The organism is Acinetobacter brisouisimilis (genome assembly GCF_000368265.1).
Taxonomy (GTDB): domain Bacteria; phylum Pseudomonadota; class Gammaproteobacteria; order Pseudomonadales; family Moraxellaceae; genus Acinetobacter.
The window spans coordinates 751,527-809,197 of sequence record NZ_KB851219.1; the positions used below are offsets into that span (position 1 = coordinate 751,527).

General features: G+C 39.9%; 57 protein-coding genes (2 of these 57 cut by a window edge). 29 read left to right on the forward strand and 28 right to left on the reverse strand.

All coding sequences use genetic code 11. From position 1 onward, the window contains the following. A protein-coding gene (gene hcaR, locus F975_RS07280) for a DNA-binding transcriptional regulator HcaR (RefSeq protein ID WP_004751814.1) crosses the window boundary here: on the reverse strand, positions 1 to 189 show its start. Its footprint begins 711 nt before the window's first position; the window shows 189 of its 900 coding nt (coding positions 1-189); the start codon lies at positions 187 to 189; its stop codon lies beyond the left edge, outside the window. A 267-nt stretch (positions 190 to 456) separates the two neighbouring features. Between hcaR and hcaE the strand changes: the two genes are divergently transcribed. The 8 genes from hcaE to F975_RS07320 all read left to right on the forward strand — a co-directional run bounded on the left by hcaE (position 457) and on the right by F975_RS07320 (position 10,256). Further along, positions 457 to 1,869 carry a 3-phenylpropionate/cinnamic acid dioxygenase subunit alpha gene (gene hcaE / locus F975_RS07285; protein ID WP_004751815.1) on the forward strand — a complete coding sequence of 471 codons (1,413 nt, stop codon included), beginning with the start codon at positions 457 to 459 and terminating at the stop codon, positions 1,867 to 1,869. Further along, complete coding sequence (hcaF, locus tag F975_RS07290; protein WP_004751816.1) at positions 1,866 to 2,426, forward strand: 3-phenylpropionate/cinnamic acid dioxygenase subunit beta; 561 nt, start codon at positions 1,866 to 1,868, stop codon at positions 2,424 to 2,426. The genes hcaE and hcaF overlap by 4 nt, the downstream gene beginning before the upstream one ends. Then, complete coding sequence (hcaC, locus tag F975_RS07295; RefSeq protein ID WP_004751817.1) at positions 2,426 to 2,755, forward strand: 3-phenylpropionate/cinnamic acid dioxygenase ferredoxin subunit; 330 nt, start codon at positions 2,426 to 2,428, stop codon at positions 2,753 to 2,755. Before hcaF ends, hcaC begins: the two co-directional genes overlap by 1 nt. Next, a complete protein-coding gene (hcaB, locus tag F975_RS07300; protein ID WP_004751818.1) occupies positions 2,755 to 3,570 on the forward strand; it encodes a 3-phenylpropionate-dihydrodiol/cinnamic acid-dihydrodiol dehydrogenase in 816 nt (271 codons plus the stop codon). Before hcaC ends, hcaB begins: the two co-directional genes overlap by 1 nt. Before the next feature lie 67 nt (positions 3,571 to 3,637). Beyond that, on the forward strand, positions 3,638 to 4,594 hold the full coding sequence (locus F975_RS07305) for a 3-carboxyethylcatechol 2,3-dioxygenase (RefSeq protein WP_004751819.1): 957 nt from the start codon (positions 3,638 to 3,640) through the stop codon (positions 4,592 to 4,594). A 12-nt stretch (positions 4,595 to 4,606) separates the two neighbouring features. Further along, positions 4,607 to 5,830, forward strand: coding sequence for a 3-phenylpropionate/cinnamic acid dioxygenase ferredoxin--NAD(+) reductase subunit (hcaD, locus tag F975_RS07310; RefSeq protein ID WP_004751820.1), 1,224 nt, complete (start codon positions 4,607 to 4,609; stop codon positions 5,828 to 5,830). 84 nt (positions 5,831 to 5,914) lie between these two features. Beyond that, on the forward strand, positions 5,915 to 6,793 hold the full coding sequence (locus F975_RS07315) for a DMT family transporter (protein ID WP_034426205.1): 879 nt from the start codon (positions 5,915 to 5,917) through the stop codon (positions 6,791 to 6,793). A gap of 922 nt (positions 6,794 to 7,715) precedes the next feature. Beyond that, positions 7,716 to 10,256 (forward strand): bifunctional diguanylate cyclase/phosphodiesterase, encoded by a 2,541-nt coding sequence (locus F975_RS07320; protein WP_004751822.1) that lies wholly within the window; start codon positions 7,716 to 7,718, stop codon positions 10,254 to 10,256. Positions 10,257 to 10,599: 343 nt separating this feature from the next. Here F975_RS07320 and F975_RS15450 read toward each other — a convergent pair whose 3' ends face one another. Together F975_RS15450 and F975_RS07325 are read right to left on the reverse strand one after the other, a co-directional pair. Beyond that, positions 10,600 to 10,830, reverse strand: a complete 231-nt coding sequence (locus tag F975_RS15450; protein ID WP_081399810.1) for a hypothetical protein — start codon at positions 10,828 to 10,830, stop codon at positions 10,600 to 10,602. A gap of 114 nt (positions 10,831 to 10,944) precedes the next feature. After that, entirely contained in the window at positions 10,945 to 11,160 is a 216-nt protein-coding gene (locus F975_RS07325) for a cold-shock protein (RefSeq protein WP_004751823.1), read from the reverse strand. 668 nt (positions 11,161 to 11,828) lie between these two features. On the opposite strand from F975_RS07325, the gene mfd reads away from it, so the two are divergent. The 3 genes from mfd to F975_RS07340 all read left to right on the forward strand — a co-directional run bounded on the left by mfd (position 11,829) and on the right by F975_RS07340 (position 17,378). Beyond that, positions 11,829 to 15,293 carry a transcription-repair coupling factor gene (mfd, locus tag F975_RS07330; protein ID WP_034426208.1) on the forward strand — a complete coding sequence of 1,155 codons (3,465 nt, stop codon included), beginning with the start codon at positions 11,829 to 11,831 and terminating at the stop codon, positions 15,291 to 15,293. Between the two features lie 131 nt (positions 15,294 to 15,424). Then, the gene (locus F975_RS07335; protein ID WP_004751830.1) at positions 15,425 to 15,859 is read left to right on the forward strand and encodes an HIT domain-containing protein; all 435 of its coding nucleotides are present in this window, start codon (positions 15,425 to 15,427) and stop codon (positions 15,857 to 15,859) included. 40 nt (positions 15,860 to 15,899) lie between these two features. Then, complete coding sequence (locus F975_RS07340) at positions 15,900 to 17,378, forward strand: adenylate/guanylate cyclase domain-containing protein (RefSeq protein WP_004751833.1); 1,479 nt, start codon at positions 15,900 to 15,902, stop codon at positions 17,376 to 17,378. A gap of 3 nt (positions 17,379 to 17,381) precedes the next feature. On the opposite strand, the gene fdx is transcribed toward F975_RS07340, so the two are convergent. From fdx to F975_RS07380, 8 genes are all read right to left on the reverse strand, one after another. Then, positions 17,382 to 17,720: an ISC system 2Fe-2S type ferredoxin gene (gene fdx / locus F975_RS07345; protein WP_004751834.1), complete on the reverse strand. Its 339-nt coding sequence runs from the start codon at positions 17,718 to 17,720 to the stop codon at positions 17,382 to 17,384. Positions 17,721 to 17,728: 8 nt separating this feature from the next. Next, positions 17,729 to 19,594: a Fe-S protein assembly chaperone HscA gene (gene hscA / locus F975_RS07350; RefSeq protein WP_004751836.1), complete on the reverse strand. Its 1,866-nt coding sequence runs from the start codon at positions 19,592 to 19,594 to the stop codon at positions 17,729 to 17,731. Positions 19,595 to 19,619: 25 nt separating this feature from the next. Next, the gene (gene hscB / locus F975_RS07355) at positions 19,620 to 20,135 is read right to left on the reverse strand and encodes a Fe-S protein assembly co-chaperone HscB (RefSeq protein WP_004751837.1); all 516 of its coding nucleotides are present in this window, start codon (positions 20,133 to 20,135) and stop codon (positions 19,620 to 19,622) included. Between the two features lie 82 nt (positions 20,136 to 20,217). Then, positions 20,218 to 20,538, reverse strand: coding sequence for an iron-sulfur cluster assembly protein IscA (iscA, locus tag F975_RS07360; protein ID WP_004751838.1), 321 nt, complete (start codon positions 20,536 to 20,538; stop codon positions 20,218 to 20,220). A gap of 31 nt (positions 20,539 to 20,569) precedes the next feature. Continuing rightward, the gene (gene iscU / locus F975_RS07365; RefSeq protein ID WP_004751839.1) at positions 20,570 to 20,956 is read right to left on the reverse strand and encodes a Fe-S cluster assembly scaffold IscU; all 387 of its coding nucleotides are present in this window, start codon (positions 20,954 to 20,956) and stop codon (positions 20,570 to 20,572) included. 76 nt (positions 20,957 to 21,032) lie between these two features. Next, on the reverse strand, positions 21,033 to 22,250 hold the full coding sequence (locus F975_RS07370) for an IscS subfamily cysteine desulfurase (RefSeq protein WP_004751841.1): 1,218 nt from the start codon (positions 22,248 to 22,250) through the stop codon (positions 21,033 to 21,035). Between the two features lies 1 nt (position 22,251). Continuing rightward, positions 22,252 to 22,725 (reverse strand): Rrf2 family transcriptional regulator, encoded by a 474-nt coding sequence (locus F975_RS07375; protein WP_004751842.1) that lies wholly within the window; start codon positions 22,723 to 22,725, stop codon positions 22,252 to 22,254. A 115-nt stretch (positions 22,726 to 22,840) separates the two neighbouring features. Next, positions 22,841 to 23,488, reverse strand: coding sequence for a hypothetical protein (locus F975_RS07380; protein ID WP_004751844.1), 648 nt, complete (start codon positions 23,486 to 23,488; stop codon positions 22,841 to 22,843). Positions 23,489 to 23,712: 224 nt separating this feature from the next. Between F975_RS07380 and F975_RS07385 the strand changes: the two genes are divergently transcribed. From F975_RS07385 to F975_RS07395, 3 genes are all read left to right on the forward strand, one after another. Further along, complete coding sequence (locus F975_RS07385; protein WP_228127435.1) at positions 23,713 to 24,141, forward strand: phasin family protein; 429 nt, start codon at positions 23,713 to 23,715, stop codon at positions 24,139 to 24,141. 150 nt (positions 24,142 to 24,291) lie between these two features. Next, entirely contained in the window at positions 24,292 to 24,564 is a 273-nt protein-coding gene (locus tag F975_RS07390; RefSeq protein WP_004751847.1) for an HU family DNA-binding protein, read from the forward strand. 130 nt (positions 24,565 to 24,694) lie between these two features. Then, positions 24,695 to 26,560 (forward strand): SurA N-terminal domain-containing protein, encoded by a 1,866-nt coding sequence (locus F975_RS07395; RefSeq protein ID WP_004751849.1) that lies wholly within the window; start codon positions 24,695 to 24,697, stop codon positions 26,558 to 26,560. Between the two features lie 43 nt (positions 26,561 to 26,603). On the opposite strand, the gene F975_RS07400 is transcribed toward F975_RS07395, so the two are convergent. From F975_RS07400 to tusD, 4 genes are read right to left on the reverse strand one after another with little or no spacing between them, the layout of a single operon-like run. Next, positions 26,604 to 26,915: a TusE/DsrC/DsvC family sulfur relay protein gene (locus F975_RS07400; RefSeq protein ID WP_004751851.1), complete on the reverse strand. Its 312-nt coding sequence runs from the start codon at positions 26,913 to 26,915 to the stop codon at positions 26,604 to 26,606. A gap of 11 nt (positions 26,916 to 26,926) precedes the next feature. Then, the gene (locus F975_RS07405; protein ID WP_004751853.1) at positions 26,927 to 27,208 is read right to left on the reverse strand and encodes a hypothetical protein; all 282 of its coding nucleotides are present in this window, start codon (positions 27,206 to 27,208) and stop codon (positions 26,927 to 26,929) included. 5 nt (positions 27,209 to 27,213) lie between these two features. Further along, complete coding sequence (locus F975_RS07410) at positions 27,214 to 27,564, reverse strand: hypothetical protein (RefSeq protein WP_004751854.1); 351 nt, start codon at positions 27,562 to 27,564, stop codon at positions 27,214 to 27,216. Positions 27,565 to 27,606: 42 nt separating this feature from the next. Further along, complete coding sequence (gene tusD, locus F975_RS07415) at positions 27,607 to 27,975, reverse strand: sulfurtransferase complex subunit TusD (protein WP_034425864.1); 369 nt, start codon at positions 27,973 to 27,975, stop codon at positions 27,607 to 27,609. 89 nt (positions 27,976 to 28,064) lie between these two features. On the opposite strand from tusD, the gene F975_RS07420 reads away from it, so the two are divergent. The 3 genes from F975_RS07420 to F975_RS07430 all read left to right on the forward strand — a co-directional run bounded on the left by F975_RS07420 (position 28,065) and on the right by F975_RS07430 (position 31,144). Beyond that, positions 28,065 to 29,066 (forward strand): SDR family NAD(P)-dependent oxidoreductase, encoded by a 1,002-nt coding sequence (locus tag F975_RS07420; RefSeq protein WP_004751856.1) that lies wholly within the window; start codon positions 28,065 to 28,067, stop codon positions 29,064 to 29,066. A gap of 104 nt (positions 29,067 to 29,170) precedes the next feature. After that, a complete protein-coding gene (gene fumC, locus F975_RS07425; RefSeq protein WP_004751857.1) occupies positions 29,171 to 30,565 on the forward strand; it encodes a class II fumarate hydratase in 1,395 nt (464 codons plus the stop codon). A gap of 87 nt (positions 30,566 to 30,652) precedes the next feature. After that, entirely contained in the window at positions 30,653 to 31,144 is a 492-nt protein-coding gene (locus F975_RS07430; protein ID WP_004751859.1) for a hypothetical protein, read from the forward strand. A 55-nt stretch (positions 31,145 to 31,199) separates the two neighbouring features. Here F975_RS07430 and F975_RS07435 read toward each other — a convergent pair whose 3' ends face one another. Next, a complete protein-coding gene (locus F975_RS07435; protein WP_004751861.1) occupies positions 31,200 to 32,501 on the reverse strand; it encodes a dicarboxylate/amino acid:cation symporter in 1,302 nt (433 codons plus the stop codon). A gap of 718 nt (positions 32,502 to 33,219) precedes the next feature. Between F975_RS07435 and F975_RS07440 the strand changes: the two genes are divergently transcribed. After that, complete coding sequence (locus F975_RS07440) at positions 33,220 to 34,329, forward strand: S-(hydroxymethyl)glutathione dehydrogenase/class III alcohol dehydrogenase (RefSeq protein ID WP_004751863.1); 1,110 nt, start codon at positions 33,220 to 33,222, stop codon at positions 34,327 to 34,329. A 202-nt stretch (positions 34,330 to 34,531) separates the two neighbouring features. On the opposite strand, the gene F975_RS07445 is transcribed toward F975_RS07440, so the two are convergent. After that, on the reverse strand, positions 34,532 to 35,911 hold the full coding sequence (locus F975_RS07445; protein ID WP_004751865.1) for an ABC1 kinase family protein: 1,380 nt from the start codon (positions 35,909 to 35,911) through the stop codon (positions 34,532 to 34,534). A 189-nt stretch (positions 35,912 to 36,100) separates the two neighbouring features. On the opposite strand from F975_RS07445, the gene F975_RS07450 reads away from it, so the two are divergent. Then, entirely contained in the window at positions 36,101 to 36,403 is a 303-nt protein-coding gene (locus tag F975_RS07450; protein WP_004751866.1) for a hypothetical protein, read from the forward strand. A gap of 44 nt (positions 36,404 to 36,447) precedes the next feature. Here F975_RS07450 and F975_RS07455 read toward each other — a convergent pair whose 3' ends face one another. Together F975_RS07455 and ychF are read right to left on the reverse strand one after the other, a co-directional pair. Then, the gene (locus F975_RS07455; protein WP_004751867.1) at positions 36,448 to 36,912 is read right to left on the reverse strand and encodes a MarR family winged helix-turn-helix transcriptional regulator; all 465 of its coding nucleotides are present in this window, start codon (positions 36,910 to 36,912) and stop codon (positions 36,448 to 36,450) included. Positions 36,913 to 37,291: 379 nt separating this feature from the next. Next, entirely contained in the window at positions 37,292 to 38,383 is a 1,092-nt protein-coding gene (ychF, locus tag F975_RS07460) for a redox-regulated ATPase YchF (protein ID WP_004751872.1), read from the reverse strand. Positions 38,384 to 38,629: 246 nt separating this feature from the next. On the opposite strand from ychF, the gene F975_RS07465 reads away from it, so the two are divergent. Next, positions 38,630 to 39,379 (forward strand): glutathione S-transferase family protein, encoded by a 750-nt coding sequence (locus F975_RS07465; protein ID WP_004751874.1) that lies wholly within the window; start codon positions 38,630 to 38,632, stop codon positions 39,377 to 39,379. Between the two features lie 3 nt (positions 39,380 to 39,382). Here the strand turns inward: F975_RS07465 and F975_RS07470 are convergent, their stop codons facing one another. Beyond that, complete coding sequence (locus F975_RS07470) at positions 39,383 to 39,907, reverse strand: lecithin retinol acyltransferase family protein (protein ID WP_004751876.1); 525 nt, start codon at positions 39,905 to 39,907, stop codon at positions 39,383 to 39,385. 586 nt (positions 39,908 to 40,493) lie between these two features. Then, entirely contained in the window at positions 40,494 to 41,045 is a 552-nt protein-coding gene (locus F975_RS07475) for an undecaprenyl-diphosphatase (protein WP_228127413.1), read from the reverse strand. Between the two features lie 718 nt (positions 41,046 to 41,763). On the opposite strand from F975_RS07475, the gene alr reads away from it, so the two are divergent. The 3 genes from alr (at position 41,764) to pepN (ending at position 46,444) form a co-directional block, all read left to right on the forward strand. After that, on the forward strand, positions 41,764 to 42,861 hold the full coding sequence (alr, locus tag F975_RS07480; RefSeq protein ID WP_004751879.1) for an alanine racemase: 1,098 nt from the start codon (positions 41,764 to 41,766) through the stop codon (positions 42,859 to 42,861). An 11-nt stretch (positions 42,862 to 42,872) separates the two neighbouring features. Further along, positions 42,873 to 43,232, forward strand: coding sequence for a RidA family protein (locus F975_RS07485; protein ID WP_004751881.1), 360 nt, complete (start codon positions 42,873 to 42,875; stop codon positions 43,230 to 43,232). A gap of 605 nt (positions 43,233 to 43,837) precedes the next feature. Further along, the gene (gene pepN / locus F975_RS07490) at positions 43,838 to 46,444 is read left to right on the forward strand and encodes an aminopeptidase N (protein ID WP_004751883.1); all 2,607 of its coding nucleotides are present in this window, start codon (positions 43,838 to 43,840) and stop codon (positions 46,442 to 46,444) included. Positions 46,445 to 46,635: 191 nt separating this feature from the next. Here pepN and F975_RS07495 read toward each other — a convergent pair whose 3' ends face one another. Continuing rightward, the gene (locus F975_RS07495; protein ID WP_155757285.1) at positions 46,636 to 47,010 is read right to left on the reverse strand and encodes a hypothetical protein; all 375 of its coding nucleotides are present in this window, start codon (positions 47,008 to 47,010) and stop codon (positions 46,636 to 46,638) included. Between the two features lie 419 nt (positions 47,011 to 47,429). Here F975_RS07495 and F975_RS07500 point away from each other — a divergent pair, with 419 nt between their 5' ends. The 4 genes from F975_RS07500 to F975_RS07510 all read left to right on the forward strand — a co-directional run bounded on the left by F975_RS07500 (position 47,430) and on the right by F975_RS07510 (position 51,008). Further along, entirely contained in the window at positions 47,430 to 48,863 is a 1,434-nt protein-coding gene (locus tag F975_RS07500; RefSeq protein ID WP_004751886.1) for a gamma-aminobutyraldehyde dehydrogenase, read from the forward strand. A gap of 37 nt (positions 48,864 to 48,900) precedes the next feature. Further along, complete coding sequence (locus tag F975_RS16000) at positions 48,901 to 49,125, forward strand: hypothetical protein (protein ID WP_004751888.1); 225 nt, start codon at positions 48,901 to 48,903, stop codon at positions 49,123 to 49,125. Next, entirely contained in the window at positions 49,047 to 49,379 is a 333-nt protein-coding gene (locus F975_RS07505) for an ester cyclase (protein WP_228127414.1), read from the forward strand. The genes F975_RS16000 and F975_RS07505 overlap by 79 nt, the downstream gene beginning before the upstream one ends. 114 nt (positions 49,380 to 49,493) lie before the next feature. After that, positions 49,494 to 51,008 carry an APC family permease gene (locus F975_RS07510; protein ID WP_004751892.1) on the forward strand — a complete coding sequence of 505 codons (1,515 nt, stop codon included), beginning with the start codon at positions 49,494 to 49,496 and terminating at the stop codon, positions 51,006 to 51,008. A gap of 114 nt (positions 51,009 to 51,122) precedes the next feature. Here F975_RS07510 and F975_RS07515 read toward each other — a convergent pair whose 3' ends face one another. Further along, a complete protein-coding gene (locus tag F975_RS07515; RefSeq protein WP_004751894.1) occupies positions 51,123 to 52,031 on the reverse strand; it encodes a LysR family transcriptional regulator in 909 nt (302 codons plus the stop codon). 122 nt (positions 52,032 to 52,153) lie between these two features. On the opposite strand from F975_RS07515, the gene F975_RS07520 reads away from it, so the two are divergent. Both F975_RS07520 and F975_RS07525 read left to right on the forward strand, forming a co-directional pair. Then, positions 52,154 to 52,573 (forward strand): CidA/LrgA family protein, encoded by a 420-nt coding sequence (locus tag F975_RS07520; protein ID WP_034425869.1) that lies wholly within the window; start codon positions 52,154 to 52,156, stop codon positions 52,571 to 52,573. Between the two features lie 14 nt (positions 52,574 to 52,587). Then, on the forward strand, positions 52,588 to 53,280 hold the full coding sequence (locus tag F975_RS07525; protein ID WP_004751899.1) for an LrgB family protein: 693 nt from the start codon (positions 52,588 to 52,590) through the stop codon (positions 53,278 to 53,280). Positions 53,281 to 53,328: 48 nt separating this feature from the next. Here the strand turns inward: F975_RS07525 and F975_RS07530 are convergent, their stop codons facing one another. The 5 genes from F975_RS07530 to glnL all read right to left on the reverse strand — a co-directional run. Next, a complete protein-coding gene (locus F975_RS07530) occupies positions 53,329 to 53,553 on the reverse strand; it encodes a MerR family transcriptional regulator (RefSeq protein WP_004751901.1) in 225 nt (74 codons plus the stop codon). A 422-nt stretch (positions 53,554 to 53,975) separates the two neighbouring features. After that, complete coding sequence (gene argF / locus F975_RS07535) at positions 53,976 to 54,896, reverse strand: ornithine carbamoyltransferase (protein WP_004751903.1); 921 nt, start codon at positions 54,894 to 54,896, stop codon at positions 53,976 to 53,978. A 109-nt stretch (positions 54,897 to 55,005) separates the two neighbouring features. Then, positions 55,006 to 55,650, reverse strand: coding sequence for a TetR/AcrR family transcriptional regulator (locus tag F975_RS07540; RefSeq protein ID WP_004751905.1), 645 nt, complete (start codon positions 55,648 to 55,650; stop codon positions 55,006 to 55,008). 245 nt (positions 55,651 to 55,895) lie between these two features. Next, the gene (gene glnG / locus F975_RS07545) at positions 55,896 to 57,392 is read right to left on the reverse strand and encodes a nitrogen regulation protein NR(I) (protein WP_004751907.1); all 1,497 of its coding nucleotides are present in this window, start codon (positions 57,390 to 57,392) and stop codon (positions 55,896 to 55,898) included. After that, positions 57,379 to 57,671, reverse strand: partial view of a nitrogen regulation protein NR(II) gene (gene glnL / locus F975_RS07550; RefSeq protein WP_004751909.1) — the 3' portion only. 817 nt of this gene lie beyond the right edge of the window; 293 of the gene's 1,110 nt are visible here — the last part of the coding sequence; its start codon lies off the right edge, out of view; its stop codon occupies positions 57,379 to 57,381. The genes glnG and glnL overlap by 14 nt, the downstream gene beginning before the upstream one ends.

The following is a 57,671-nucleotide window of genomic DNA, read 5'->3' on the forward strand; positions in this document are numbered from 1 at the left end:
AACTTTCCCTTCTTCGGTTAATTCAACTTTACGCTTGGTTCTATGCAGTAGCTTTACCCCGACATACTCTTCGAGGTCTTTAATTTGCTGGCTTAAAGAAGGTTGAGCTGTATATAACTTGAGTGCAGCTTTGCTAAAGTTCAGCTCTTCTGCAACCATAATAAAATAGCGAAGATGACGTAATTCCATAATAGCAATAATCCTAAAAATGCTCGTTTATTTCAGTCAATCTGTTGGTATAAACACCTAAACCAAGCAAAAATCCATTTCAGTAGTAAAAAAGTGTATTAAAAAAGTTGGCTATAATTTAGTATAAAAAAGAATAAAGAATTATTCATAAAATATCTAAAATAAAACTTATAAAATATTTCACTTATATCTATTAAAAAATCATTATCAACGCCAACAGATTCCACCATCTTTTGATTTGATGGCGGCAGCAGGAGAGCGATGATCATGAGTGGAAAAATTGATGTGCGTGAAATCGATGCCTTAGTCGATGCACAAAATGGACGTATTTCACCCTCTATTTACACTGACCCTGAATTATATCAACTTGAATTAGAGCGTATTTTTGGGCGTTGTTGGCTATTTCTTTGTCATGAAAGCCAGATTCCGAAGGCTGGTGACTTTTTTAATACTTACATGGGTGAAGACCCGATTATTGTCGTCCGTCAAAAAGATGGTTCAGTTAAGGCATTTTTAAACCAGTGCCGTCACCGTTCTATGCGTGTAAGTTATGCAGACTGTGGGAATACCCGTGCATTTACTTGCCCATACCATGGCTGGTCTTATGGTGTTGACGGTTCTTTAAAAGATATTCCATTAGAAAATGTTGCTTTCCCAAAAGGTTCATGCAAAGGGAAATGGGGTCTTGTTGAAGTCAATCGTGTTGAAATCTATAAAGGTTTGATTTTCGGTTGCTGGGCAGAGGATACGCCTGATCTACGCACTTATATGGGAGATATCGCTTGGTATCTTGATGCGTTGATTGATCGTCGTGAAGGTGGTTCAGAAGTTATTGGTGGTATCCATAAGTGGGAAATTAACTGTAACTGGAAATTTGCAGCAGAACAGTTTGCTTCAGACCAATATCATGCACCGTATTCACATGCTTCTGCAGTACAGGTCTTGGGTGGTAAACCAGGTGATGACGCAAGTAAAACACTCGGTGCAGCACAAACGGCGCGTCCAGTGTGGGAAACCGTTAAAAACTGTGTGCAATATGGTCAACGTGGACATGGTTCAGGCTTTTTCTTAACTGAAAAACCAGATGCTAACTTCTGGGTGGATGGTCAGGTTGCTGATTATTTCCGTGAAACTTATGAAGAAGCTAAAGAGCGTCTTGGCGAAATTCGTGCATTGCGTCTTGCTGGACATAACACCATGTTCCCGACTTTGTCTTGGCTCAATGGTATGACCACCATGCGAATCTGGCACCCACGTGGTCCAGACAAAACCGAAGTGTGGGCATTCTGTATTACTGACAAGGCTGCACCACAGCATATTAAAGAAGCGATGGAGCTAAATGCTTGTCGTGCATTTGGTCCTGCAGGTTTTGCTGAAGCAGATGATGGCGAAAACTGGATCGAAATCCAGAAAGTTCTTCGTGGTTATAAAGCGCGTAATAGCAAGCTGATTATGGAAATGGGTCTGGGTAATGAAGAGCTACGTGATGACGTGCCTGGTATTACCAACCATATTTTCTCAGAAACAGCTGCACGCAGTATGTATCGCCACTGGGCAAACTTGCTGATGCATGAAAAATGGGAAGATGTAGAAAAAGCTACAGCAGCGTATGAGCAAAGCCTTTTAGCAAAAAATGATTCGGCTGTCGCTATCGCAGATGAAACGGAGCTTGCGAAATGAATCAGGTCGTTGACGTGTTAAAACCACAACCAGTATGGCGTTCTATTGGGTTAGAACTTTACCATGATATTAGCCAGTTTTTATATGCCGAAGCACAATTGTTAGATGACTGGAAGTTTCGTGACTGGCTAGATATTTTGAGTGAAGACATGCTCTACACACTCAAAACAACGACGAATGCTCAGACCCGTGACCGTCGTAAAAGCATTGCACCGCCTTCAACCTGGATTTATCACGACGATAAATTTGTGTTAGAGCGTCGTATTGCAAAGTTAGAAACTGGCATGTCGTGGTCGGAAGAGCCTCCATCACGTACCCGTCATCTTATTACCAATATTCGGGTAGAGCCAACTGAGCAAGCAGATGAATATCTGGTATATAGCAACTATTTGCTTTATCGCTCGCAAAAAGAAAAAGACATATTGATTTATGTGGGGAAACGGGTTGATTTAATCCGTAAAAATGAAGAGAGCAGTTTAGGCTGGAGCATTGCTAAACGTGACATCACGCTCGATCAGGCAACTTTAACATCCCACAACATTACGGTGTTTTTCTAATGAACAAGATATTCGTTTGTCAGGTTGACGAACTTGATGAAGGTGAAGCATTAAAAGTGGACTGCGGTGTAGGCGATATTGCTGCACTTGCTGTCTTCAATTTTAATGGCGAATTTTTTGCGATGAATGACAAGTGTAGCCATGGCAATGCCTCAATGTCAGAAGGCTATCTTGAAGACGATGGCACAGTTGAGTGTCCGTTACATTCATCACGTTTCTGTTTAAAAACTGGTGTGCCGCAATGTGTGCCAGCGACTGACCCGATTCAGACTTTTCCTGTCGTTGTTGAAGATGGCGCTTTATTTGTCGAATTGTCAGGAGTGGCATAATGGGCTGGTTACAAGGAGAAGTCGTACTGATTACAGGCGGCGGTTCGGGACTTGGGCTAGCACTGGTGGAACGTTTTTTAAATGAAGGCGCACAGGTTGCTGTGTTGCAACGCTCTCAGTCCAAAGTTGATGAACTGATCGCCCGCTTTGGTGATCGTATTGTCGCGGTGACAGGTGACGTTGCTCGATATGCCGACAATGTTCGTGCTGTTGAAGCTACAGTGGCACGTTTTGGCAAACTAGACTGCTTTATTGGTAATGCTGGAATCTGGGATCACTATGCCGATGTTGTCAATATGTCAGGCGAGCAGTTAGAAACGGCATTTGATGAAATCATGAGTATTAACACCAAAGGTTATTTGCTCGGTGCTAAAGCAGCACTGAATGAATTGTTAAAAACCGAAGGTTCCATGATTTTTACCTTATCAAATTCTGCATTTTATTCATCAGGTGGTGGGCCAATTTACACTGCATCTAAGCATGCAGGCGTTGGCTTAGTGCGTGAACTGGCGTATGAACTGGCACCTAAAATCCGTGTCAATGCCGTCGCGCCTTCGGGCATGAATGTCAATGTCAAAGGTGCAGCATCATTGGGGCAGGAAAATCTTGGACTGCTCGATGCACGTGATCCTGAGCGGATTGGTCAGGGTATGCCACTCAAATTCTTGCCTGAAGCCGAAGATATGACAGGTTCTTATGTTCTGCTCGCTTCTCGACAAAATAACCGTCCATTATCTGGCGTATTTATTAATGCCGACTGTGGTCTAGGTATTCGTGGTTTACGTCAGCCCAATGCAGGCTTCTTTGACGTTTAATCCTAAAGGTCTAGTCTTCTAGACCCACATAGATCGCCTGTAGGCGATCTAGTTTTTGGAGTTCAACATGGCTGTTAAACTGATTTGTGCATCTCATAGCCCGCTGATGGAGTTCGCTTCACCGATTGAGAAGCGTCAGGAAGAAGTTGTTCGTGCAACGTTTAAGGCTTTGGCGGCTGAGTTAAAGCAATATGATCCAACCCTGATTATTACTTTTGGTCCCGATCATTTTAATGGTTTCTTTTATGACCTGATGCCAAGTTTCTGTGTTGGCCTTCGGGCTACTGCTGCAGGCGATTGGGATTATGGCCCAGGAAAACTCAATGTACCTGAGCAAACCGCGCTACAACTGGTGCGCCATGTCCTGAATGAAGGCGTTGATGTTGCATACTCCTACCGAATGCAGGCAGATCATGGGGTTACCCAGCCCTTGCATTTTTTATGTGAAGGACAGCTTGATCGTTACCCGACGATTCCTGTTTTTGTCAATGGTGCAGCAGCGCCACTGCCAACTACAAAACGTGCAATTGCGCTTGGCCGTGCTATAGGTTCATTTATTCAGTCTCTTAATCTTGAAAATGAACGCGTACTCATTTTGGGAACTGGGGGATTGTCGCATGATCCACCAACACCACAAATGGGGTCTGTACCTCCTGAAGTGGAAGAATTCCTGATCTCAGGTCGGAACCCGACGACTGAAGCACGCAACGCCCGCCAAGCCAAGGTCATTTCTGTGGGGCAACGTCTCGCTGCAGGCGATACTTCAGTTTCAGTGCCACTCAATCCAGAATGGGATAAACAGCTGTTAGATATTTTTCAAAATGCTGATTTTGAAGCCATTGAAAAAATGACTGAAGCCGATATCCGTCGTGAGGGTGGACGTGGTGGACAAGAGATTCGTGCATGGATCGCCGCTTTTGCAGCGCTTTCAGCATTGGGTGACTATGAAATGAAAGTTCATTGTTATGAAGCCATTTCAGAATGGATTGCGGGTTTTGGCATTGTCACAGCCAATTTGAAATAAAGGACAAAACAGATGAGTATTCAAACCATTGTGATTGTAGGCGCAGGTCAAGCGGGCGCAAGTGCAATTTTAGAGTTACGCGCACAGCAATTTTCTGGTGAAATTATTTTGATCGGTGATGAACCTCATCTACCGTATGAACGTCCACCGCTATCTAAAGATGCAATTTTGCAGCCAGAACAAACCAAGCTGGAAATTCTCTCTGAACAAAAACTTGCCGAACTCAATGTCAAAGTGATTCGCAATAACGCTGTAGTTAAACTTCAGCCTGAATCACATCAGCTTGTTTTACAAAGTGGTGATGTGATTCATTATGACAAATTACTATTGGCAACAGGTGGTTCGGCACGCCGTTTACCGATGTTAGATGCTCTAGGTCAACATGTTTATACTTTACGGAATCTTGAAGATTCACAGAAACTGATTCCTGTATTACAAGCTGAAAAACGCATCTTGATCGTGGGTGGCGGTGTAATCGGTTTAGAGTTGGCTTCTAGTGCACGTGCAAAAGGCTGTCAGGTCACAGTGCTTGAACAGGGCGCAATGGTCATGGGCCGTTGTTCTCCACTCAATCTGAGTCAATTTTTACTGCAACAACATCAACGTGCTGGCATTGAAATTCAACTGAATACCAAACTGGTGCAGGCTGAATTACGTGACCAAGAAGTGATTCTCACCTTAGAAAATGGTCAGCAGTTGACGGGTGATGCTGTCATTTACGGAATTGGGATCGTACCTAATGCTGATTTAGCGCGTGAAGCAGGTCTCGATGTCGATTTTGCCATTCAAGTCAATCAGTATTGCCAAACCTCTGATCCTGATATTTATGCTGCTGGTGATGTTGCAACCCAGTTGGTCGAAGATGGGCAATATCGTCGTATTGAAACTTGGGAAAATGCCAACAAGCAAGCGGGAATTTTTGCGCGTCATATCATGGGCAATCCATTGGCGCAGCAAACTCCTGCTTGGTTCTGGACAGACCAGCTTGATATGAACTTTCAGTTTGCTGGCGATATGACGGCTACAGAATGGCATATTCGTGGTGAAATGGATATTGAGCAGGGTAAAAATGCCAGCTTTGTGATGTTTGGCACGCGCAACGGAATTCTGGTTGCAGGCATTACTGTCAATCAGGCAAAAGAAATGCGTCATTTAAAGAAAATGATTGCGAAAGCACAACCGTTTGATGCAGAAACACTGCTGAATCTCGCGATTGATTTACGCAAGGTTGCCTGAGCTCAATCACAACAGGCTTACATGTAATCAACCCATGCTGTTTTAGGCATGGGTTGATTGATTTTATGGATATGATTCATGTTTATGTCTAAGGGATCGACGTCTTTTACCCACATTGCAATTTATGCGACCCTTGTCCTGATTTGGGCAGCAACGCCACTGGCAATTGTATGGAGTGTGCATCAGGTTTATCCGCTTTGGGTTTTAATTATTCGCTATGTAGGTGCATCTATTTTGGCGGTTATGTTGCTCATCATCTTTCGTAATCCCTTGCCACTAGATCGTCAGTCACTCACGAGTTATGTCGCAGGCAGCCTAAATTTAATTGGTGCTCAACTTTTTATTTATCTGGCAGCCCGTTATCTAACTTCAGGATTAATGGCTTTGTTATTTGGGTTATCACCGTTAATTTCTGGTCTGGTCGGGCATTTTATTTTAAAAAATCAGCATCTCGTTCTCATACAATGGGGAGGCATGTTGATGGCAGTCTTGGGTTTGATTGTAGTGTTTGCGGATCAAACTGGAAATCAGGTACAACCGATTGGTATCATATTAATTGTCATCAGTATTATTTCTTATATTAGTTCTATATTTTGGGTCAAGCATATTGCAGCGCCACTAACGCCGATATCACAGGCTACAGGCTCCTTGCTGGTTTCAGCATTGGCATCTTTACTGTTGATTCCTTTTATTTATCAGCATATGCCACACCACCTTCCTGACTTACACAGCATGCTTGGCTTTGCATTTACAATATTATTTTCATCTATTATTGCGATGCTGTGCTATTTTTGGCTGATTCGGGAATTAAAACCTTCAACCATTGCCTTGAGTAATGTGATTACACCGATTATTGCTTTAACTTTAGGTGCGGTATTTAACCATGAACAACTTAATGTAAGTGCATGGTTTGGTGTAATACTGGTGGTGATCGGGATTCTTTGTTATTTCAGAAAAACCTAGCTTGATTTAATGATTATGGTGGACTGATAAAAGCTGTTTAATCATCAAAACATAGAAAATTGTCCCCGCTATTGCTAAATATTTGTTGATACAGTAGCGGGAAATTTCTGCTTTTTATCTATCTATTTGATCTAGTAGCTTACCAAGCATAAACCCCGATTTTTCTGAAGCTAAACAATGATCGAGAATGCAGAATCGCGATCATTCACTTCTATCTATAAATTTCTTTCATCCTGATTTACACATTCTTTGCCTGTCTTTCACAGGGAGCGACAGCCTAAGCCCAAGAAGTTTGATGTAAATTGGTTATCAAAATAAAAATAGCGATTAAACAATTGGTAAAATAATGAAGAATTTTTAAAAAACTAACTGATTGAATTAATTTGTTTTTTAAAAAATCTTTGATTTTTATTGTCTTGGTGCATAAAATTGAGTTATGCTAAAACTTGTTTATTGTTTAGCCAATTATGTGAAATGTGGTAACTGTGCTTTTAAAAACACGACTTGAGGCATGCTTTTTCGTTGCTCATCAAGTTTGAAGCAAAACCCTCCCAGAGGGCGAGAAGTGAAAGCTTTACTTGCGAAAAAATGTTTCTATCACAAGATAAAAGTCAAAATACTAAGTTAAATTGGATTACTGGAAATGGATTTGACATATAGATTTGATGATTTGCAAATGCGATTTCAAATTTTCTTTATAAGCATGAATTATAGTCGGTTTCCTTTATTATTTTGTATTAATCGAATAACACAGTATAAAAAGTGAGTTGATCATCCTCATCATTTTGAATGAAAAAACCTTAAGTTTTATCGTTAAAATAGCTTTATTTTTGATCGCTTTTTGTACAGGTGTATATTTAAAAGAAATATTTCATATGTAAAATCAGCATGAGGCTAATTTCTTAAACCAATGGAGATTTTAATGGCTAGTCAATTTATTAGTAAAGATAATAGCCATATATTTCAGCTCATTAGTCAAGGCAATAACCTTAAAATTGTTTTAGAAGCAATTACTGCATGGTTAGAGACTCATATTCAAGATGCAATTGTTTCAACCATGCTGTATGACCCTTCAATTGAAAAATTATACTTAATTAGTGGTCATCAACATTTTTCTCCTGAATATCAGCAGATGTTAAAAGCAGTTGTTGTTCATGAGAAAAGTGGCACATGTGGTTCAGCAGCTTTTCATAAGCATTTGGTTATTTCTGAAAATTTAATCACTGATCCTAAATGGTCACGTCAAAAAGATCTTGTACAAAAAGAAAAACTGACTTCATGTTGGTCAATGCCTGTTCTCGGAACGCGCGGAGAGCTATATGGTACTTTTGCAACTTACTATAGAACGATTAGAAAGCCTTCAGATATCGAAATTAACCTATTGCAACGAGCTGCTATTTTAGTTTCTCTAACCATTGATATTGATCGCGAAAGAGAACAAAAATTACTGATAGATGAAAAATATAGTTCATTTTTTAAATATCATCCAGATGCGGTATTTGAAGTAAATCTTGAAGGTTATATCGTTTCTGCAAATGTAGCTTCAGAGAAAATAACGGGTTTTTTAGAAAGTGAGATCAAAGGGCAATATTATTTTAATTTTGTACCGGAGACTTCGTTCGAGACTGTAAAAATTGCTTTTGAACAGAGTCTAAAAGGAGAATCACAACATTATGAATTGCAAGCCTACCATGCTTCAGGAGAGTTACTCTGGCTTGAGATAACAAACTTGCCAATTAAGCATAATGAAAGGATTGTTGGTATTTTAGTCATTGCAAAAGATATTACAGCTAAATATCATTATCAAGAACGGGTAAGGCTTCTAGAAAGAGCGATACAAAATAGCACACAAGGTGTAGTGATTGCCCATGCAGATTCAGATATGCCGATTGTATATGTCAACGCTGCATTTTTGGCAATGACGGGTTATGCAGAATCCGAAATTATGGGGAAAAATTGTGGTTTTTTAAAAGGCCCAGATACAGATGTCATCACACTAAAAAAAATAAAAAATGCGTTGACGACCAAAACTCAGTCACAAGTCAAAATTAAAAATTATCGCAAAGATGGCAGCTGGTTTTGGAATCAGTTGACATTAGCGCCTATTTTGGATGATTTGGGTCATTGCACACACTTTCTTGGAATACAACAAGATGTGACGAAAGAATGCGTAAGTGAAGAATATATTGAATATCAAAAAATGCATGATTATTTGACAGGGTTATTTAATCGCCGTGCTTTTGATGAATATCTAGAAAAAACGCTAAAAAATATACAAGCCCAAAAAGATTTGTATTTACTTTATATTGACCTCGATGATTTTAGTCCGCTCAATGAGACCTTGGGTCATATTGTTGGTGATAAATTATTGCAATCTGTTGCAACTAGAATGAAAAATTTCATTCGAGATAAAGACATGTTGAGCCGAATCTCTGGCGATGAGTTTGCGCTTATTCTTTTAGATTTTAAAACTCCTGATCATGTGGCCGAATTTGCTGAAAGATTACTGAAAAATTTATCAACACCCTTTCAAATAGATGGTCATAAAATTCATATTACTGCCAGCATAGGGATTGCTAAAAACTGTAGTCAGGTTTATCAAGGCATTCAATTAATCCAGCATGCGATTCTCTCAATGCAAGAAGCAAAAAAACAAGGGCGTAATACATGGAATTGGTATCAGGAAAAATATAATGATCTTCCTAAAATAGATTATATAAATTTACGTTTAGACTTATCTGAAGCTTTAGAAAAAGCTCAGCTCAATGTGTTTTATCAGCCATTAATCCAACCTAAAACTGGTGAAGTCGCTTCATTAGAGGCTCTTATTCGCTGGATTCACCCAGAAAAAGGTTTTATCCCACCAGATGTTTTTATCCCTTTGGCTGAGAGGACAGGACACATTGTTTCAATTGGTCGTTGGGTTTTACAACAAGCATGTCACGATATTTTTAAGTTAAATAAAAATCGGGAACGGCCTTTGAGTGTATCTGTCAACATTTCACCATTAGAGTTCCATCGAAAGAATTTTTTAAATGATTTAGAAGAAATTTTAAATGTGAGCCAACTTCCGCCTCAATTGTTAAAATTAGAAGTGACAGAGGGAATGTTGATTACTGATGTGCAAAAATCGATTGAAATATTACATGCGATACGTGCTTTAGGTATCAAGGTTTCTCTCGATGATTTTGGTACAGGCTATTCAAGCTTAAGTTATTTACGCCGCCTACCTGTTGACCAAATAAAGCTAGATAAAAGCTTTTTTGAAAATTTTCCTATAGATCAACAAGACACTGCTATTGTTAAGTTAATTATCGAAATAGCTCATCAGCTCAACTTGGAGGTTGTTGCTGAAGGGATTGAAATCTATGAGCAGGTTAAATTCCTAACAGAATATGAATGTGACATGATTCAGGGTTATTTTTATTCAAAACCTGTTCCCATAAACCAGTTGAAATTATGATTTAAGCCATGAATATTCAATTAAAATCTAAATTTTATGGAAAAAGTACTTATGAGGGATTTTTAATAGGATTTTAAGTGGCTTTAGATTTTTAGAAATATTTGAAAGTATGAGTGATTACCCTATAACTTTAAAAATAATGAACGGTTTTAAATTAGCCTGATAGGTATTTTGTGTGCTAATTTGAGCCTGAAAATGACTTAAGCAACCAAGAAGAATAATAAAATAAACAGCAGGATCAGAAAAATATTAAAAAGCGAGGAAGGGTGTGGTTCAGTAAATTTGATATCATGTTGCATCACATGACACAAATTAACTAAATTTTAACGATTAAAATACGGGTTTAAATAATAACTCTGTAATTTAATTTAAATAACTGATTTACTTCAGTGTAGAAACTTCGGCCATCTAAGTTTAAATCGACTTCAATTCCAGATTCAAGTAATACTCTTTTGCCTACTTCAATTGATTTAAGTCCAGTACGTGTACTTTGTGTTTTGTTTAAAGGAACGAGTGATACTAAAATTTCTGTACCATTTATAGATTTTGCAATAATGTTATGATTTTGATTCAATGTTACACCGAGTTTTATTTTATTTATTCCATTATGGAATAAATATTAAGATATTTTAGATTTTTGGTAATAAAAAAGTACGATGGACGTACTTTTTTATTTTATTAAATATTATTATAGAGCAACAATATTTACAGCATTTGGGCCTTTTTGACCTTGAACGATGCTGAATGATACTTGTTGACCTTCAAATAAAGTTTTGAAACCAGAATTAGCGATTTCACTAAAATGAGCAAATACGTCTGGACCAGATTCTTGTTGAATGAAACCAAAACCTTTAGTTTCGTTAAACCACTTTACTGTACCAGTTACTGTATTAGAATTAGACATAATATACCTATGAGTTTTAAGAGTTTTAGCCATTTCGAAATTTAAATGACTATTTCTAACTTTGAAAAATAATAAGGATTGAGCTTAAGATCTTAAAAAAAACGGAGGATTATGACTAAAACTACGATACTTAAAGAAGATTTACTAAACAATACTTTTTTTCTAGTTAGGTTAACTATACATGAAATAAAATTGTATGCAAGCTTTTTTTATATGTGCTATTTGTTTATTTTATTAAATAATTTAAAACAAGAATGATTTCTAGGGTGCATTATCAGGATTAAATCTAACTTTTCAACCAGTTGGAAATATAAAAAAGTATAAATCATGAGAAAATAGAATCCGAATAACAGTCAACAGAAGTCTTGAGCTGAACAGTTTATCTGTCTTGAAATTAGATCTGCATCTTCTTCCACATTGCCAATATTTGACGTTTTTTATCCTAAATTAATTTTTCTGTTTAAAGTATCAATTATTTTTAAAAGCGAAGCGCTGTAAGAACTGAATTTGGTTGAGTCATTGAATCTGTTTTTTACTACTTTTTGTGTAACGAACATCAGCAAATTTTGAAGATTAATCTGAAATTTAATGCAATATTCTGAACAGCCTGGAGTAGGCATGATAGTATTTAGCCTATGAAAAACGGACTAAAACTTGATTCCATGTCTATTTTTACCAAAGAAATTTCTGCACTAAAACTCAATCAATTTAAACAGCATGAAAAACGCTGGGTTGGTGGGCTACTTGGTTCAGCGGGTGCGCTATTATTTAAAGAAATTGCCGAACAATTTCCGCATTTATTTGTACTGATTGCACGCAACAATCAGCATTTGGCACAGCTAGAAAGTGAACTTGAGTTTTATGGGCTAAAACCAACTATTTTCCCAGATTGGGAAATTTTGCCTTATGATCGTTTATCTCCGCATCAAGATATTGTCTCAGAACGACTGGCTATTTTAGCCAATATGCCGCAGCAAGGCATTTTACTGGTTTCAGCATCGACATTTGCCCAGCGCGTTGCACCTATGTCTTGGGTACTCGGTGCGCATTTTGATTTAAAAGTTGGTCAGAAATTTGACCTAGAACAACAGAAAAAACGTTTGATTCAAGCAGGTTATCAACTGGTTGACACTGTGTATGATCATGGTGAATTTGCGGTGCGCGGCAGCATTGTCGATGTTTATGCTTCTGGTCAGGAAGCACCGATCCGGATTGATTTATTTGATGATGAAATTGACACGCTCAAATATTTTGATCCTGAAACCCAGCGTACCACGCAAACCATTCAGCAATTCCGTATTTTACCCGCTAAAGAATTTCCACTTAAAGAAGCTCGCGCGCTGTTTCGTGAACGTTATGCTGAAAGCTTTCCAACTGCAAACCCAAAGAAAAACCCAATTTATCAGGATGCGTTAGAAGGAATCGCATCTTCTGGTCTGGAGTTTTATCTACCGTTATTTTTTGAAAAAACGGCTATGCAACAGGAAAGTATGCTCAGCAGTTACTTTCCTGAACAGACTATTGTCATCAATACCGATGATCTCGATGAGGGTCTGACCCAGTTCTGGCAAGATGTGTATAGGCGTTATGAAGATCGACGTCATAATGTTGATCAGCCATTACTGTCGCCTGAAGATTTATTTTTAAACCCACAGCAGATTCTAGAGCAGGTCAATCATTTCCGCCGTATTGTGGTTTCAGTTGACCCGATTGCTGAAAAGGCAGGGGCGATCAATCTTGCTACCGATGCGCCGCCCAAACTGCCTGTGGATGCCAAATTAGAACGACCATTTAGCCATGTAAAACATTATGTTGATGCGGTGAGCTACCCTGTGCTGTTGGTTGCGGAAAGTGCAGGGCGGCGTGAAACCTTAAAAGATGCTTTGCGTTCAAGCTTTGGCGATATTCCGCAAGTTGACTCGTTTCAGCAGTTTTTAAAAGAACAATATTCGATTGCAATTACCAACGCGCCTTTAGATCGTGGGTTGGTGATTCATGATCATCTCGCGGTGATTTCCGAAAACCAACTGTATGAACATCGGGTTGTACAGCGTCGCCGTAAGCGTCAGCAGGAAATTTCTGAAGAATTTCTGGTTCGTAGTTTAACTGAGCTGAGTATTGGTGCACCTGTAGTTCATATTGATCATGGGGTCGGACGTTATGCAGGTTTGGTGAACTTAACCATTGATAATCAGGAACATGAATTTTTACAGCTTGATTATGCAGATGGCGCGAAAATCTATGTGCCTGTATCGAACCTGAATCTGATTAGCCGGTATAGCGGAGGTGATCCAGATTTAGCGCCTTTACATAAACTGGGTAATGACGCATGGAATAAAGCCAAACGTAAGGCACTGGAACAAATTCATGATGTCGCTGCTGAACTTTTACATATTCAGGCGCGCCGCCAATCCAAGCCAGGTTTTGGTTTTGAGCTGGATCAGGGCATGTATATGCAGTTTGCCAGTGGTTTTGCCTATGAGGAAACGCTGGATCAGGCCAATGCTATTGAAGCTACATTATATGACATGCAACAAGCCAAACCGATGGATCGCTTGGTTTGTGGTGATGTTGGTTTTGGCAAAACCGAAGTGGCGATGCGTGCAGCATTTGTCGCGGTGCAGAACTCGAAACAGGTTGCGGTACTTGTACCCACCACGCTGTTAGCACAGCAGCATTATGAATCATTTAAAGACCGTTTTGCTGACTGGCCGATTCGGATCGAAGTCTTGTCTCGCTTTGGTTCAAGTAAGACCCATCAAAAAGTCATTGAAGATATGGCAGAAGGCAAGGTTGATATTGTGATTGGCACGCACAAAATCTTGCAGGAAAATATCCAGTTTAAAGATTTGGGCTTAATGATTGTCGATGAAGAACATCGTTTTGGTGTACGCGACAAAGAGCGTATAAAAGCCTTGCGTGCCGATGTGGATATGCTGACCTTGACTGCGACGCCAATTCCACGGACATTGAACATGTCATTTAGTGGCATGCGTGATTTATCGATTATTGCCACGCCACCTGCACGCCGTTTGGCGGTGAAAACTTTTGTACAAGAACAGACTGAAGCCACCATTAAAGAAGCCATTTTGCGTGAATTGCTGCGTGGCGGGCAGGTGTATTTCTTGCACAATGAAGTTGATACCATTGAACGTACGGCAGAAAATCTCCGTCATTTGGTGCCTGAAGCACGGGTTGCTGTAGCCCATGGGCAAATGCGTGAACGCGAACTGGAACAAGTCATGCAGCAGTTCTATCACAAAGAATATAATGTCTTGGTGTGTTCAACCATTGTGGAAACGGGCATTGATGTGCCCAACGCCAATACCATGATTATTGAGCGTGCAGACAAACTCGGGCTAGCTCAGTTGCATCAGCTGCGTGGTCGTGTGGGTCGATCACATCATCAAGCCTATGCCTACCTCATGGTACCTTCACTTAAAGGTTTAAAAGGCGATGCCGAAAAACGCCTGGATGCCATTCAGCGTGCATCGACTTTGGGTGCTGGCTTTATGTTGGCAACCGAAGATCTGGAAATCCGTGGTGCAGGTGAACTGTTGGGTGAAAAACAGAGTGGTTCAATGCAAGCGATTGGTTTTAGCTTGTATATGGAAATGCTTGAAAAAGCCACCAAAGCCATTCAGCTCGGTCGAACACCAAACTTTGATGCGCCGTTGAGTTTGATTGCGGAAATCAATCTGCATATGCCTGCACTCATCCCTGATGATTACTTGGGTGATGTGCATCAGCGGTTATTATTTTACAAACGCATCAGTAATACCAACAGTCAGGAAAAACTCGACAATATCCGTATGGAGTTGATTGACCGTTTTGGGATTTTACCTGTCGCGGTGAAACAGTTGTTTAGTGTGCATGAAATTCGGATTCAGGCGGAGCAACTTGGTATTGTTAAAATTGATATAAATAGCAATGGCGGCTATGTTGAGTTTTCGCCTGATACGCCTGTACAAGCTATTAGTATTATTCAGATGATGCAGTGCCAGCCAACGTATTTTCGTATGGATGGTGGGCAGCGCCTGAAAATTATGGTGATGCTGGAAGACTATGAAAAACGTATTCGTTTTATGCAAGATGCCTTGGCACAGCTGATTCGGGAATTACCTGCAAGCTAGTTTTTTGGCGGCTCGAATATATCGCCTAATCGCGTATATTCGAGCGATAAAGCACAATCCGTTCATATTCATGTCAGGATGGATATGTTAGTATAAAACCACTTTTCGTTATTTTTACCATTTATAAAGATATGTTTAGTTTACATCCGCAACTTGCGCAAGATACTTTTTTGGTTGGTGATTTTCCATTATCAACTTGTCGTTTAATGAACGATATGCAATTCCCTTGGTTAATCTTGGTTCCTCGTGTACCAGGAATTACCGAACTGTATGAACTTAGCCAAGCCGATCAGGAACAGTTCCTGCGTGAATCAAGCTGGTTATCTAGTCAGTTATCACGTGTATTTCGTGCCGATAAAATGAATGTGGCAGCATTGGGTAACATGGTACCGCAACTACATTTTCATCATATTGTACGTTATCAAAATGATGTTGCTTGGCCAAAACCTGTTTGGGGTTTACCAGCAGTACCGTATAGCAACGATGTATTGGCACATATGCGTCAGACGTTAATGCTGGCACTACGTGGTCAGGGTGAAATGCCATTTGACTGGCGAATGGACTAATTCATTTATCCACATAATGTTGCTTAGAGGTGGGGCAAAGGTGCCATTTGAGCGGAATGTAAATAATAAGTTTGTGCTGGAAAGTGTGTATAGATTCATTGCTTATCTCATGCTTTCGTTTGGTGTGTTACTCTACTATTTTCCGATGCCTCTACAATTTCAGCATTATGTGGTTAGCATTTTTGCAGCTGCTGCTTTTGTTGCAATACTCTGTATATTTACGCTTGCAAAACATAAATTTACCCGCCACCAAATTAAGCAAATTGTTTTTGTCTTGGACTTGTGTGTCATAGCGGCAGCTTTATCTGCGGTACATTTATCTTTCGTTTTTAGCGGCCTAATACTCGCGTCGTTTTGGTATTTATCAACTTCATTCAATAAAATTTCTTTTGTTGGCTATAGTCTTGGCTTCCTGTGTGCTGTCATGACTTTTTATGTCAGTGCTTTTTTATTTTTTGGTTTTGAAAACTATTTTGAAGATGCCAGTATCTATTTGACTATTTATAGTTTTATCTGCTTCTGTGCCTGCTTTGGCGTAACCAATTATTTTAATAAGAAAGCATTAAAAAACCTGATGACAACCAAAGATTATTATCAGGAACAGATGAACCGTTATATTCAGTTTTCCAATCAGCTCAGTCGTTATGCACCGTTGCAGTTATGGCAATCGATCATGCGTGGTGATACTCAAGCGAAAATTGATTATAAGCGTAAAAAAATGACTGTGTTTTTTTCAGACGTGATCGGTTTTACTCAACTGGCTGAAAAACTGATTCCAGATGATCTGGCATTTGTCTTAAATGATTATTTGAGTCATATGGCTGAAATTGCCAAGCGCTATGAAGGCACCTTAGATAAGTTTATTGGTGATGGTATGCTAATTTTCTTTGGTGATCCACAATCGCGAGGCGTAGAGCAAGATGCCAAACATTGTATAGAAATGGCGATTACCATGCGTCAGCAAATGCATGTGCTGCGCGAACGCTGGCTAAAAATGGGCTTTCCTGAGCTACACATTCGTATGGGCGTGAGTACTGGTTATTGTCACGTTGGAAATTACGGCTCAGACTACCGAATGTCATATACGTTGATCGGTCATGATGTCAACTTGGCAGCACGCTTGCAAGGAGCAGCACATCCAGACGAAATTTTGATTGCTGATGAAACTTATCGTTTAGTAAAAGATGAATTTGTTTGCGTTCCGAAAGACCTGATGCAGCTCAAAGGTTTGAGTGAGCCAATAAAAACTTGGCAAGTTATTGATAAATACACAGGAATTCGTTCTGATCTACAACAATGGTTTGACTATGAATACAAAGGTTTTCATTTGTTGTTAAATCTGGATGAAGTGCAGCATTATGAATATCAGCAGTTGCTTGATGTCTTGGAACAAATGAAAGAGCGGATTCAAACTCAGCATGAATTGACGACAGAGCAGGGAATTGCGCGTTTAGATGCTCGCGATGAAGTGCAAGATTCGGGCTCAAAGCTCGGTGGCTTTGAGTCCGATAAAGTCTAAGACTTAGTGATTTTCTGATGCATGGTTGATGGTGTACTTTGGAATTTCAACTTCCAAGTCCTCATTTTCCACCTTCACCTGACAAGACAAGCGTGAATCAGGCTCTAAGCCCCATGCACGATCAAGCAAGTCAGCTTCAACATCATGCATCTCTTCTAGGCTGTCAAAACCACGACGAACAATTACATGGCAAGTGGTGCATGCACAAGACATGTCACAAGCATGTTCAATCTTGATACCATTTTTGAGTAAGCTTTCACATAAATTACTGTGATTTTCGACTTCAAACTCTGCACCTTCAGGGCAAATCTGGGCATGCGGAAGAACTTTAATACGTGGCATATCTTTACCTATTCAGAAGTTGAGTTTGACCAGTCATCGAGTTTAGTGCCTTTGAGGGCATGGTCAATGTGACGGTTCATACGTAACGCAGCAAAAGCATCACTGTGAACTTTAAGCTGGTTGACAGCTTGCTCAATGGCTTGGAGATCTTGACCTTGTAACTGGTCAGCAACTTTTTGCTGAGCTTGCTGCAATTCGCTGAGCTGAGTGTCATTGAGTAAGTTGGCATCTGTTTTCAGTGCTTGAGTCAACGCTTCAAGTTCACGTTGCGCTTCCACTTTGGTTTCTTGCAGATGACGAAGCTGTTTATCTTCTTCGGCATGTTGGAAACCTTCAAGGAGTAAGCGTTCCATATCGGTATCGGATAAACCGTAAGATGGTTTAATGTCGATATGTGCTTCAACCCCTGACGTAGTTTCACGTGCAGAAACAGCCAATAAACCATCAGCATCAACTTGGAATGTCACTTCAATGCGTGCCTGACCTGCAGTCATTGGTGGAATACCACGCAGCACAAAACGACCTAAAGAACGGCAGTGTTCAACCAGATCACGCTCGCCTTGTACCACATGAATCAGCATGGCACTTTGGCCATCTTGATAGGTAGTAAATTCTTGACGACGCGCTACAGGAATGGCGGTATTACGTGAAATCAGACGCTCAACCAGTCCGCCCATGGTTTCTAGACCTAAAGACAGAGGTGTAACATCGAGCAGTAATGAACCATCTTGGCTATTACCAACCAATTGATTTGCAGTAATCGCTGCGCCAATGGCTACCACTTCATCTGGGTTGATGGTACATAAAGGCTCTTGCTGGAAAACTTCCGCAACAACTTTCTTTACTGCATATGAACGTGTTGAACCACCGACCAGTACGACATTTTGAATATCGCCGAGTTCAAGTTTGGCATCACGCAGTACTCGTTTACAGACAGTAATGGTACGCTCAAGCGCCACCTGAATAATTGATTCAAATGTTAGGCGATCTAAAGTGATGACTTGTTCAAGCAAATGCAATTGAACATGTTCTAACTCAGACAGTTGCTCTTTAGCTTTACGTGCTGTCACCATAAAGTGTGCATGTTCAGCATCATCTAGTTCATCTAGATTCAACTGTTTTTTTGCCCATTTTACGATTAAACGGTCGAGGTCATCGCCACCGAGTGCAGTATGTCCGCCTGTTGCCAATACTTCAAACACGCCTTGCGAGAAGCGCAAAATCGATACGTCAAATGTCCCGCCGCCCAAGTCATAAATGACATAGTTGCGGTCAGTAGATAAGTTGGTTTCCTGATCTAAACCATAGGCAACCGCTGCGGCTGTTGGTTCATTGAGGAGACGTAAAACATTTAAGCCCGCAAGCTGAGCCGCATCACGCGTTGCTTGGCGCTGTGCTTCATCAAAATATGCAGGGACGGTAATCACAGCGCCTGTAATAGGTTGCTGAATACTGTCTTCGGCACGGAGTTTAAGTTGTTTTAAAATATCAGCAGAAATTTCAACAGGTGTTTTTGGTCCGGCATTGGTTTGGAATGCAGGCATTTCATTGTCTGCGCCAACCAGTTCATACGGATGTTGAAATTTGATATCTGCTTTAGAACGACCCATAAAACGTTTGACTGAAACAATGGTGTTTTTAGGATCGCGGGTAACAAATGGTTTGGCTTCCTCACCGTAAGCATTTTGTTCTTTTGCATAATGCACAATCGATGGCAATAAAACCCGACCATGTTCATCTTCTAAAACTTTAGCTTGGCCTGAGCGTACAGTGGCAACCAAAGAGTGCGTTGTGCCTAAATCAATACCAATCGCAACACGGTGTTCGTGAGGCGCACTTGACTGACCAGGTTCAGCAATTTGCAAGAGAGCCATCTGTTAAAATCCTTGAATATAAAAATTAAAAATCATCATCCAGATCATACTGTTCATCATCAAGTAACTGATCTTCAGCTTTATCAATGTCATTCATGACACGCTGGAAGAAGCGTAACTTGCGTACAGTATCGCGTGCTTCGCCCCAGTCTTCATCATCATAATCGATTTTAAATTCACGAACCAAACTACCAATCCATTGATTCACTTCGTCTTTTAGAGAGTGAAGTTGTTCTGGATTTTGTGCTTCATCAAGTTGTTCACGAATTTCAAGTGCTGACTGTAAAAATTCAAAATCATGAATCGACTGATCAAGACCATGGTCTTGTTTTTTAAGCGAAAGCAAATAAGCAGAGCGGCTGTCGACATGAGACAGAACTTTATAGGCTTGATTAATTGCACTCGATTTGATGAGTGCTTGATCTTTATCTTGTGCTTTGTCAGGGTGATATTGTTGTTGCAATTTTAAAAAGCTATTTTTTAAAGCTGCTAAATCAATATCGAGCGCTACAGGTAATTCGAACAACTCAAAATGATTCATGGGGGATAATTTCCACGAGGTAAATGTCAATAAAACAGTGAATTATACACTGTTTTATTGAAAATGAAGGAGAAGGGGAGAATTAAACAGTGAAAGACTCACCGCAACCACATTCACCTTTTTTGTTTGGGTTATTAAATTCAAAGCCTTCGTTTAGACCATTTTTAACATAGTCCATTTCTAATCCTTCGAGATAAACTAAGCTCTTAGGATCAACAAAAACTTTTACGCCAAACTGTTCAAAAATTTGATCATGTGTATCGACTTCATCTACAAATTCGAGTACATACGCTAAACCTGAACAGCCTGAAGTTTTCACCCCAACGCGAATGCCTTCACCCTTACCACGATTTTTCAGGTAATTGCTAATATGAGTGGCTGCATTTTCAGTTAAATGGATCATGAAAACTCCGTGAATTTATCTTGCCAAACAATTATGCATTTGATTTTTTGCTACGATAATCTTCAATCGCAGCTTTGATCGCGTCTTCTGCCAATACCGAACAGTGAATCTTTACAGGTGGTAAAGCAAGTTCAGTCGCAATATCAATGTTCTTGATTGCTTGTGCTTCATCAAGTGTTTTACCTTTTAACCATTCGGTTACCAGTGAACTTGATGCAATCGCAGAGCCGCAACCATAAGTTTTGAAACGTGCTTCTTCAATTACACCTTCATCGTTCACTTGGATTTGTAAGCGCATTACGTCGCCACATGCAGGTGCACCGACCATACCTGTACCTACGTTGGTTGCATTTTTGTCAAGTACGCCAACATTACGTGGGTTTTCATAATGGTCAATGACTTTATCGCTATATGCCATGGTCTTTCTCCGAACCTAGGGGGTCAGCCTGAGTATCCTTAATTTAATATGGGGGTAAAAACATTAATCGCAAGGATTAATGTTCTGCCCATTCAACTGTTGAAAGGTCGATGCCTTCTTTGTACATATCCCAAAGCGGTGAAAGCTCACGAAGTTTTTCTACAGCAGTTTGAGTAATGCTAATTACGTGATCAATATCTTCTTCAGTTGTGTATTTACCAAAACTGAAACGGATTGAGCTATGTGCAAGTTCGTCAGACAAACCTAGTGCACGTAACACGTAAGATGGTTCTAGTGTTGCAGAAGTACATGCAGAGCCGCTTGAAACAGCAACATCTTTAAGTGCCATCATTAAAGATTCACCTTCAACAAAGTTAAAGCTGACATTTAAATAGTTGGCAACATTGTATGTTGGGTGACCGTTTAGGAAAACTTGTTCTAAGCTTTGCAAGCCATTCCATAATTTGTCACGCAGTACACGTAAGCGAGCTTGTTCTGCTTGAAGGTTTTTACCTGCAAGTTCAAATGCTTCGCCCATACCTACGATTTGATGGGTTGCCAGTGTACCAGAACGCATACCACGTTCATGACCGCCACCGTGCATTTGTGCTTTTAGGCGAACACGTGGGCTACGGCGTACATAAAGCGCACCAATCCCTTTAGGGCCATAAATCTTGTGACCAGAGAAACTCATCAGGTCAACTTTCATTTGACTAAGATCAATTTCAATCTTGCCTGCAGCTTGAGCAGCATCAACATGCAAGAAAGTTTTGTTGGCGCGAGTCAATTCACCAATTGCAGCAACATCTGTTACCGTACCAATTTCATTGTTCACCATCATGAGGGACACTAAAATCGTATCTGGACGAAGTTCAGCAGCCACCATTTCAGGTGTAATCAAACCTGTTTGTGGTTGAGGTTCAATATAGGTAATTTCAAAACCTTCTGCTTCGAGCTCACGACAAGTATCTAAAACCGCTTTATGTTCGATTTTACTGGTAATGATATGTTTGCCTTTAGAAGCGTAGAACTGAGCAACGCCTTTAAGTGCAAGGTTATCCGATTCGGTTGCACCAGAAGTCCATACAATCTCACGTGGATCAGCTTTAACAAGATTCGCAACTTGCTCACGTGCATACTCTACTTTTTCTTCTGCTTGCCATCCGTAAGCATGTGAGCGCGATGCTGGGTTACCGAAGGTACCATCAAAGGTTAAGCATTCCATCATGCGTTCAGCAACTTGTGGGTCAACTGGAGTTGTTGCTGCGTAGTCAAGATAAATAGGACGTTTCATGTTAAATACCTGTAACCGATAATAGGTCTGACTCATAAGGTGCTGTATTTTGGCGAATCGAGACAGTTTGAACATTGTCGCGTGAAATGAGGTCAGCCAAAGAGATTTTTGCTAAATAATCGGCGATATGGTGAGAAAGATCTTGCCATAAGTCGTGAGTTAAGCACATTGCGCCATTTTGACAATTACCTTTATGGTCGCAACGTGTGGCATCCACTGTTTCATTGACAGCTTCAATAATTTCTAAAATCGTAATTTCATTTGCGCTTCTTGCTAAATGGTAACCACCATTTGCACCACGAACGCTAGAAACTAAACCATGACGTTTAAGCTTAGCAAATAACTGCTCGAGATAAGCGACTGAAATTGTTTGGCGTGCTGCAATTTCTGCAAGTGTGATCGTTTCTTCAGGTGGCTGCAAAGCTAGGTCGAGTAGAGCAGTCACTGCGTAGCGACCGCGAGTGGTTAAACGCATAATTCGATACACATGTTTAGACTAGATGTCTAAATTTTATGAATCCTGACTAAAATAGTCAAGTTTTTTTGATAGGAATAAGATAGACGGGATTTAAACGGGTTAAATGACTGTTTTAACCAGCCCAACTATTATATAGCAAAGTACATAAAAGTATGACAATTACCGTAATAAAAAAACTATTTAAGCGGCGTTGCTTTTTTTCTATGTGACGTAGACGGTTTTTATACTGTTTAACTTCAACCTGTAAGCTATTGATTTTAGAACGTTGATATTCAATTTTTTCTAAAAGTGGTGCAATACGTTTCTTTGAAGCAACAACTTCGCTGTCAGGTTCTGAGCGAAATAACCATTTTTTCCAGTCAGAAGCGAGTTTAGGAAGTGCGAGTTGGGAGAGTAAATCTCGAAATGGGTCTTTGAGACTGTCATGCCCGTACATGCGAATTCCACGCACACTTTTTTTATGACCTAAGACTAAAGTTTGGACATAACTAAAGACGGTACCGCTAATTTCAAGGTCGACAGGCGAGTCAGGGGCTTGGAGGTCAAACAAAATTCCTTTACGAGTAAAGCGCACATAAAAGTCAACATAGGGAATATAACAATTCACTTTGACTGTGAGTTGCTGTTCTATGAATTCTTTTGCATGTAATTGCACTACATCGTCATGTGTAAAAATGAAGCTGTAAAAAGTTTCTAGTGCAATCATGCCAAAGTTCAACAATAACTTGGGCTGTTCTTGTGTTTGTTGAGATTCACTCATAAAGTCAAAATTCCTCAATGAAAATCTGAAGATTCCATTGATTGTCCTCGAACGATGAAAATGGTCGAAAAAATGAAGTAGTTTTGTAGAACAGTTTGGGGAAATGTTCAAGTCATATCTTTGTTATTATAACGTGATTATGCGCAAAGCAGTTGTTGATATACAAAGAGAGGGGGAGCTGCATGAGTAAAAGCACAATAAAACAGCAAAATGAATCTGATGATATGACAGTTGAACCACAAGTGAAAAAAAATAAGCAGAATCAAAAAACTGCTTTGGATTTTCGCAAATATACTCAACAAATTTGGCTGGCAGGGTTAGGCGCATTTTCACGTGCTGAAGAAGAAGGCAATAAATTCTTTGACTCACTGGTCAAAGTGGGGGAAGAACTCGAAGCCAAGACTTTGGATTTTGCAGATCAGACTGTGACCAAAGTGACAGATAAAGCTTTAGAATCGGTTTATGAAACCAAAGACAAAGTCGAAAAAATACTGGATCAGAGTGTTAACACCTCACTTAATCGCTTGGGATTGGCATCAAGTAAAGACATTCAGCATCTGGAACAATTGATTCTATCGCTGCACAGTAAAGTTGACGCGTTAATTGAAGAAAATCAGGCATTGCGACAGCAGCTTTCACAAAGCTCTCAATAAATGTGCATTTTCATGGTTTTTTGCAGGGAAAATCTTATAAAAGCATTTGATGAGTATTGCCTTTTTACCTCAAGCATTGCTATAAAGGCGGTATGGTTATATACGAAAGCCTTGGATCTTTAACAACCAAATTAAGAGGACGTAATCTTCATGAATAAATCAGAATTAATTGATGCGATTGCTACAAAAGGGGGATTGTCTAAAACTGATGCAGGAAAAGCATTGGATGCGACTATTGCTTCTATCTCTGAAGCGTTAAAAGCGGGTGACACAGTAACTTTAGTGGGCTTTGGTACATTTAGCGTGAAAGAACGCAGTGCGCGTACAGGCCGCAATCCAAAAACTGGTGCAGAATTGCACATTGAAGCCAGCAAAGTACCTAGCTTTAAAGCAGGTAAAGGCTTGAAAGACGCTGTTGCATAAGATAAGACAGCCAATTAAGCGCGCCTAAAGGCGCGTTTTTTATTGAATTGGCGAAATAAACAAGGCAAATCCGTTCATTCATTTATAGATTTCAGTTAAAATCGCACACAAATAAAATATTGGAATACTTATGGAATCGTTTCGTAAACTGATCAAAGGTTGGTTGGGCATCGCATTGCTGGTGTTATTCCTAACTCCTTTAGCGTTAGTAGGTATTGAAGGATATTTTAGTGGATCGAAAAAAACCGATGTAGCTAAAACAGTAAATGGTCAAGACATTACCAATAAAGATCTTGATGATTTAGTGAAAGCTTATCAACAGCAATATTTGCAATATGTTCAAGGTGACGCATCTTTACTCAATATGGATGCGATTCGTAATAATGCACTAGATACCCTAATTGCTCGTCAGTTATTGCTTCAACAAGCACAGAAAATGGGCTTGAATCTAAGCGATACGCAGTTTGTTGCAATGTTGTCACAAGTTCCTGAATTTCAAGTGAATGGTAAATTCAGTGATCAGGCTTTTGGTAATTATTTGCGTAGCAGTGGCATGACCAAAGAAATGTTAATTGCAAATTTGCGTAAAGATCAGGCATTAAAAATGCTTTCAGGAACGATTTCTAATTACACATTACTCGACAAAAACGATATTCAGCGCTTGGCAGCAACTCAAACTGAGCAGCGTGAGATTTATTTGGCAAGCGTTAAACTTGATGAATATAAAAAAGGGTTAACGGTTAGTGCCCAAGAAATTGCTGACTATTACAATAAACACAAAAGTAATTTTAAACAAAACGCGAGTGTTGATGTTGACTACGTTGTGTTAACACCAGCCATGATGAATACATCGACTGCCGCACCAACAGATGCTGAAATTCAGCAGGCATATAGCAAATATCTAGTGACTCAGAAGAAAAATGTGGCAAAAGAAGTTCGCCATATTTTAATTAGCCATGATAATCGCGGTGATGCTGCTGCATTGAAACTTGCCAATGATGTTGAAGCAAAAATTAAAGCGGGCATGTCCTTTGCAGATGCTGCAAAACAGTATTCTGAAGATCCGACATCGAAAGATAAAGGTGGTTTACTGGATGGTTATAAAGCAGGTACGTTAGGCTCAAAAGAGTTTGATGGTGCTGTTGCTACTCTGGCAGATAATCAGGTTTCACAACCAGTAAAAACAAGTTTTGGTTATCACATTATTGAAGTGAAAACGCCAAATGCGAAAATTGCATCACTTGAAGCAGTGAAATCGCAATTGGTTGCAGATATTGAGAAAAGCAAAAAAGCCAATGCATTTAGTGATGTTGTCAATAAATTAAATGATACTGTCATTAGCAATGATGCTTTAGATGTTGTGACCCAACAGGTAAAAACTGCCAAAGTACAATCTGTAAAAGCAGTAACAGTCTGGACTAAAGATCCCTACTTAAGTGATACAACTGTTAAAAGTAAACTCTTTAATGATGATGTGAAAAATGGTGATCGTAATGCATCAAGTAGCATTCAGTTGGCAAATGGTAGTGTAGTTTGGGTTAAAGTTCGTAACTATCATGCTGCTGGTACACAATCTTTAGTTCAGGCGACTGCTGCAATTCGCGCAAAAGTGCTTGATCAAAAAGCAGAGGCGGTAGCTAAACAACGCTTAGCAGCAACATTTAATGGCTTTAAAACCCAGCCCGCTGCTCAGGTACAGTCATCAAGCATTAAATTCGAGAAAGCAGGAGTATTCCCACGCCAAGGCTTGAAGAAAGAAGTGTCTAACATTGCATTTACTTTACCAGCGCCAAAAGAAGGAATGTGGTCAGTTGGAACAACAACTTTACCAAATGAGATGATTGTGATTGCTGTGTCTAAGGTTGTACCAATGGATGCGAAAGCGATTAGTGCAGAACAAATGCAGCAATTGCAAAACTGGTATCAGCAAAGTCGTAGTGAGCAGGAGCTTGCAGATTATGTTGAATATCTGAAATCAAAAGCAAAGATCAAATAAAATAAAAAAAAGCGCTTCGGCGCTTTTTTTATGCAGATAAATTTTATAAACAATTGGCAGGTTTGGGAACACCAGCCAGACGACTCAGATGGCGAGCGACCAAACCTGTATTGAACTGTTGCTGTAGTACAGCATTATTAATTTCAGGGCTGACGCTTTTCATTAAATACTTGATTAGAGGGCGAGTGGCAGGTGAATGCCCAAATTGCTGATAAAATTGGCGAACTGCATGTAAAATTTCAAAATGCCATGCAGTTAGTTTAATATCTAGACTGTTTGCAAGTTCTTGAGCAATATCTTCATTCCAGATTCGGTAATCTAGCAAATGACCATCTTGGTCGAGTTCTAAAGTCATGTTTTTCTCGATTATTTCAAACTGATGCAGCGGGTATGTTGCAATAATAAATTGGAAAATTCTGAATAATCAATAATGTTTAAAAGATGAGGTTTTACTTCAGGCAAAATATCTGCATCTGCTTTGAGGATATAGAGTGTATAAGGCTCTAAAGCAGGCTCACCATACAGTAAAGCAGATTCTGCCATGAGTACAACCTGATCTTGCGGAGTTGCCATTTGTTGGAGCTGTGTGAGCAATGACGCTGCTTTACTGTAATCGCCCTGAATTAAAAAAAGTGTTGAATTTGACATGATATTTACCAGTAAAGCACGTGTTCAAAATTTTGTAGAAACTCGGCATTGAGCTCAATAAACTCAATTTCATGTTCACTTTGTTCAACAAAAGCATGCTGCTGTTGCTGGCGTTCCACATAAATTGGCGTGAGGTCGTAAAACTCGAAACTATCTACCATGTTTGAGCCGAGTTTGAAGGCATGTGTCGATGGATTAAAAACCAGATCGTTTTTGAGTAGGCTTAATGCCGCATCTTTAAGCAAAACTTTAACCTGACAGCCAAATGTTGCCAGTACCATCGTTGCAGACAAGCTTTCATTGCTTTGCGCTTGCATTAGGTTGGCTTGAGTTAAAATAACAAGAACAGTTTTCACAGAACTACCTTTTAAAAACAACAAAACACACGTGTAAAGCTTTTAGAATTGAACTAAACGAGTGGTATTTTGAACAGCATCGGCAAATTCCCCTAGACCAACCAGTTCAAAGCCTGATGCGAGATTAAATTGTGTTAATTGATGGCGTTCGGCATTTTCTTGATCTGTAATGCCCCTAGCCAACGCCGCACTGACACAAACAGGTAAACGAATACCAAGTTTTTGCCATTCCTGAGTGAGTTGGCGTTGATCATCAGGACACCAGTTCAGGGAGTTTGCTACCATGACCCCATCCTGATAGAAAAAAACCCGAAAACTTTGATTTGTAGCTTGGAGTGCTTGCACTGTACTTAGTGCATGCCAAGCCAAAACAGAATGTGGAGAAGCGGTGACAAGAATTAGGGTGCTCATAACAAATCACTTTACAAAGAATATGGCTATGCACTCGCGTGGGCTTGGTAATGGTAAGCCATGAAAAATGAACAATAGGTAATTATACAATGATTTTAATCACAGGTGGTTTAGGTTTTATAGGTTCACATATTGCATTGCACTTATTGTCTAAAGGGCAACAAGTTGTGCTGGTGGATAATTTAGTCAATAGTCATCCGCATACCTTAGACCGTTTGCAATATATCTCAGGGCAATATATTCCATTTTTACAGGTTGATGTGCGTAATACTCCTGCATTAACCAAATTTGTAGAACAATACCCAATTGATGTGGTGATTCATTGTGCAGGATTTAAATCGCTACAAGAATCAGCCATGAAACCGATTGAGTATTATAACAATAACTTAAGTGCTTTAATGAGCATTGTTCGTATGATGCAGCGGATTGGTTGTCGGAACTTTGTGCATTTATCCAGCCTGATGGTTTATGGAAGTTCTGAAACGAAGCTGTCAGAAACTACACCGCTGAATTATCAGTGTGCTAATCCTTATATCCAGTCACAACAAATGATGGAAAAAATTCTTGCTGATGTATTTCAACATGACAATGAATGGAATATGGCTATTTTACGTCTTGCCAATGTTGCTGGTGCATTTGAACAAGGTTTTTGGGGAGAATTTGTTCCTAAATTACCAAAAAGTATTATGGGGCTGTTGATGCAAGCCGCGAATCATGAGCGCGAAGGCATTGAATTATATCAGGCTGCCAAGACTCAGGATCATACGGTTGAGCGCAGTTTTGTGCATATTTTAGATGTCTGTGATGCTTTGGAAAAAACTTTGGAATGGTTGAAACAGCAACAGCATTGTTATGAAACATTCAATATTGCCAGAGATGATGTGATCAGTATTGCCGATCTACTTCATGCGATAGAAGAGATTGTGGATACGAAAATTCAGGTATTGAATGCTACACATCATTTAAATCAAGGAGTATTAGATCAGGTTGGTGCAGATGTAACTAAGGCCAAGCAAGTGTTAGATTGGACTGCACAACGGACGGTCGCACAGATGCTACAGGATCAGTGGCGATTTTATCGTGGTGCATAAATAAAAAGTAAATGATAATTATTTATTAAGTGCCTGTTACTGAGTATGATTGGATTCAGCTTGTGATGAAAAAGATTAATCATAAAAATTAGAGGATATGAAGTATGAAAACACGCATCGAACATGACACTATGGGGGAAGTTGAAGTCCCAGATGACGCGCTGTGGGGGGCACAGACCCAACGCAGTTTACAAAACTTCAAGATAGGTCAGGAACGGTTACCTCGCGCCATGATTCGTGGAATGGGGCTGGTCAAGAAAGCAGCTGCATTAACCAATGCAGAGCTGAAACAGATTCCACAAGAGCTGGCAAACTATATTGTTGACGCGGCTGAAGAAGTGATTGCAGGGCAATGGGATGCACAATTTCCACTGGTAGTTTGGCAAACAGGTTCAGGTACGCAAAGTAACATGAACTGTAATGAAGTGATTGCCAATATTGCCAACCAAAAGCTGGGTAACCCTTTGGGTTCACAAAAGCCTGTCCATCCGAATGATCACGTGAACCGTGCGCAATCGACCAATGATTCATTTCCAACTGCGATTCATGTTGCAGCGAGTGTGCAAATTAATGAGCTACTGATTCCTGCGGTGAAACGCCTGCGTGATACCTTGCAGCAAAAATCAGATGAATTTCAGCAGATTGTCAAAATTGGGCGGACACACTTACAAGATGCAACCCCGTTAACACTAGGGCAAGAGTTTAGTGGTTATGTCTCACAGCTTGAACATGGTTTGAAACGTCTTAATCAGGCACTTGAAGGCTTGTATGAGTTGCCACTGGGGGGTACGGCTGTAGGTACAGGATTAAATGCCCATCCAGATTATGCGGTAAATGCTGCAAAACAACTGGCACAACTGACGGGTTTGCCTTTTGTCACTGCACCCAACAAATTTGAAGCATTGGCTGGACGTGATGCTGCGGTATTTGCATCGGGTGCATTGAAAACCCTTGCAACTAGCCTGAACAAAATTGCAAATGATATTCGCTGGTTAGCCAGTGGACCACGTTGCGGATTTGGTGAGTTGCGGATTCCTGAAAATGAACCAGGTTCAAGCATTATGCCAGGGAAAGTCAATCCGACTCAAAGTGAAGCCATGACCATGGTGGTAGCGCAGGTTTTAGGAAATGACACTACGATTAATGTCGCAGGGGCATCAGGTAATTTTGAGCTAAATGTCTTTATGCCTGTGATTGCATTTAACCTGTTACAGTCGATTCAGTTACTGGGTGATGCATGTAATAGCTTTAATGATCATTGTGCTGTAGGTATTGAACCAAACCGTGAAAAAATTGACCACTTTTTGCATAATTCTTTAATGCTGGTGACAGCACTGAATCCTGTGATTGGTTATGAAAATGCAGCGAAAGTGGCAAAAACAGCTTATAAGGAAAATAAAACCTTAAAACAGGTGGCTGTAGAACTTAATCTGGTAACGCCTGAGCAGTTTGATGAAGTGGTACGCCCTGAAAAAATGGTTGCACCAAATGTGAAATAATAGACATGTCTGAACATCAGCAGTTTGTATTGGCGTGAGTTATGCGTACAATATAGCGCTCTATATTTACTGCTGATGATCTTTTTTATGCTCGATATATATTTAACCGATACGCAACAACACGTTCAGTTTCAAGATTATCCGGGTGATCATCCTGTTAAATTTATTCTCAATTTTAAAAAGATTTTTCCAAGTGTCATGGAGCTGCTATTGCCAGTTCTACCTTCAGATGAAAATCTGGAAAAGATGAGTTGGGAATCAACCTGCCGTGATTTCGAGATTTTTAAATTACTGCTCAGTGGTTGGGGATTGGTTGAACTGCGTTTAAATGCAGTCGCACAATATAAAGACCGTGTTTATGCCGACCAGTTTGTGAAAAAAGCACAGGCAAAGCGTAAAGAATACAGCAAGAAGAATGCTAAATTGTCGAGTGTTGAACTAGACTATTTGTTCTTACAAGATTTACATGCTTTGGTTGATGCTGATTTGGTGGAAATTGGTGAAAAATTCTATCTGCCAACATTGCGCGAACAATGGAAAAATTATATGTCTGCAAATATTTTGCAAGGGCAAATCTAAATTTAATTCGCATAAAAAAACCGCATCAAGATGCGGTTTTTTTATATTTTGCAAATTAGGCTTTAGCTTTGTGTGCTTTTAGCGTTGCATCTAATTTTTCTTTGTCTAACGCTTTGTCCCAACGAGCAACAACGATTGTTGCACACGCATTACCAATAAGGTTAGTCAGTGCACGACATTCAGACATGAAGCGGTCGATACCTAAAATAAGCGCCATACCTGCAACTGGGACATCTGGAACGACAGATAAAGTTGCTGCAAGCGTAATGAAGCCTGCACCAGTTACACCTGCTGCACCTTTAGAGCTGATCATGGCAACGAGTAATAGGGTTAACTGCTGACCAATGGTTAAGTCAATATTACATGCTTGAGCAATAAACAATGCTGCCATCGTCATATAGATGTTTGTACCATCTAGGTTAAACGAGTAACCTGTTGGAATAACAAGACCTACAACAGATTTTTCGCAACCTGCTGCTTCCATTTTTTCCATGAGTGATGGTAGAGCAGCTTCAGAAGAGCTTGTTCCTAGAACTAACCAGAGTTCTTCTTTAATGTAACGAACCAAGTCAATAATTGAGAAACCATTGTATTTGGCAACAGCACCCAAAATAATCACGACAAACAATACCGCAGTAATGTAGAAAGTGAGAATCAATAATGCCAGGTTACCAATAGAACCAATACCATATTTACCAATTGTAAATGCCATTGCACCAAACGCACCAATTGGTGCAAGTTTCATGAGCATGCCTACAAGTTTAAATACAGGAGTAGTTAGGTTGTTTAAGAAATCAATAATTGGTTTAGAGTGTTCGCTGGTTGTTGCAAGTGCAATACCAAACAATACTGCAACAAAAAGAACCTGCAAAATATCGCCACCAACAAGTGGGCTAACCAATGTTTTTGGAACGATATTCATCAAGAAGCCAACGACAGTCGAGTCGTGCGCTTTCTCGACATATTCGGAAACTTTGTCGCCGTGTAAAGTTGCAGGGTCGATATTTAAGCCGTGACCAGGTTGGATCACATTGGCAACCACCATCCCAACAAATAACGCGATAGTTGAGAATGTGACAAAATAAAGCATCGCTTTACCTGTTACACGTCCAACACTTCCCATGTTGTTCATGCTAGCAATACCCGTGACTACAGTTAAGAAAATAACGGGTGCGATGATCATTTTTACAATATTAATAAAAGCATCACCTAAAGGTTTGAAACTTTCACCAACGCTTGGGAAGAAATGACCTAATAAAATACCTATGGCAATTGCGAAGATTACTTGAACATAAAGTATTTGGTAAAACTTCGGCTTGTCCCCTGGAGCTTTGGGTTGATGTGCGTGAATGTCCATTAATATAAAGTCCTATAGATATTCCAAAAAAGTGGGTGCCAATTTTGTGGTTTACTTGCAAAACGAATTTTACTTTAAAAAAATATTTGAAGTTAAAATGTAGCCATAAAATTTGGAAATGATGAAATTAAATAAATAACTTAAATAAATAAAACAAATTTGACAAAAATTTAAAAAAATAAATAAAAACAATAATTTAATTATATTGATTGGATTTTGTTAGTCGAGAAAACGATTTCTGTTTCTGAAATCCGACCAAATCAATAAGTTATACTTTAGTCGAACAGAATATTTTTTATACAAAATTTTTAAGAAAAATTACATTGAACTTTTGAATTTGCATTTGGAGATCTAGAATGGATTGTTAAGTTTTTCTTGAGATATTTAGCCTGAATTGGCAATAAATAAGGGGAAATTGTCAAATTTCAGGCAAATTCTTTTAAATTAAATAATGAATCTGATTATTATGTATGCAAAAAATGCATTAATATGGTGCAAAAAATGCATCTATCCCATAAGAAATTCTTAAGTATATTTGTGAATGGCCATGATAAGTTTGTATTTATTTATGAAATGACTTAAGGTCAAAATACCGGAAAATGTTGCAGTTTTAGTGTACTGAAATTTACTTATAGGCATTAAATTTGCTTTAAAAGAAACTATAATGATGAAAGTATTATCATCATGATCAATGATTTGAACTTAAGGAATAGGATAAATGAAATCACGTGCGGCAGTTGCATTTGGACCAGGTCAGCCCTTAAAAATTGTAGAGGTTGATGTTGCACCACCAAAAGCAGGAGAAGTCCTGGTCAAAATTACCCATACTGGCGTTTGCCATACCGATGCATTTACTCTTTCGGGAGATGACCCTGAAGGAATATTCCCTGCTATTTTAGGGCATGAAGGTGCGGGTATCGTGGTTGAGGTAGGTGAGGGTGTAACCAGTGTTCAACCAGGTGATCACGTTATTCCTTTATATACTGCAGAATGTGGTGAATGCTTGTTTTGTAAATCAGGCAAAACCAATTTGTGTGTTGCGGTACGTGCAACACAAGGCAAAGGGGTGATGCCAGATGGAACAACGCGCTTTTCTTATAATGGCGAGCCTATTTATCACTATATGGGTTGTTCAACATTTAGTGAATATACCGTTGTGGCTGAGGTATCGTTGGCAAAAATTAATCCTGAAGCGAACCCAGAGCAAGTATGTTTGCTAGGCTGTGGTGTGACAACAGGGATTGGTGCGGTACACAATACAGCCAAAGTTCAGGAAGGCGACAGTGTTGCAGTTTTTGGACTGGGGGGAATTGGTCTGGCTGTAGTTCAGGGCGCGCGTCAAGCTAAAGCAGGACGTATTATTGTCGTCGATACTAATCCAGAAAAATTCAAGCTTGCCGAAGAATTTGGAGCAACCGATTTTGTTAATCCAAAAGATTATGATCAACCTATTCAGCAGGTGATTGTTGAAATGACAGGCTGGGGAGTTGACCACTCTTTTGAATGTATTGGCAACGTGAATGTGATGCGTTCGGCTTTAGAATGTGCACACCGTGGTTGGGGGCAATCTATTATTATTGGTGTGGCAGGTGCAGGGCAGGAAATTTCAACTCGCCCATTTCAGTTGGTCACAGGTCGTAAATGGATGGGTACAGCATTTGGAGGCGTAAAAGGACGCTCACAATTACCAGGTATGGTTGAAGATGCAATGAAAGGTGAAATTCAGCTTGAACCTTTTGTGACACATACCATGCCACTTGAAAAAATCAATGAAGCTTTTGATTTGATGCATGAAGGCAAATCAATTCGTAGTGTGGTTCACTACTAAGATTAACCTGAGTTCGAGATGAAATGTATAGGCATAATAAGATATGCAGAAACTATAGCTGCATGTCTGAGATTGGGATTACATATGTAAGGTCTGTATTTTGACCGATATTTGGATATGTCGACTCAAAACTGTCACCGAACTCAGCTTAAAAAATTTCTAATGATAAAAAAACCTCAGACAAGCTGAGGTTTTTTCTTTTTTATGATCGTAGAAAAGGGGTAACCATTTTTCGAATATTGGTTTGCGCATCTAAAACAGTCATAAATGTATATGCACCAATGAACTTGCGACTAATAAACATAAACTCTTTAGGTGGAACGCTAAAATAACGTGAAGCCATTGATTTACTGGCGCGTTGCATGACACGGCTATGTAGTTGGCTGGCTTTCCAGTTATAGCGGTTAAGTTCGTCCATTACACCTTTTGGGAGGTCAGGGTTGTTTTGTAAACTGCTAAATGGTTCAGTCGCCAGTAAAAATACTTTTGCCATGTCTGGCTTAATACTAGCAGGGATATTGTTAAAGAAATCATAACCCGTCATGGCCTGTACCATTTGTTCGAGGTTGTGCTGATAACCTGCACTAATCAGGTTATGTGCCACATTGAGTAGGTTCTGGTCAAACTGGCGAATGGCACCAAAATCTAAAAGTACAATTTTGTCAGGAATATCTTGTCCATCGCCTAAACGAACAAGGTAATTACCAAAATTAGGGTCGGTTTGCATTTCACCCCATTCAAACAACTCACGAATAGCAATTTCAAGAGAGGCTTCGCCAAGCTGATTGCGGCGTTCTTGTGGTAATGCGAGCATGACAGGGCTATTGACGGGAATGCCTTCTTCAAAGCTCATGCAAAGAATCTGCGGGGTACAATAACGATCAATGATTTGAGGGACGATATAACGGTGGTCATGCTCTAGATATTGAGCAAAACGCTGTGTCGTTGCTGCTTCAACATCATAACTCACCTCTCGATGCATCATTTCACGCACTTCTTCAAACCATTGATCAAATTCACGGGTTTGAGGCACCATATTGGTGAGTCGAATCATGCTTCTAAATAGATTCATATCTGAATCAATAGCATTGGCAACACCTGGGTATTGTATTTTGAGTGCAATATCTAAACCGTCCGATTTTCTTTTGGCGCGATGAACCTGTGCCAAAGATGCTGTACCAATCGGTTCTGGATTGATTTCTAGCTCATAATATTTTTCACCCAGCTCATTTTTTAAATGAGGTTGAATTGCGCTCCATTCCAATGCCATTGTTTGATTATTTAACGTGCTTAAGGCTTGGGTGATTTCGTCAGGGAGAAAGTGTTCACCATAGAGTGCCATCATTTGCCCAATTTTAACAATTGAACCTTTGAGTTTACCAATTTCAGAAACTAAATAGTCCGCTTGCTCTTTGAGTGTTTTTTTGCGCTTACGCTCTTTTTCTTCGTCACTTGAAAATATAGTGGTCGCATTTGATGTTGCCCAACGTGTACCTGCTAATAAAGATGCTTTTACAATGGATAAACGTCGATCTATAGAAGATGTTTTTAAATTCTTTAACTTATCTTTCTGATCTGACATCGAACACAATCCTTAAGAGAACGGAAATTTGAGCATAAGCTTTTTATTGTAACGAAAAAAAAGCTTTTCGTGCGTATTAAAACCGCTGAATGTCGAGATTCTTGTGGGATTTTGCAGAGTTTTGTACTGTTACTAAAAGTATGTTCATAATATCGCTACAATACAATCACTAGGGCAGAGGAGAAAAATGTGAGCTATAAGCATAATAATCTGATGGCAATGCGTAAACATTACTGGAATGATTCATCGGTGCGGGTGCAACAAGAAAAACAGGCATTGAAGCATTTATTGGAGCATCAACAGATCTTTCCTGATATGCAAGAAGAAGATTTAAAATATTTTTTCTTTAGTTTGCCAAGTGAAGTTATTGTAAAAGGTTATGCACTTGGTTTTACACATGAGCGGGTACGAGATATGATTCTTCAGCATATTACCGAAAATAAAACACGCCTTGAAAAACGTGAATTATTTAAAGTCAAATACAGAATATGATAATTTTACCCACTTATTTGTTGGATCTTGTAATCAAAATCAAGTTAATGCGAAAGATTTTTGAAAATATGCTGTAATTGAGCAAGCAATTTTTCAATTTGCAATGGTGTTAGTCCTGTGAATGCCTCTTCGAGAACAATACCTGTTAAGTCATTAATTTTTTTAAGCATATCTTCGCCCTTTTCAGTAAGCACGACACGAGTAATGCGGGCATCTTCAGTGCATGAATGGGTATCAATATAACCTTCATCTTTAAGACGATAAACGAGTTTTGTTGTTGTTGACATTTTGGATATGAGAACTTCTGATAACTCAGAAACACTGGCATTGGGTCTGGTTAATAATGCAGCTAATACACGGCGACGAGAGTTATCCATTCCATATTTTTTGAGGACGTGATCGACATTCTCGACATACTTTTGATGAATTTGGGTAATCCAGTAAAATGGAAAGTTGTTGGTCTGAATATTATCTGCAGCAGGTAAATATTTCGCATATTTTTTGCTCATGTGTAGTTAGCCTTTTTTGTATTATTTATGATCATATTGTGAACAAAATCACGTAAAAAGTAAATATTATACAAAAAAGTAATTTTTATTTTTTTTGAAATAAAACTTTATAAATAAAAGTAATAAATATACCTTCTCAATCTTTTTGTTTTCTCTTTATGGTAAAAATATAAATGAGATATAAGATATGATGAAAGAGTTTTAATCGTTTAAAAACTGATTGTCAGGTATGGCTCTGATTGTTGAATTGGATATGACGTCAAAATTTTATAAATTATAAAATGGGATTTTACGAGAATACTTCTTTAATGATGAACTTTAGAATTTAGCTCTATAAAACAGGTCAGGAAAGTGTTTTCCTGACCTTGATCTAATTTATTTAGACGTTAAAACGGAAATGCATGACATCGCCATCTTGTACGATGTAAGTTTTTCCTTCAAGACGCCATTTTCCAGCTTCTTTTGCGCCTGCTTCGCCGTTGTACTGTACAAAGTCGTTATAAGCCACAACTTCTGCACGGATAAAGCCTTTCTCAAAGTCAGTGTGAATCACGCCTGCCGCTTGTGGTGCAGTTGCACCCACTTTAACTGTCCAAGCACGAACTTCTTGTACACCCGCAGTAAAGTAGGTTTGTAAGCCAAGTAAGCTATAGCCTGCACGAATGACGATATTTAAGCCTGGTTCCTGCATACCCATGGCTTCAAGAAATTCAGCACGTTCATCATCTTCAAGTAAAGAAATTTCAGCTTCGATCTGGTTGCATAATGGTACAACAATCGCATTTTCTTCTTCTGCCAGTTTACGTACAGCGTCAAGATGCGGGTTGTTCTCAAAACCATCTTCTGCGACATTGGCAATATACATGGTTGGTTTGAGAGTGAGTAAACCATAACCGCGTAGCAGTTTACGATCATCATCAGACAAATCCGCAGCGCGAGCAGGTTTACCTTCATCAAGTAAAGGCAGGATTTTTTCTAGAATGGCTTTGGTTGCAATTGCTTCTTTATCACCGCTTTTGGCGATTTTGGCTAAACGGGTTAAAGACTTGTTTACAGTGTCCATGTCCGCAAGTGCAAGTTCGGTGTTAATTGTGGCAATATCATCTAGCGGATCGATTTTACCGTTGACGTGAATGACGTTTTCATCTTCAAAACAACGCACTACATGGGCAATCGCATCGGTTTCGCGAATATTTGCCAAGAACTGGTTACCTAAACCTTCACCTTTAGATGCACCAGCAACAAGCCCTGCAATATCTACAAATTCCATTGTTGTCGGTAGAATACGCTGAGGATTGACGATCGTTGCCAATTTGTCTAAACGTGCATCTGGAACAGGCACAATCCCTGTGTTGGGTTCAATGGTACAAAATGGAAAGTTTTCCGCAGCAATCGCAGCTTTGGTTAATGCATTAAAAAGCGTTGATTTCCCGACGTTTGGTAAACCAACAATACCACAATTAAAACCCATGCAAGACTCACAAAAGTTGTTATGTAAAATTGCTAGTGATTTTACAACAAAGCAGCGTTAAAGTCAGGTGATGATCGAGTGATGATGGGTTATCTGCCATATAAAAAGTACATGAATGTTTTTATTTTTGAACATTTGCATGTTTAACTCGGTATAAATGGGCATTGAGTTTGCTCAATTTCCTCACTAAAGTAATAAGGTATGCTCGAATCTATAATTAAAATAGTGATCAATTAGGAGAGATCTATGCGCACTTTATACCAATTTCCATTGTCACATTTTTGTGAAAAAGCGCGTTGGTTACTCGATCATAAAGAGCTGGATTTTGTCGCTCATAATCTGGCTCCAGGCTTTCATCGGGCATTTGCACGCCTGAAAACCGGGCAAAATAATTTGCCTATTTTAAAGGATGACACTCACTGGATTGCGGATTCGACCGAGATTGCCCGTTATCTGGATGAAACCTACCCAGAGCATAATCTGCTGCCAAACCGTTTTGGGTTGCGGGAAGAAGTTTTACATCTTAATCATGAAGCCAATTTACTCGGTGTACACGTGCGTCACTGGGTCTGGTCACAAATGATTGTCCGTAATAATACGTCATTAGATACTTTGTTGGGTGAAAGTGGTTATTTACGTAAATTAAAAAAATACTCCAAACCTTTGGTGAAAACTTTAATTAGTCATGGTTTTCAACTAGATGCGGAAAGACTGGCAGAATCTAAACAGTATATTTTGACCTTTGCTGAAAAATTTACAACACAGCCGCGCTATTTGCTCGCCGAGCGCCTAACACTGGCTGATATCGCGGTATGTTCAATGCTGGCTCCCTTGTTAAATATTGCAGGAACACCATGGGAGCTCGACAGTTTTGATAGGATTTCTGACGAGGCTTATGCATTTTCATTGCAATTACAAAACTTGCCGATTGGGCAATATGTGATGCAGATCTATGCAACTGAGCGTAATGCACGTGTCGACTGGCACGGTATTTAGTCGTTATTTTTTAGGCTCTTGCTTGTAAGTGAGATGGGTTGAGAGCTGAGTTCTGGCTTTGTCGCGTAGTTTCTTTTTGATGTATAACACCAGTGCAAAACTGGTGGTTGCGATGGTTAAGAACAGGCTATTCATATAACTCATAATAGAACTCACATAGCCAATTGTGGTGAGTCTATTCATCATTTTAATGACTTGTGGGCTACTTTCCAGACCTGTAATTGCCCAACTGCATAAGTGTTCGCAATTATTGATAATGAGATGATAGTTGTTTTCGTGCATGCGTGAGCGCATACGCCGAACCACTGCTCGTCCTTTATATTTTGGCTGTTGATAATGGCGGACCAGAATCTTTTTACCATGTGAAAACTGGGCGAGGCTGGTCATTTCAATAGGTTTTTTCTTAAACAGATGGGCAAAACCAGAATAATGAATGACACGCCCACGTCCTGCATAAATACCGTGATGGGTGTAACCAAAGTGTTTCACAATCAGATGTGTACCAACGCTGAAAGGGACTTTCGCCATATTCTCTTTACACTACAAAGATTTATAAAGCCAAGGGTTAGATGAAGCAGCAAGAGCATAGCATAATTCGGACTAAATCACTCAGGTTGGGGGTGGTCATTTATGAGAAGCTTTGTTACGGATTTGCACATTTACAAGGTGGATGCTTGATCAATGAATAACAGTTTTTTATGGATGAGATCAATTTTTAGAGACTTAAAATTTAAAAGAAACAAGGATAAACCCGATTGATCATAGTTCACACTTTACTTTTTATGTTGACCATACAGAGACATAAAAAGTGTTTTATGACTAGATAAAGCTAAAATTTATACTTAATCATTTGCCTTAAAGATGAGCAATTGAAAAAATTTCAAAGAATCCATTTTGTGGGTAGGCTCATCTCAAGTTGACGATTGAAATACAGCAATATGTTGGGTTTTGCTGTGAGAAATATCTGTACCGCAAAATGCTTCTCTTTCTATTTTTAGAAAAAGAAATAAGTTTATGATTTGTATCTAAAATTAATTATATTTGTTATCTAGCGAATTTAAGGAGATGAGTAATGATCTCCTTAAATACTACACTAATCTTTGAGGTAGCCTTATTAGATATGAGTAGATGGTTTTTGTTGGGATTCACGAAATTCCAAGTATTTGCATAACACCAAGTTACCTAAGATGTTAATAAATAAAGCTAGTAAAAACGCGCCGATAATATCAACAGGAAAATGTACGCCAAGATACACGCGTGACCAGCCCACAAGCCAAGCCAGTGCGAGGCAAATACTGCCGACTAATTTTTCGCGGCTAAATAATAAAAATGCCAACGCCATGCTGCTCATAGCAAGCATATGGTGGCTTGGAAAAGAATTGGTTGCCGCGTGATGAATCAGTTTATGTCCCAAATTAAGCGCAAAAGGGCGAGGGTGATAATAAAATTTGTCAATCAGGGCTGCGATGATAGAGGTAATCGCTGTAAAAACTGCTGCCTTGATGGCTGGAATTTTAAAACGCTTAGGGCGAAAGAAGGTGAGAGCCAATAATCCAATGACAAATATTGTGACAAGATCATGCGAAATAAAAATTGCAAATTTGACCAAGAAAGGATTTGGGTTTGCTGATGCATTGATGAGTCCAAATAATTGGAAATTAAGCATTTCTAGTGACATCATGACCTCAGAAAAAAGCACTGTGCTTTTTATTTAACTTGGCCGCCAATTGAATGACGGCAATATTAAGCTTTGCTTAGATTTTAATTGAATGAAAATAATAAGAATAGTGAATTAATTTTCAATCGCCTGCACGCGAGTTGCCAAAAACTTTTAGCCCATGATTGAGATTGCTTTGACTGGGTGCAAAGTTAAATCAGGATACACTTTAGGATTTGTTGAATATTCACAATCGCAGAACTGTTCTCAATAGCGTTTCGAGCTAAATTCTTAGCATCATTCAGTGTGCACTATAAAAAAATATTGGATTTTTCTAATCAAGACGAGAAAAATAAATAAATTATCTATAAATTTGCCATAAAAATAGTGAAATAGCCTGTTTATTTAAAAATATACTAGTTGAGTTAACTAGGATTAGACGGGTTATTACGCGTAGATTCATTGGATGAATCAAAATAGATTTGGGGTTTAAGTCCCTAAATTTATCATGTTATACAGCCAACGATTTACATCAGCTTGAAGATCAAGCAATGGAAAATATACTTTATTTTCTATATGTTTTTGGTCGTGGACGCGATGCAAATGATCATCTCAGTACGTCAAACCTTCTTCTTTTAGTTATCCATTTAGAGAGCAACATCTAGAAATTGGTGAAAATGCTAAACCGTCATTCATCAAGATTTCAAATACAGGTTGGGAATAAACGATGTCACGTCCAATTACGGCAATTATTCATCATGAAGCATTAGCACATAACTTGGCTATGGTTCGCAGTACCGTTGAAAATAGTCAAGTCTTTGCCGTAGTCAAAGCAAATGCATATGGTCATCGCATTGAAAATGTTTACAGTGCATTTAAAACAGCGGATGGCTTCGCTCTACTCGATATTGCTGAAGCGAAAAAGTTACGTGCTTTAGGATGGGACGGACCGATTATATTGCTCGAAGGGATATTCTCACCACAAGACCTTTTTGATTGCACTCAATATAACTTGAGTTTTGCGATTCATAATGAAACACAGGTGAAATGGGTTCAGCAACATCAATATCCTGCTCAATTTAATGTATTTTTAAAAATGAATAACGGTATGAACCGTTTAGGGTTTAAACCGAGCGAATATGTAAGTATTTGGAATCAATTACATTTAAATTCTGCAATCAAAAGCATCACGCATATGATGCATTTTTCTGATGCAGATGGTGAGCGTTTAGGCAAACCAGGCATTAACTATCAATTAGAAACCTTTGAAGAAACCGTCAAAGATTTGCCAGGTAAACGTTCAGTCAGTAATAGTGCGGCCATTCTTCGATACAAGCTTCATTCAGATTATGTTCGTAGCGGTATTGTGCTTTACGGTAGTTCACCAGATTATCCAACACATACCATCCATGACTGGAATCTAAAACCCACCATGACGCTGAAAAGTGAATTAATCGCAATTCAGGATTTGCAAGATCATGAAACGATTGGCTATGGTTCGACTTTCACTACAGAAGGGCCAATGAAAATCGGGATTGTGGCTTGTGGTTATGCAGATGGATATCAACGTGTATCACCAACAGGTACGCCAGTTCTGGTGAATGGGGTTCGAACTCGACTGATTGGTCGAGTGAGTATGGATATGCTTGCTGTCGATGTCACCCATATTAGCGATGCACAAGTCGGTAGTGAAGTTGTACTTTGGGGCAAATCTTCTTCTGGCACAATTTTACCGATTGATGAAGTTGCGAGCGCATCTGGAACTGTCGGCTATGAACTGATGTGCGGCGTCACATCAAGAGTTACTTTTTTAAATCAACCGTAGAGAAATCACACATGTCAAATTCTAGCATTGAGCATTTTAAAACAACGGAAGTCATGAGTGCAGTGACTGTATTCAATAGCGTTGTTTATTTATCTGGTCAAGTACCTAAAAACACCGATTTGGATATTGAAGGTCAAACCAAAGAGATCTTGGCAACGATTGATGAGTTGTTAGCTTTGGCAAACACCGATAAAACTAAATTGATTTCAGCTCAGGTTTTCATCAAAAATCTAGAAGATTTCCCAAAATTTAACGCAATCTGGGTGGATTGGTTAAAAGGCAATGCAACTCCTGCGCGTGCGACCATTCAAGCAGATTTAGTTAACCCGAAATGGTTAATTGAAATTGCTGTAACAGCAGCTCAAATTTAAGTTCATTCATAGTGCTATTTTCTATTCAATGAATATAGGGGTGTCCTTATTTGATAAATAGTTCAGAAATGACTATTTTGATGCTAAATGATTTATTCAATAGACTTCTTTCATAATTGTCTACACCCTCTTTATTTTTCTCCCATAAGGAGAAATAAAAAGGACTTATGAAAGAAGTCCAATAAACAATATTTTATCTGCATCATTCAATCAAATCTGGACACGCCTAGATCACAAACGAGGATATGGAGCAATATTATCCAGTAATCTGTCATCAGATTCCCCTTATTTTCGATTGTTCACTTCACAACCAAGAAAAATAACAGGTTTTGTGAGCCTTTTTCTTTTGTAATCCAGTCGTTATTCTAAGATTTACTCACCAACATATACGGGATGATTTATCTTTAGCTCAATCATCGCGAATCATATAAATATTCAGATTTTTGAAAAGTAAAACTGTGTGTGATTTCATCACTAAAATAGAATTCAATTGAAAATGCTGCAAATTGCCCAATATTAATCTTCGGCAGTTAAAGACAACTGAAATAACACCAAGTATGATCAAGTCATGTGGTGTTGAGTTCAGAAAAAAATTAGGACGATATATGAATATTGCAGCAAATCCAGTGGTTGAAGCCGATCAAACGGTTTATTTAAAAGATTATCAAAAACCAAGTTTTCTTGTCGATTCGATTGATTTAGACATTCGAGTCTATGACGACCACACGATTGTGGATGCAACGTTAAATATAAAGCGTCAAACAGCAGGAAATCTGGTGCTGCTAGGGCGAGACTTAGAACTCAAATCGATTCGTTTAAATGGTGATTTGTTATCTGAAACCGAGTATCAGCTCAATGCAGAGCAGCTTGTACTTGCCAATGTTCCAGATCAGGCGGTGATTCAGACCCAAGTCATTATTCATCCTGAAAGCAATACCATGCTGGAAGGCTTGTATCAGGCGGGTGATTTGTTTGTCACTCAAAATGAACCTGAAGGTTTTCGTAAAATTACCTTTTATCCAGACCGTCCAGATGTTTTATCTGTCTTTACCACGCGTGTAGAAGCTGATAAAAAATACCCTGTATTACTGGCGAATGGTAACTTGCTGGAAACTGGTGAAGCAGGTGAAGGTCGTCATTATGCGCTGTGGCAAGATCCAACCAAAAAACCAAGTTATCTGTTTGCCTGCGTGATTGGTAATTTGGCTGTATTGAAAGATCGCTATGTCACTTCAGAAGGGCGTGATGTCGCTTTAGAAATTTATGCGATTGAAAAAGACATTCCAAAATGCCACATCGCGATGGAAGCGTTGAAACACTCTATGCGTTGGGATGAAGAGCATTATGGTCGCGCTTACGATCTTGATAATTATATGATTGTAGCGGTGAGCCAGTTCAACATGGGCGCAATGGAAAATAAAGGTTTAAATATCTTTAATACTTCGTGCGTACTTGCCGATGAAGAATACACTACTGATGCTGCAATTATGCGTGTGCAATCAGTCATTGCACACGAATATTTCCATAACTGGACAGGCAACCGTATTACTTGTCGCGACTGGTTCCAGTTGTGCTTAAAAGAAGGTTTAACAGTGTTCCGTGATCAGTCTTTCTCGGAAGATTTACAATCTGCTGCGGTGCAGCGTATCGATGATGTTGCGGTACTGAAATCACATCAATTCCCTGAAGATGCTGGTCCACTCTCACATCCGCCACGCCCAGATCACTTTGTTGAAATTAACAATTTTTATACCGCAACAGTCTATGAAAAAGGTGCGGAAATTAACCGCATGATGTCAACTTTGCTGGGCAAAGAAAAATACCGTCAGGGCACAGATGAATACTTCCGCCGTCACGATGGTCAAGCTGTTACAGTAGAAGACTGGGTGGCAGCACTTTCAGCAGGTTCGGGTGTGGATTTATCGGCATTTTTAAACTGGTACAACCAACCAGGCACACCAAAACTAGAAGCGAAAGGCGAGTATGATGCTGAGGCTCAGACTTATCGTTTAAGCTTGAAACAAAGTTTAAAAATACATCAAAAATATCCAGATCTGAAAGCCGTTCCAATTCCTGTGGCATTGGCATTGTTTAATGCCAAGACAGGTGAACAATATACGCTGCATTCAAAAGACCTGTTTGTAAATGATGTGAAAGATGGTGTGTATCTGTTTAATCAGGATCAGACAACCATTGAATTTACAGGTGTGACTGAACAACCTGTCGTGTCATTGCTGCGTAATTTCTCTGCGCCTGTGAATCTGGAGTTCGATTATTCGAACGATGAACTGGCATTTTTAATTCAGCATGAAACCAATGGTTTCAATCAGTGGCAAGCCACCCAAACCTTGCTGGAACGAATTTTACTCGAAGATCATTCAGCAGATGCTTATATTCAGGCCTTGAAAAATACCTTACCTGAGCTAGTGCAGCGTGATCCGTTGCTAGCTTCGCGTTTACTGGATGTACCTGCTGAAGGTTATTTGGGTAGCCGTATTGATCAGAACTACCAACCAGAAGTTGTTCAAAGTAAACGTAATGCTTTATTAGATACTTTTGCCCGTGAAATGGGGGATTTCTGGAAAGAGACTCATCAGGCGCTTGATCCAGAGCTGCAAAATGAATTTTCACAGGCAATGGGTGAACGTGCATTGAAAAATATTGCACTGACCTATATGGCACGTCAGGGTGATGCAGATGCCTTTACTTGGGCAGAGGCACAGTATCAAACGACCCGAAACATGTCTGAGCGCTTGGGTGCATTGAAAGTGTTGGTCTGGAATGATGCGCCACAAGCCAAAGCGTATCTTGCTGATTTCTATAATCGCTTTAATGATGAAGCATTGGCACTCGATCAATGGTTTATGTTGCAAGCTTCACATCCAAAAGCTAATGCGGAAACCATTCAGTATTTAACCTCACACCCTGATTATGATTTGGGAACACCAAACCGTATTCGTGCGGTGAGTGGTGGTTTGAATGCCAATCCTGTGAATACTTGGAGTTTCGGGGTGCAGCACTTTATTGAGCTTGCTCGGTATCTGGATGAGAAAAACCCGATTGTAGGTTCACGTATGCTACAAGTGTTATCTCGTTGGTACACTTTGGCAGAGCCGCAGCGTTCGACAGTCCAACAACAGTTGCTGGAATTGAAAGCGCAGGTGAAATCTAAAAATGTGGCTGAAACTTTAAATAGCATGCTTAGTATCTAATTTTATTAGATATATTGACATGTAAAAATGAGTGCTATTTCTTCAATTGAGTTGGGGAAATAGCACTTTTTTATTGAGGATTATTTCTCTAAGGTGACATATAGCATTGCATAATATGGTGTGCTCTGAGTGGGCCAGGTAAGTGCCCCGTATGTGCACTGCCAAGCAAAGGCAACGTTTGCCAAGCAATTTCATTGACTTCTCTTGGGCTTAAATTCAGTTGCTTTAACTGCAATGCAGTCGGCGGTCATTTCCTGATTTTCATTTGCAGAAGCAGGTTGATAGGTTGCATGAACACATTCGTGTGCCAGCCAGAATATTTGCATGGTTGGTGAAAATTGATTCATGACGACTGGATTTAAAACAATATGCGGTGGGCTATTTCCTGCGACGCCAACATTGTTGAGATTTGGATCGAGGTAAATCGGAACTTGATAACCATTATAAAATGAGCAGTTCCAAGGGCGATTTAAAATATTGACAGAATAGACAAGGTTCGCATGAGTTTGTACCGTTGTCGATAAAAGACAGCCGATCAGTATGCTAAGGAGAACAGAATATTTCATGTTGCGGTTCATGCGCTGATATTTAATTTAATTTATTAAAACTAAAAATATGATTTTATATATTTTTATCACAGATCTTCGAGTTTTACTCAAAATAAAATCCGAAAAAATCCCCCCCTGTATCTAAACATTTTCCCTACGACGCATTTTTAACATTTTCTGTAAATATTGCGTCTTTATCCGAAGTTTGCTGCAAGTGCAGTATTGGCCATTGGCCTTGCTTGAGTTGCATAGTTGTTTTGATCTGCTCAGAATCAAGTGGTTTTAGCATGTTCTACACGCATTGAGTTGCCGATGTAATTTGACGAAATAAAAAACAAAATTTTCAACAAAAATGATTGACAGGAAATTTTAAAAATAATACATATAACATTATAGGTATTATTTTTAATAACTGTACATAGGGAATGAACAACACAATGAACACACATAAGCTCAAACACTTTATTAATGGGGAATACGTTGAACCGTTTGGAGGAGCGTACTTTGACCTGACTAGCCCAGTAACAGGCGAGGTCTATGCTCAGTCGCCAAATGCGACCGAAGCTGAGGTCAATGCTGCTTATCAGGCTGCTAAATCTGCATTTGCCGTCTGGGGGAAAAGTACACCGTCTGTCCGTCAAAAAGCATTGTTGGCGTTGGCAGATGTGATTGAACAAAATGCAGAGCGCCTTGTGGAAGCGCAAAGTCGAAACACGGGGCAGCTCAAACATTTGATTGCTTCTGAAGAAGTCGCTGCTGCCGCTGACCAAATCCGTTTCTTTGCAGGTGCAGCACGCTGTTTGGAAGGCAAATCGACAGGGGAATACTTACAAGGAACCACGTCAAGTATCCGCCGTGAACCATTAGGCGTGGTTGGACAGGTTGCACCGTGGAATTATCCATTTTTAATGGCTGTCTGGAAAATTGCTCCTGCTTTAGCCGCAGGCAATACCGTAGTCTTGAAACCGAGTGATACCACACCAGAAAGCACCTTATTACTGGCAGAACTGGCTTCACCTCTGTTTCCAAAAGGCGCGTTTAACGTCGTATTGGGTAATGCTGAAGTCGGTGCACTGGTGGTATCGCATCGTATCCCTGCATTAGTTTCCATTACAGGTTCAGTACGTGCAGGCTTGCAGGTGGCAGCATCAGCAGCCGCCAATCTTGCCAAGGCGCATTTGGAACTCGGTGGTAAAGCGCCTGTGTTGATTTTTGCTGATGCGGACTTGGACAAAGCTGCTGAGCATATTGCACTGGCAGGGTATTTCAATGCAGGTCAAGACTGTACCGCAGCGACTCGTGTTCTGGTTGCCGATGAGGTGCATGACCAGTTTGTAGAAAAACTCGTCCAAGCTGCTAGAAACACTCATTTTGGTCTGCCAGATGATCAGGATGCTTTATATGGGGCACTCAACAATGCAGGGCAATTAAAACGGATTCAGGGCTTTATTGAACGCTTACCTGCACATGCCAAAATTGAAACAGGCGGGAAAAAAGCTGAGCAGGCGGGGTTCTATTTTGAACCGACCGTGATCACAGGCTTGGCACAGCACGATGAAGTGGTACAAACCGAAGTTTTTGGGCCAGTTATTACCGTACAGAAATTTAGCGATGAAGCTGATGCTTTAGACAAAGCCAATGATGTGGAGTATGGCTTGGCATCGAGTGTTTGGACCAAAGATCACTCCCGCGCCATGCGTCTGTCACGCGATTTGGATTTTGGTACGGTGTGGATTAATACTCATATTCCACTCACCGCAGAAATGCCACATGGCGGTTTTAAAAAATCAGGTTATGGCAAAGATTTATCGGGCTACGGTTTTGAAGAATATACCCGTATCAAACATGTCATGAGCGCTTACGAAGATTAATTTTAAACAATAATAAATTCCGATCAGGGAGAACAACATGCAACAGACAGTACGTGCTTTTAGTTTTATCGCTTTAATGGCGTTGGTTGGTGCGGCACATGCTGCACAGGAAGATCCACAAAAAGTCATTGCAGCCTATAGGCAGCATGGAATGCGCATGATGCTGAAAAAGCATCGAAATATTTGGCTCAAGATGCCGTTTACTACGATGTTACAGTGGGCACGCCGCAAAAAGGACGTGTTGCTGCACGGGATCATGTGATTAAAGTTTTTGTTGGAGCTGTACCGAATCTGAAATGGGAAATGATCAGTAAGCCATTGGTCAATAAAGATGGCATTGCTTTCCAGTGGCATTTTAGTGGAACCAATACAGGCGCATGGAGTGCAGAAACGCCCGCAACAGGTAAACCACTGTCATTTGAAGGGGTGAGTTTTGTACGTATTCACAAGGGTAAGATTACCTATCAGGGTGACTACTACGATGCTTTAGGTTTTAACAAACAATTGGGTTGGTAAAGCAATCATTTGGATATTGGGTTAGGGGATACCTAATATCCATTTTGGCAATTCCGAGCACGCCTGTTCATGAGTCATTTATGACAAAAGGCAGGGGCAATATCTGGAAATAACATGACAAAACATTCGATTAAAGAAGATGTGGGACTGGTGGTCGATGAAGTCAAACACATCGCAAATGCAGTAGATCAGGAAGCCACCCAATTTGAACGCTCAATTGGTCTGATTTCAAATTTCTCGTTGGGGTTTACCTATTTGTCACCGCTGACGGCAGTGTATTCACTGTTTGCACTGGCGATTACACTGGCAGGACCGCCCTCGATTTGGTGGATTTTAATTGTTGCGATTGGGCAATTGTTGGTGGCGGTAGTATTTGGGGAAACCGCATCGCAGTATCCCATTACAGGGGGATTGTATCCGTGGGCACGCCGTTTGTGGGGACGCAAATATGCATGGATGGCTGCATGGATTTATCTGTGGGCATTGGTTGTCACTGTCACCTCGATTGTGGAATACAGTAGTGGTTTTGTGTTGACATTACTGCATTTGCCATCGACTGCCATGAATAACCTAATTACCTCAGTGATTTTGCTGTTGACGATTATGATGGTCAACATGTCAGGCACGAAAAATCTGGCACGCGTTGCACGTATTGGCTTTTGGTGTGAAATCCTGAGCGTGATTGGGTTGGGTTTATATTTACTGATTTTCCACCGTGCGCAGCCATTTTCAGTGGTGTTTGACTCGATGGGTGTATTGGCGAGCAATGGCTCCTACTTTAGTGCCTTCATGTCAGCATCTCTGTTGGGTTTGTTTATGTTCTTTGGTTTTGAGGCCTGTGGAAACGTAGCAGAAGAAGTACAAAACCCAAGCCGCCAAATTCCTGTGGCGATGATTTTAAGTATTGTGTTTGGTGCGGTGTCTGCGATTTTATCGGTATTGGGTTATTTGATGGCATCACCGAACTTGCTGAAAATCGTATCGGGTAAAGTGACTGACCCAATTCCTGCGATTTTAAATGAAGCATTGGGGACAACGGGCGCGAACATTTTTATCGTGGTTGCGATTGTGGCGATGTTGTCATGTATCTTGTCATTACAAGCTGCTTTAAGCCGTTTGGTATTCTCATTTGCGCGCGATGAAATGTTGCCAAATAGCCAATGGATGGCAAAATTGTCAAAACAAGGTGTACCTGACCATGCCATGATCGTGAGCTGTATCTTACCGATTTTGTTGTGTTTCTTAGTCTACTTCCAGCCAGACAGCTTGGCACGTATTACTGCATTTGCCGTGATCGGGATTTATTGTGCATTTCAGATGGTGGTACTGGCAGCACTGCGTCAGCGTTTTAAAGGCTGGAAACCCGCAGGTGAATGGACTGTTGGCGGCTGGGGGATGATTATCAACATCTTGGCACTGGCATACGGAATTTTTGCGATTTATTTACTGGCACAACCTGCAACAGGGAACTCGTTTGTAGATCGCTGGATTGTGTTGATCGGTCTTGGTTTTGTGATCGGCAGTGGTTTAGTCTACATGTTCGTAGCAAAACCATATAACAAATCGCAAGCCCCAGAAGATGATGCAGTAGCATACGCTGCTCAGCTTCGAGCCAAATCTAACACATAAAAAAGATTGCAGGTGACATGCCTGCAATCTTCATCATCTTTGAAATCTTTAACTTAATTGGAGTTGTGACTGTTGTTGCAGCAATTGCACAACCAACCGTGCAGCATACTTTGCTTAATCTGGTTTTTTATGTGGAAAGTGTTGTTGCGTGATTTTAATCCATGCCTGAACCGCAGGTGAAATGGCATAATTTTTTCTCCATGCCATAAACAAGTGCCAACGAATATAAGGCTGCTGTAATGGAACTGCTGCAAACAGGTGTTGATCAAGCATATTGGTATAATATTGAGGCAGCAATGCGATTCCCATGCGCTGCAAAACCATATCAGCCAACAAATTCCACTGGCTGGTTTTGCAGACAATATTAGGTTCAAAGCCGTAATGTTGACAGGCATTCATAATGATGCTGTTGAGCGAGAAATTCTCAGGAAACATCAAAAATGACTGCTGTTGCAATTCTTCTAAGCGAATGGATGTACGGGTTGCCCATAACGAATCACGGCGCAATAACACCATTAAAGGATAATCACACAACTCTATGGCATTAAAAATGTTGGTATCAAAAGGTTGCAATAATACCCCGACATCTAGTTCATTGTTTAACAAAGCTTGCTCAATGCCGCGTGAACCTACTTCTAAAAAAGACAATTCAATCTTTGACCATTGCTGATGATAGTCAAATAGAGCAGGGGTGAGCAATTGCGCGCCGAGTGGCGGAACTCCAAGCCTTAGCGTTCCCGTTTTTAAGGCTTGATAGTTCTCAATTTCTTGAAAGATATTTTGTTGAGTTTGTAATAGATCTAAAGCGTGCTGGTAAATCCGCTCGCCAATTTCAGTCAGTTCAATTTGTCGTTTTCGCCCAGATTCTGCTTTCACTAAAAGCTGTACGCCGAGTTGCTCCTCAAGCTGCTGGAGCATTTTACTGATGGTTGGCTGGGTGAGATGCAGTTCATCGGCAGTATGCGTGAAGCTTTTAGTTTTCACCAAAGTCACAAAACAGCGTAAAAGTTTAAATGAGAGCATAATTGAGTTTTTATTATTCCAAAATAGAATAATTTTAAATTAAATAATTCATGTTTGGTATATCAATTTTTGCTTAACTTAACATCATTGTATTGAATTAAACGTGTTGTTTGAAATTTGCTATGAATACAAAGCTGAATATGGGTTTTCAACTGTTGAAATTGCTGCCACAGCTTGGCTTGTTAGCCATTTTCTGGTGGTGTGGAAACCTGATCCACCAAAAAATTAGCTTGCCCATTTCTTCAGGTATTTTGGGTATGTTCTTATTGCTCATCTGCCTGTTTGCAGGTTGGGTTAAGCTGGAGCAGGTGGCACTTGGGGCAAATGCAGTACTGGCTGAATTGGTTTTGTTTTTTGTACCCATTGTGGTTGCCGTGGTGCAATACAAGCAGTTATTTCTGACCGAGGGCTGGCAAATTGTGGTGAGTATCGGAATCGGAACGATGCTGGTGATGTTGAGCACCAGTTTAACCATTCACTATACATATCGCCTGAAAAAATACTGGCAGGTCCGTAAGCGTTTACAACATCGCATGCATTAACTGGAGTCATCATAATGAATCTTTGGGCAGGTTTATGCTTAATCTGGACACTAGTGGCATATGTGGTCACAAAACAAGTTTATCAGCGATATCCGAAATTCTGGTTTTCACCTGCGATTTTGGTCCCTGTGTTGACGATTATCCTCATGATGATTTTTGGTGTTTCATATCAGACCTATCAGCAAGATACCCAGTGGATTGTCAACTTGTTGGGGCCTGCGACAGTGGTATTTGCTGTGCCTATTTATCGTTATCGGCACATGATCCGCCAACATTTGGGCGTTTTGTCACTGGCTATTGTGGTCGGGATGAGTGTTGGTATTGTAAGTGCTTATCAGTTGGCACAGATTTTTAAATTTAGCCCAGAAGTGACCAATAGCTTAATGGCACGCTCGATTTCAACGCCATTTGCAATGATATTTGCAGAAAATATTCATGGTTCAGCGGCATTGGCTTCTTTATTTACCCTGATTACGGGACTGTTTGGCATGGTGTGTGGTGACTTTATTTTGGCAATGACCAAAGTGCGTTCCAATATTGCCAATGGTGCTGCCTTTGGTAATGCTGCACACGGTTTTGGTACAGTGCGCGCCCAGCAACGTGATAGTGAAGAAGGTGTAATTGCCAGCCTAACGATGGTGATTGCAGGCATTTTAATGGTTTTAGTTGGGCCAGTTGCTATACATTTATGGTTTAAGTTTCTTTAAATTATGTGTATAGAAAAGAGGCTTTTATAACAGCCTCTTTTCTATCGGTTAAGCAATAGATTTATGATTTAATAAATGAGCAACATGTTGCATTTGTTCAAGTCGCATATCTGTCAGTTTAATCAAATCTCCATTGACCCAATGGGGAATATCACCAGAGCGAATCCAGTCTTGAATCTCTTGTGTATCAATATTTAAAAAATCGGCAACCTGACTTTGCCAAGATTCGCCAAATAAAGCTTGTCCAATAAGAACAAAATTTTCTGTTTTCATACCGTCTATTCATTTCACAAAAGACTCGTATAGGATATCGGCTTGAAAGTGCTAAACAAGGATTTTTAGCAAAACACAACAAAAGCTCAAAGTTTCTATACGATTTCATGTCAACATTATGATGCTTGCTTGAATTATTTATTTTGTTCACATAAACATCTATAAGCCTTGAAGCGATGAATAATGCCGAACAGTGAATAAATTGATGAGCTTGTCTGATTTCATGGACATTTCATCTGTAATTATTCGAAGCAAATTTTTTTTAAAAACTATTTCTGTAACTGAAGGTGCAAATGAAGAAATTTGCCGAATTTTGCGGTGAGGGATACAAGATACTTTATTTTAAGTTTATTTAAAAAAATTAAGGAGATTATTCATAATCTCCTTAACTGATGACTGTAACTTGAAGTTAGACTTTTTTATCAGTCTTTTTTCAAATTTTCTAGCAATAAAAATTCCATGAGCGCTTTTTGTGCATGCAAGCGATTTTCTGCTTCATCCCACACCACGGCATTTTTGTGGTCAAGCATGGTTTCAGAAATTTCTTCACCACGGTGAGCAGGTAAACAGTGCATAAACAAGCAGTCAGGGTGAGCAAGGCTCATCAAGTGTTCATTTACTTGATAATCTGCAAATGCTTTTTCACGAATCTTCTGTTCTTCTTCCTGACCCATAGATGCCCAAACGTCAGTGACGATAAGGTCAGCATTTACGGCTGCATCTTCTGCTGAGCCAACTAATTCTGCATAGTGTGCAAACTCAGACAAGAACTCAGGTTTTGGCTCATAGCCTTTTGGTGAGGCGATTTTTAATTTAAAGCCCCACATGTGCGCAGCTTCAATATATGAATTACACATATTGTTGCCGTCGCCAATCCATGCCACAGTTTTACCTTCAATGCTACCGCGATGCTCAACATAAGTTTGAACGTCAGCAAGAAGTTGGCAAGGGTGGTGATCATCGGTCAATGCATTAATCACAGGGACTTTTGAATAAGAAGCAAAACGTTCTACGATGTGATGTCCAAAGGTACGAATCATTACAATATCAAGCATGCTTGAAATGACACGTGCCGAATCTTCAATCGGTTCACCGCGACCTAACTGTGTGTCACGTGGTGATAAAAAGATAGCACTACCACCAAACTGGCTCATACCTGCTTCAAAAGAAACACGGGTACGTGTGCTAGATTTTTCAAAGATCATGCCAAGAACTTTACCAACAAACGGTTGGTAAACAGTATTTTCATGTTGCAGACGCTTAAGCTCTTGTGCGCGTGCAATAATGCGATTAAGTTCTGCTGTAGAAAGATCACGTAAAGTTAGGAAATGCCGTAGAGCCATGGTTACTCCACATAATTGTTGAATCGCGATGGCATCAACAATTAGTAGTTGTTCGTTAAAGAAAAAGTAATCGATTACTATACTATAAGCTGTCTATTTTGCCAAAGACTTATCGATATTGAAGGGCTTTTAAAAAGTGTTCGACACTATATTCAATATAATGATTGATTTCTTCAAGGCTTTCTTGAGGTTCAACGCCCATTAAGACTTGCCATTCAAAATGCCATAAAATTCCAAGATACATTTTGGCAGAGTGCAATGGGTTAGAGCAGACGATTTGACCTTGTTCATGTGCTTGAATGAGTCGCTGACTTACACTGTGCAGCATTTTCTTCGGGCATTCTTCATATAAATAGATTGCAAGCTCAGGGTTTTGCTTGGTTTGTTCGAATAGTAATCGAACAAATTTACGATTTTCTGGTTTTAAAATATGTTGATAAAAATTATTTAAAATGCTGACCAGTAAGCTTTTGAGGTTGCTGGTTTGCGGGGCAATTTTTAAAAATAGTTCTTTGAAAAAAATATCGCGTCGATGTTCGCAGATCGCTTTAAATAAACCGTCTTTATTCCCAAAATATTTGTATAAGGAAGCTTTTGATCCGCCTGCATGATTCACGATATCATCGAGGGAAACAGCGTCATATCCTTTTTCTAAAAAAAGTTCCGTAGCAGATATTACAAAGGCAAGATGTCGCTCAAACCCACGTTTGGTTTGGGGTGGCACGCTGCAATAACAGTAAAGTTGATCTGACATAGGAAATAAATAAAGATATCACGGTTAATCCTTGAGTATAGCAAATCTGAACTAAAATGGCGCAATAGCCTGTGCGTGTATTGTTCACTTTACGATTCTTTGCTCAAATGAATTCTATATCGTTTGAGCATACTCACGGAATGATGATTCTCTATGCGATTTGCAATTGATGGGGAGGATAAATGCATATTTGTGTATAAAAAAGGCCATGCTGAGCATGACCTTTTGCCTTCAATTTATTGAAATTATTCTAGAGTTGAGAGTTTTTGATCCTCTTCTTCATCGTCATCGACAGAATCTAACCCCAACTCTTTGAGCTTGCGTGTCAGTGTATTGCGTCCCCAACCCAGTAATTCGGCTGCATGACGTTTACGTCCACGTGTTTGTTGTAATGCTGCATTGATTAATGTGCGTTCAAACATGGGGGTGGCAATATCCAGAATTTTCATCTCGCCGTTACGCAATTTTTGTATTGCCCATTGAGCGAGTAATTCGTCCCAATGCTGTACGCTTACGCGTTCATTGCTGATATTGGCATTAACAACAGGATCACCAGATTTTTGAATTGGGATTTGTTTTAGCTCATTTGGCAAGTCTTCTGGATAAACCTCTCGACCTGTAATCATAACAGTGAGCCAGCGACACGTATTTTCCAGTTGACGCACATTACCAGGCCAAGGCAATTGCTGCATATAACTTATGGTTTCTGGGCGTAAGATTTTTGGACTAACGCCAAGCTCTTTGCCTGCTTGTGCCAAGAAATGTTGCGCCAGCATCGGAATATCTTCGCTACGATGCGCCAGTTTCGGAATATGAATACGAATAACGTTTAAACGATGGTACAAATCTTCGCGGAAACGTCCTTCATTGACCAGTTTTTCCAGATCTTGATGCGTGGCAGCAACAATACGCACATCGACTTTGACTGGAATATGACCACCAACCCGATAAAACTCGCCATCTGCCAACACGCGTAATAAACGGGTTTGGGTTTCAAATGGCATATCACCAATTTCATCAAGGAATAATGTGCCGCCATTGGCTTGTTCAAAACGACCTTGGCGTTGTGTATTTGCGCCTGTGAATGCACCTTTTTCATGTCCAAATAATTCGGTTTCAATCAAATCTTTGGGAATCGCGGCCATGTTTAAGGCAATAAAAGGTTTGCTCTTGCGTGGTGAATGACGGTGCAGTGCGTGTGCAACCAGTTCTTTACCTGTACCTGATTCGCCATTAATGAGAACCGTAATATGCGATTGAGATAATCGACCAATTGCGCGGAAGACTTCCTGCATGGCAGGCGATTCGCCGATTATTTCAGTCGAATGAATTGGAGAGGTGGTTTTATTGGCAGATTCTTGTTGTTGTAGCTTAGTAATGTGCAAAATCGCACGATTCACCAACGCCAAAGCTTCATCGATATCGAATGGCTTAGGTAAATACTCAAATGCACCAGTTTGATAACTTGAAACAGCAGATTCCAAATCTGAATGCGCCGTCATAATAATTACGGGCAGTTCAGGGTAGCTACTTTTTACCTTGCCTAAAAAGGTTAAACCATCGATTCCAGGCATACGGATATCAGTTAAAATGACATCGGGCGATTCATTTGGTAGCTGGTCTAATGCGCTTTGAGCTTCCTCAAAACTGGTGACATCGAAGCCTTCTTCTTTGAAGGTTTTTTCCAACACCCAGCGCATGGCGCGATCATCATCAATGACCCAAATTTTATTTCGCGACATGGTGCGACTCCCAAGGTAAATATAAGCTAAAAATGGTTTTACTCGGCACAGAATGGCAAACAATCATGCCGTTGTGCTGGTGCATAATATTTTGTGCAATACTGAGTCCAAGCCCCGTGCCATTGGCACGACCTGTGACCAGTGGATAAAATACAGACTCTAAAATTTCTTCAGGAATACCAGGCCCATTATCTTCAATGTCAACACGCACTGCAGAGCGATGTAAAACACCATTAATAGTAACAAGGCGCTGAATACGGGTACGTAAGATCAGTTCAG

Coding starts and splice junctions, on each gene's coding strand:
- hcaE (WP_004751815.1), top strand. CDS start 457: ATGAGTGGAAAAATTGATGTGCGTGAAATCGATGCCTTAGTCGATGCA.
- hcaF (WP_004751816.1), top strand. CDS start 1,866: ATGAATCAGGTCGTTGACGTGTTAAAACCACAACCAGTATGGCGTTCT.
- hcaC (WP_004751817.1), top strand. CDS start 2,426: ATGAACAAGATATTCGTTTGTCAGGTTGACGAACTTGATGAAGGTGAA.
- hcaB (WP_004751818.1), top strand. CDS start 2,755: ATGGGCTGGTTACAAGGAGAAGTCGTACTGATTACAGGCGGCGGTTCG.
- F975_RS07305 (WP_004751819.1), top strand. CDS start 3,638: ATGGCTGTTAAACTGATTTGTGCATCTCATAGCCCGCTGATGGAGTTC.
- hcaD (WP_004751820.1), top strand. CDS start 4,607: ATGAGTATTCAAACCATTGTGATTGTAGGCGCAGGTCAAGCGGGCGCA.
- F975_RS07315 (WP_034426205.1), top strand. CDS start 5,915: ATGTCTAAGGGATCGACGTCTTTTACCCACATTGCAATTTATGCGACC.
- F975_RS07320 (WP_004751822.1), top strand. CDS start 7,716: ATGGCTAGTCAATTTATTAGTAAAGATAATAGCCATATATTTCAGCTC.
- F975_RS07325 (WP_004751823.1), bottom strand. CDS start 11,160: ATGTCTAATTCTAATACAGTAACTGGTACAGTAAAGTGGTTTAACGAA.
- F975_RS07335 (WP_004751830.1), top strand. CDS start 15,425: ATGTTTAGTTTACATCCGCAACTTGCGCAAGATACTTTTTTGGTTGGT.
- fdx (WP_004751834.1), bottom strand. CDS start 17,720: ATGCCACGTATTAAAGTTCTTCCGCATGCCCAGATTTGCCCTGAAGGT.
- hscA (WP_004751836.1), bottom strand. CDS start 19,594: ATGGCTCTCTTGCAAATTGCTGAACCTGGTCAGTCAAGTGCGCCTCAC.
- hscB (WP_004751837.1), bottom strand. CDS start 20,135: ATGAATCATTTTGAGTTGTTCGAATTACCTGTAGCGCTCGATATTGAT.
- iscA (WP_004751838.1), bottom strand. CDS start 20,538: ATGATCCATTTAACTGAAAATGCAGCCACTCATATTAGCAATTACCTG.
- iscU (WP_004751839.1), bottom strand. CDS start 20,956: ATGGCATATAGCGATAAAGTCATTGACCATTATGAAAACCCACGTAAT.
- F975_RS07370 (WP_004751841.1), bottom strand. CDS start 22,250: ATGAAACGTCCTATTTATCTTGACTACGCAGCAACAACTCCAGTTGAC.
- F975_RS07375 (WP_004751842.1), bottom strand. CDS start 22,725: ATGCGTTTAACCACTCGCGGTCGCTACGCAGTGACTGCTCTACTCGAC.
- F975_RS07380 (WP_004751844.1), bottom strand. CDS start 23,488: ATGAGTGAATCTCAACAAACACAAGAACAGCCCAAGTTATTGTTGAAC.
- F975_RS07385 (WP_228127435.1), top strand. CDS start 23,713: ATGACAGTTGAACCACAAGTGAAAAAAAATAAGCAGAATCAAAAAACT.
- F975_RS07390 (WP_004751847.1), top strand. CDS start 24,292: ATGAATAAATCAGAATTAATTGATGCGATTGCTACAAAAGGGGGATTG.
- F975_RS07395 (WP_004751849.1), top strand. CDS start 24,695: ATGGAATCGTTTCGTAAACTGATCAAAGGTTGGTTGGGCATCGCATTG.
- F975_RS07400 (WP_004751851.1), bottom strand. CDS start 26,915: ATGACTTTAGAACTCGACCAAGATGGTCATTTGCTAGATTACCGAATC.
- F975_RS07405 (WP_004751853.1), bottom strand. CDS start 27,208: ATGTCAAATTCAACACTTTTTTTAATTCAGGGCGATTACAGTAAAGCA.
- tusD (WP_034425864.1), bottom strand. CDS start 27,975: ATGAGCACCCTAATTCTTGTCACCGCTTCTCCACATTCTGTTTTGGCT.
- F975_RS07420 (WP_004751856.1), top strand. CDS start 28,065: ATGATTTTAATCACAGGTGGTTTAGGTTTTATAGGTTCACATATTGCA.
- fumC (WP_004751857.1), top strand. CDS start 29,171: ATGAAAACACGCATCGAACATGACACTATGGGGGAAGTTGAAGTCCCA.
- F975_RS07430 (WP_004751859.1), top strand. CDS start 30,653: ATGCTCGATATATATTTAACCGATACGCAACAACACGTTCAGTTTCAA.
- F975_RS07435 (WP_004751861.1), bottom strand. CDS start 32,501: ATGGACATTCACGCACATCAACCCAAAGCTCCAGGGGACAAGCCGAAG.
- F975_RS07440 (WP_004751863.1), top strand. CDS start 33,220: ATGAAATCACGTGCGGCAGTTGCATTTGGACCAGGTCAGCCCTTAAAA.
- F975_RS07445 (WP_004751865.1), bottom strand. CDS start 35,911: ATGTCAGATCAGAAAGATAAGTTAAAGAATTTAAAAACATCTTCTATA.
- F975_RS07455 (WP_004751867.1), bottom strand. CDS start 36,912: ATGAGCAAAAAATATGCGAAATATTTACCTGCTGCAGATAATATTCAG.
- ychF (WP_004751872.1), bottom strand. CDS start 38,383: ATGGGTTTTAATTGTGGTATTGTTGGTTTACCAAACGTCGGGAAATCA.
- F975_RS07465 (WP_004751874.1), top strand. CDS start 38,630: ATGCGCACTTTATACCAATTTCCATTGTCACATTTTTGTGAAAAAGCG.
- F975_RS07470 (WP_004751876.1), bottom strand. CDS start 39,907: ATGGCGAAAGTCCCTTTCAGCGTTGGTACACATCTGATTGTGAAACAC.
- F975_RS07475 (WP_228127413.1), bottom strand. CDS start 41,045: ATGCTTAATTTCCAATTATTTGGACTCATCAATGCATCAGCAAACCCA.
- alr (WP_004751879.1), top strand. CDS start 41,764: ATGTCACGTCCAATTACGGCAATTATTCATCATGAAGCATTAGCACAT.
- F975_RS07485 (WP_004751881.1), top strand. CDS start 42,873: ATGTCAAATTCTAGCATTGAGCATTTTAAAACAACGGAAGTCATGAGT.
- pepN (WP_004751883.1), top strand. CDS start 43,838: ATGAATATTGCAGCAAATCCAGTGGTTGAAGCCGATCAAACGGTTTAT.
- F975_RS07495 (WP_155757285.1), bottom strand. CDS start 47,010: ATGAAATATTCTGTTCTCCTTAGCATACTGATCGGCTGTCTTTTATCG.
- F975_RS07500 (WP_004751886.1), top strand. CDS start 47,430: ATGAACACACATAAGCTCAAACACTTTATTAATGGGGAATACGTTGAA.
- F975_RS16000 (WP_004751888.1), top strand. CDS start 48,901: ATGCAACAGACAGTACGTGCTTTTAGTTTTATCGCTTTAATGGCGTTG.
- F975_RS07510 (WP_004751892.1), top strand. CDS start 49,494: ATGACAAAACATTCGATTAAAGAAGATGTGGGACTGGTGGTCGATGAA.
- F975_RS07515 (WP_004751894.1), bottom strand. CDS start 52,031: ATGCTCTCATTTAAACTTTTACGCTGTTTTGTGACTTTGGTGAAAACT.
- F975_RS07520 (WP_034425869.1), top strand. CDS start 52,154: ATGAATACAAAGCTGAATATGGGTTTTCAACTGTTGAAATTGCTGCCA.
- F975_RS07525 (WP_004751899.1), top strand. CDS start 52,588: ATGAATCTTTGGGCAGGTTTATGCTTAATCTGGACACTAGTGGCATAT.
- F975_RS07530 (WP_004751901.1), bottom strand. CDS start 53,553: ATGAAAACAGAAAATTTTGTTCTTATTGGACAAGCTTTATTTGGCGAA.
- argF (WP_004751903.1), bottom strand. CDS start 54,896: ATGGCTCTACGGCATTTCCTAACTTTACGTGATCTTTCTACAGCAGAA.
- F975_RS07540 (WP_004751905.1), bottom strand. CDS start 55,650: ATGTCAGATCAACTTTACTGTTATTGCAGCGTGCCACCCCAAACCAAA.
- glnG (WP_004751907.1), bottom strand. CDS start 57,392: ATGTCGCGAAATAAAATTTGGGTCATTGATGATGATCGCGCCATGCGC.